Raw genomic sequence first — 45,156 nt, 5'->3', positions numbered from 1 at the left:
TTTTTGGGGCCGCTTCGCGCCCCAGCGGGAGCAAGCTCCCTCGCCACAGTTACCGATTCTGTCTTAACTGACTGGCATTAACCCTCAGGCCGCCTTTTGTCATTGCGCGTACTGCTTGCTCAACCCCGGCGGCACGCCTTGCACGTTGGTCTCTTCCCATGGCCCGTTGGGGCTGATGGAGCGGCTCCAGCCGTTGCTCCAACGGTAGTAAGTGCGCTGGCGGTAGAAGGTGTCAGGCTGATCGTCGAGCACGTACACCTGCATCTTGCCGTCCCAGTGGCTGGCGGCGCCCGGCGGTGGGGCAAAGGTCGGCGACTTGCTTGGCAGGGGTTTGGCCGGTGGCGTCACCGGGCCGGAAGGTTTGGTGCTGGGCTTGGTGTTCGGCTGGGTCGAGGGGCCAGACGGTGGAATAGTCGGGCCGGTCGGCGCCGGAGGTGGGCGGTGGACCGCACAGGCGCTCAGGCCGAGTACCAGGCTGAGCAAGGTGATGCGTGCAAATGCGGTCATGGGTGTGTCCTCAGAATTACTGGTCCGGAGTGTCGATGGTCAGTTGCTGCAACGCAGTGGTGCTGCTGGCCAACGGTTGGCTGCGGCCGATCCATTCGCCAGTGGTCGGTTGGCCGGCCCGGGATATGCGCGCAACCAGTTGGACTTCGGGGAAGTTGGACAGTTTCAACTGCGGCATCATCGCGTCGGCATCGCCCAGTTCGACGGTGACCGGCAATGCGTCGACGGTCACACGCTTGGCAGCCAAGGGCGCCGGGGGGCCGTTTACGGCGCGGGCAAAGATGAACACGCTGTCGCCTGGCAGGACGTTGGCCTTCACTTCGGCAGATAAGTCCACCCGCACGGTCAGTAGCGCCTTGGGCGCCTGGGCGACGCTGCCACCGCTCTCCTTGAGCTTCTCTGCCGCGCGATCAATCCCGCCTTGCAGGGCGACACGGGAATTGTCTTCTGGCGGCAGTTGCGCGAGCAGGCGGTTCCAGTAGTCGATGGCTTCCTGATAACGCTGGCCCTCAAAGGCAGCGATACCCAACAGGCCAAGACTGGTGACTTCCTTGGGATCGAGCTTCAAGGCTTCGTCGGTCAGCGCCTGAACCTGAGGCGACCATTGTTTGTTGTCAGCAAAGTACTGCGCCTGGGCCCATTGCCCGAGCAGTTCCGGTTGGCGCCCGGCCAACGCAACCGTACGTTCAAAGACTTTGGCGGCATCGCCGGCACGGTCTTGGGCCATATAGGCGCGCCCAAGGAAGTACAAACCTTCTGCCGAATCCGGTTGTGCAGCGGCGGCGCGTTCCAGGCGGCGGGTCATGTCGGCCATGGACACCGGCGGTTGGGAAAACTCACGGGTCAGTTCAACCTTGTCGCTCGCGCCATAATGCAGGTACAGCGCAACGCCCAGCACAGGCACCAGAAACGCCGCCAAAAACGGCAGCGGTTTGCCTAACCGCGATTCGCGGGGCTTTTCCACACCTTCAGTGTCGGCCAGCAACTCACGGGCCGCTTCGGCGCGGCCGGTGTCGAGCTGCGCGGTATTCAACACACCTTCGTCCTGCTGCGCTTGCAGCTCGGCGACGCGTTCCTGGTACAGCGCCACGTTCAACGCGGTGCGATCCTCTTCACGCTGGGCACGACGGCCACGCAACACAGGGATCAACAGGAAACTCAGGGCAATCAGTAGCAGCAAACCGGCTGCGAGCCAGAAATCAATCATCAGTCTTGGTGTCCAGCAATTGGTCGAGGCGTTTACGCTCTTCAGGGGACAGCGCATCGGCGCCATCAATCGGTGCGACACGGCGCCGACGCACGATCACGGCCATTACCACCACGCCGGCCAGCAACAGCCCGGCCGGGCCAAACCACAGCAGCGCGGTCTTGCCGGTGAGTGCCGGTTTGTAGCGTACGAAATCACCGTAGCGGTCGACCATGAAGTCGATGATCTGCTGGTCGTCCTTGCCCTCCCCCAGCATGCGGAAAATCTCTCTGCGCAGGTCGGTGGCGATCGGGGCGTTGGAGTCGGCGATGTCCTGATTCTGGCATTTGGGGCAGCGCAGTTCCTTGGTCAGGTCGCGGAAACGCTCACGCTGCGCGTCGTTGGCGAATTCATAGGTGTCGATGGCGGCGTGGGCCACGCCGGCCAGGCCCAGGGCTAAAACGGCAGCGGTCAACCAACGCTTCATGGCTTGGCCTCATCGACCAGGGCCTGGTACTTGGCGGCCAGTTGCTCACGCCACACCGTTTCGTCGATCACGCCGACGTACTTGTCGCGGATCACACCTTTGGCGTCGATGAAGAAAGTTTCCGGCGCGCCGTACACACCCAGGTTCAATCCCAGGTTGCCGTCTTCGTCGCGGATATCCAGCTGGTACGGGTTATGAAATTTCGCCAACCACTTCAAGGCCGACGCATTGTCGTCCTTGTAGTTGATGCCGTAGATCACCACACCCTTCTCGGCCAGCTTGTTCAACACCGGGTGTTCGACGCGGCAAGAGATGCACCAGGTGGCCCACACGTTGACCAGCGCCGGCTTGCCCTGCAAGTCTGCCTGGGTCAGGGTCTTGTCACCCTGCACCGTTGGCAGGTTGAAGGCGGGGAACGGCTTGCCAATCATCGCCGAAGGCAGCTCGGCAGGGTCCAGGTACAACCCGCGATACAGGAACACCGCCACCAGCAGGAACAACGCCAGCGGCACAACCATCAACCAACGCTTCATACCGCAGCTCCCGAAAGGCCAAGCGCTTCACGCACCCGGCTCTTGACCTTGACCCGATAGCGCCGGTCCAGCGCTGCGAGCAACCCGCCGAACCCGGTGAGCAAACCGCCGAACCAGATCCAGCGCACGAAGGGTTTGACATGCACGCGCACGGCCCAGGCCCCGTCGCCCAAGGGTTCACCGAGGGCCACATACAGGTCACGGGTGAAACCGGCGTCGATGCCAGCCTCGGTCATCATCGAACTCTGCACGGTGTACAGGCGTTTCTCCGGGTGCAGCACGGCGATTTCCTTGCCATTGCGCACTACGCGCACCGTGCCTTTGTCGGAGGTGAAGTTCGGCCCTTCGAAGTGCTTGGCACCTTCGAAGATGAAGTGGTAACCGGCCAGGTCCATGGACTCGCCCGGCGCCAGGCGCAGGTCGCGCTCGGCGCTGTTCTGGCTGGACAGCACTACCCCAAGGGCGCACACCGCGATACCAATGTGGGCGATCTGCATGCCCCAATAGCTGCGGGTCAGGGTGGGCAGGCCCTTGAGCAAACCCTTGTGGCGCGTTTTGTCGACGATGTCCCGCGCCCCCGCGAGCAACACCCAGGCTGCCAGCAGGAACGTCGCGAGTACCGCCCAATTGAAGTCGCCGTAGGCAAACCCGGCGATCACCGCCAGGGCCACGCTGCCGAGCAGCACCGGCATCAGCATGCCCGCCAGCCATTTCACCGGGGTGTCTTTCCAGCGCACCAGCACGCCGACCGCCATCACCACCATCAACAGGCCCATCAGCGGGATGAACAACGCATTGAAGTACGGCGGCCCCACGGACAGCTTGGCGCCGCTCAAGGCGTCCAGCACCAGCGGGTAGAGGGTGCCGAGCAGGATCATCGACGCGGCTACCACCAGCACCAGGTTGTTGCCCAACAACAGGGTTTCCCGCGACCACAGGTTGAAACCGACCTGGCTCTTGACCACCGGCGCGCGCAGGGCAAACAAGGTGAGCGAGCCGCCGACGACAAACAGCAGGAAGATCAGGATGAACACGCCGCGCTCAGGGTCTGAGGCAAACGCATGCACCGAGGTCAGCACGCCCGAGCGCACCAGGAAAGTGCCGAGCAGGCTGAGGGAAAACGCCGCGATGGCGAGCAGTACCGTCCAGCTCTTGAACACGCCACGTTTTTCGGTGACGGCCAGGGAGTGAATCAGCGCGGTACCCACCAGCCACGGCATGAAGGAGGCGTTTTCCACTGGGTCCCAGAACCACCAGCCGCCCCAGCCGAGTTCGTAGTAGGCCCACCATGAGCCCAGGGTGATACCGATACCGAGGAAGGCCCAGGCAACGATGGTCCATGGCCGTGACCAGCGCGCCCAGGCGGCGTCGAGACGACCGCCGAGCAAGGCGGCGATGGCAAACGCGAAGGCCACGGAGAACCCCACATAACCCATGTAGAGCATCGGCGGGTGCACGATCAGGCCGATATCCTGCAGCAACGGGTTGAGGTCGTGACCGTCCACCGGGATCTGCGGCAGGATGCGGGTGAACGGGTTGGAGGTCATGATCAGGAACAGCAGGAAGCCGATGCTGATCATGCCCATCACCGCCAGCACCCGCGCCAGCATCACTTGCGGCAATTGGCGCGAGAACACCGAGACGGCGAAGGTCCAGCCGCCGAGGATCAAGGCCCACAACAGCAATGAACCTTCGTGGGCACCCCACACGGCGCTGAACTTGTAGTACCAGGGCAAAGCGCTGTTGGAGTTGTTGGCAACGTAGGCGACCGAAAAATCGTCGGTCATGAAGGCGTAGGTCAGGCACCCAAAGGCGAACAGCAAGAAGGCAAACTGGCCCCAGGCGGCCGGCTGCGCCAGGCTCATCCACAGGCGGTCGCCGCGCCAGGCACCGAGCAAGGGCACCACGGCCTGGACCACGGCAAAGCACAGCGCGAGGATCATCGCCAACTGGCCCAGCTCCGGAATAAACAGTGCGAACGTCATGGCTCAGCCCTCCTTGACTGGGGTGGCGGGAGCGGTTTGGCCGCTGTCTTTCAAGGCTTTGGTGACCTCGGGCGGCATGTATTTTTCATCGTGCTTGGCCAGCACTTCGTCAGCCACTACCACGCCATCGGCGTTGAGCTTGCCCAGGGCGACAATGCCCTGGCCTTCCCGGAACAGGTCCGGGAGGATGCCGCGATAGGTGATGGTCACGGCCTTGTTGAAATCGGTGACGACGAAGGTCACGTCCAACGAATCGCCGGAACGCTTCAACGAGCCCTGCTCTACCATGCCGCCAGCGCGGATGCGCGTATCGACCGGTGCCTCGCCATTGGCGATCTGGGTGGGCGTGTAGAACAGGTTGATGTTCTGCTGCAGGGCGCTCAGGGCCAGGGTCACGGCAATGCCGACGCCGGCCAGGATGGCAAGGATGATCAATAGACGCTTTCTACGCAGCGGATTCACTTTTCGGTCTCCCGGCGCAGACGTCGCGCCTCTTGTTGCAGGTAACGCTTGCGGGCCAGGATCGGCGCGGCGACGTTGAGGGCCAGCACCGCCAGGCAGATGCCATAGGCCGTCCAGACATACAGGGCGTGGTGGCCCATGGCGAGAAAATCGCTGAAAGAAGCAAAACTCATCCACGTGCTCCCAGGCAATTTTGCACTTCGACTTTCACCCAACTGGTACGGGCTTCACGCTTGAGCACTTCAAGGCGCATGCGCAGCAGCAATACGGCGCCGAAGAAACAGTAGAAGCCCAGCACCATCAACAGCAACGGCGCCCACATCTCCACGGGCATCGCCGGTTTTTCGGTGAGGGTGAAGGTGGCGCCCTGGTGCAGGGTGTTCCACCACTCCACCGAGTACTTGATGATCGGGATGTTGATCACGCCGACAATCGCCAGCACCGCGCAAGCCTTGGCGGCGCTGTCACGGTTGCTGATGGCGTTGCCCAGCGCAATCAGGCCGAAATACAGGAACAGCAGGATCAGCATCGAGGTCAGGCGCGCATCCCACACCCACCACGAGCCCCAGGTCGGTTTGCCCCAGATCGCACCGGTCACCAGTGCCACGGCGGTCATCCATGCACCGATCGGCGCGGCGCATTGCAGGGCCACGTCGGCCAGCTTCATCTTCCATACCAGGCCGACGATGCCACACACCGCCAGCATCACATAGCAGGACTGGGCCAGCATCGCCGCAGGTACGTGGATATAGATGATGCGAAAGCTGTTGCCTTGCTGATAGTCCGGCGGCGCAAAGGCCAGGCCCCAGACCAGGCCAGTGCCGATCAGCAGGATGGCGGCGATACTCAACCACGGCAGCAGCTTGCCACTGATGCCATAAAACCATTTGGGCGAGCCGAGCTTGTGAAACCAGGTCCAGTTCATTGCTGTTTCCATCACGGTGCTTTTCGTCGTGGCGAAAAGCTCAGGGTCTTTACTGACTCAGCGTCATTGACGCCGGGTCAGACCTCATTATTCACCGACGCTGATTTTCAGGCCGGCGGCTATAGCAAAAGGTGTCAGGGTTACCGCCAGGGCGGTCAGGCTACCCAGCCACAAGAGGTAACCGGTCGCCGGCATACCCATGAGCGCGGCTTGCAACGCGCCACTGCCCAGGATCAACACCGGGATATACAAAGGCAGAATCAACAGGGCCAGCAACAGCCCGCCACGCTTCAAGCCGACCGTCAACGCTGCGCCCACCGCCCCCAACAGGCTGAGCACCGGCGTGCCGAGTAACAAAGACAGGAGCAGCACCGGCAGGCATTCAACGGGCAACCCAAGCATCATGGCAAGCAGTGGCGAGAGCAAGACTAGCGCCAAGCCGGAAAAAACCCAGTGTGCCAGCACCTTGGCCAGTACCAGAAGTGGCAACGGGTGCGACGAAAGGACCCACTGCTCCAGGGAACCGTCTTCGAAATCACTGCGAAACAGCCCGTCCAGCGAGAGCAGAACCGATAAAAGCGCGGCGACCCACACCAGTCCTGGGGACAAGGTTTGCAACAGTTTAGTCTCCGGGCCAACCGCCAGCGGGAACAGCGCGATCACGATGGCAAAGAACACCAGCGGGTTGGCCAGTTCGGCGGGGCGACGGCACAACAGCCGGGCTTCGCGGGCGACCAACAGGGCGAACACACTCATAGTGACCACCGCCCCAGGTCCAACTCACGGTAGCCAGCGGGCATGCGCGCCAAGGTGTGGTGGGTGGTGAGCACCACCAGGCCGCCTTGCTCGCAGTGCTGGGCCAGGTGTGCTTCGAGTTGAGCCACGCCTTGTTTGTCGAGGGCGGTGAAAGGTTCGTCGAGAATCCACAACGGCGGGCCGGGCAAGTACAAGCGGGCCAAGGCCACGCGGCGCTGCTGGCCGGCGGACAGGGTGTGGCAGGGAACGTCCTCAAAGCCCTTGAGGCCCACCGCGGCCAGGGCCTGCCAGATGGCGTCACGGGAAGCAGGATGATGCAGGGCGCTGAGCCAACTGAGGTTTTCTTCAGCAGTGAGTACGTCTTTGATGCCGGCGGCGTGGCCGATCCAGATCAGGTTGCGCGCCAGCTCGCTACGCTGTTCGTTCAAGGGCTTGCCGTTGAGATGCACCACGCCGGCCGTCGGCTGCATCAGCCCGGCCAGCAGGCGCAGCAGGCTGGTCTTGCCGCTGCCATTGGGGCCACTGATTTGCACCATGTCCCCACCCGTCAGCCGCAGGTCGAGTTGCTCGAACAGCAGGCGCAGGTCGCGTTCACAGGCAAGCGCTACGGCTTCAAGAAGAGGGCTGGTCAAAAGATCGCGGGCCTTTACGGTTCAAGTCGGCGGTGCAGCGGCCGTTATAGAGAGATGCACAATAACGGCTTTGGCGACCGATTTTAGAGAGCTGGATCAAATAGTTGTGAGGTTTTTACCGCTCTCTTTGCAGACGGGCGGCATTATACATGCGATGCCCTACTCTAAAGAGGGCAATTTCCCCAGAGACGATGCGCACGATGACCGGCGAGATCAACCTTCCTCCACTGCCGCCAACCTCCGCACCCGGGCCCACTCCGCTGCCTGGGGCCGGCGCATTGCTCAAACTGCTGGAGCCGCAGGCCGGGTTGATCGACCCGGGGAAAACCGTGAACGCTGAGGTCATCGCGCTTAAACAAGGCGGCGAGGCCTTTCAGTTACTGCTCAAACTGACCCTCGAAGGCGGTCGCCAGGCGCTGGTGCAGGCCAGCAGTGCCCAGCCCTTGCCTCTAGGCAGCAATGTGGCGGTGAGCCAGACGCCTGCGGGCAACCTGGCCCTTACCTTGCAGCAAGCCATGAGTGCCAACGTGGCCGCTCTCACTCGCCTCGACACCCACCAGATGCCGGTGGGTACGTTGTTGCAAGCCAAGGTGCTGACCACGCAGATGCTGCCCCAGGGCACGGCGCAACCGGCGATCTATCGCTCGCTGGTGAGTGTGCTCAATAACGCCCTGGCCGGTGCCACCCTGACCCTGGAAAGCCCTCAGCCGCTGAGGGTGGGCAGCTTGCTCAGTGCTGTGGTGCAGAACGCGCAGACCCTGAACTTCGTACCGCTAAGCGGCCTGAAGGACCAACTGGCCGTGACGCAGCAACTTGCCACTCAGCAAAGTCGCCAAGGCTCGCTGGATGCGGTGTTCACCGCCTTGCAAAACCTGCCCCGTGGCGACAGCACATCGGCCGAACTGCGGGCCGCCGCCGAGCGATTGTTGGCGGCCTTGCCCGATCTGGCACAGGTCAGCAATCCCAAGGTGCTGGCCCAGGTGGTGCAGAACAGCGGCGCCTTTCTGGAAGCCAAACTGCTCGCCGGCCAGAACCCGCAAATGCCACCGTTGGACATGAAAGGCGCGCTGTTACGCCTGGTCGCAGACCTGCTGCCCGCCCTGCCCGCCAGCACCAACCTGAATGCGATCCTCGCCGCCAATACCCTGGCCCAGGTGTTGCCGCAATTTGTGCGCAGCCCGCTGAACACCCTCGGCCAGGTCGGCGCCCGGCAGATACCCGCCGGCTTCCCGCTGCCCGAAAGACTGATGGCAAAACTGGAAGGTGAAGGCGACCTGGAAAACCTGCTACGCCTGGCCGCTGGGGCGATCTCGCGCTTGCAGAGCCATCAACTGTCGAGCCTGGAACAGACCGGCACCACCGCCGACGGACGCCTGCAAACGACCTGGCAGTTGGAGATTCCCATGCGCACCCTGCAAGACATCGTGCCGTTGCAGGTCAAGTTCCAACGCGAGGAGCCCGCGCCAGACAAGGACCAGCCCGAGCGCAAGGATAAAAAAGACCCGAAACAAATGCTTTGGCGCGTCGAACTGGCCTTTGACATGGAGCCGCTGGGGCCGTTGCAAGTTCAGGCGCAGCTGTCCCAGGGCAAACTGTCCAGCCAGCTATGGGCCAGCCGCCCTTTCACGGCCAGCCTGATCGAAAGCCACTTGGGCAGCCTGCGTGAGCGCCTGGTCTCATCCGGGCTCAACGTCGGCGACCTGGATTGCCATCTGGGCACCCCGCCACGCGGGCCAAAAACCGGACTGGAGCAACGCTGGGTGGACGAAACCGCATGAAAAACGCCGACCCGCCCCGCCAGGCCATCGCCCTCAAGTACGACGGCCAACAGGCCCCTACCCTGACAGCCAAAGGCGATGATGCCCTGGCCGAAGCCATCCTCAAGCTGGCACGGGAGAATGAAGTACCGATCTATGAAAACGCCGAGTTGGTGAAGCTGCTGGCGCGCATGGAACTGGGGGACAGCATTCCGGAAGAGTTGTACCGCACGATTGCCGAGATCATTGCGTTTGCCTGGACGTTGAAGGGCAAGTTCCCGGCCGGCTACGACCCGGAGGCGGGGCCGGTGGAGCGGGATGTCACTGAGCAGGGTGACGATTACTGATTGCTCATAGGGCACATACACATCCAAATGTGGGAGCCGGCTTGGCTGCGATAGCCATCGGTACCTACACAACTTCGGCGCGACGCTGGATCTGTGGCGAGGGAGCTTGCTCCCGTGACGGCCTACCAACCGACGCAAATCTCCCTGACGCACCACGATCCAAATGTGGGAGCGCGGGGCGGCAGGTAAATAAGCGTCGGCTGGTCGGTCGTCACGGGAGCGAGCTCCCTCGCCACAGGTTTTGCGTCGTTCAGAGGTTGTGTAAATACCTATGGCTATCGCAGGCCAACCAGCTCCCACATTTTTAGCGCGCGGTCAGTTAAGGACTTCGCTCAAAGGAATGAAGTTGACCCGGTCGCCGATGGCCAGCGTGGTCCCTTCCAGCACCTCCACAAAGCCTTCAGCCCACGCCGCACTGCGCAGCACCCCGGAGCTTTGGTTGCGGTAGATGATCGCCTTGCCCTGTTCGATCCGCCCGCGCAGGTACTCGCGGCGGTTGCCGGGCTTGGGCCAGACGAACCCTGCCGGCACTTCGAAGCGCAGCGGCTGCACCTCCTGCACCCCTTGACGGCGCAGCAGATACGGGCGCGCCAGCAGCGCAAAAGTCACCAGGGTCGAGGCCGGGTTTCCCGGCAGGCCGATCACCGGCACGCCACGAAAATGCCCGAAGGTCAGCGGCTTGCCCGGTTTGATCGCCAGCTTCCACAGCGCCAGCTCACCCTCTTCCCGCAAGGCAATGCCGAGGAAGTCCGCTTCGCCCACCGACACACCGCCGGTCGAGAGGATCAGGTCTACGCTGCCCAGCCCCGCCAGGCGCGCGCGGGTCTGTTCCAGGTCATCCGGAAGGATCCCGGCATCGATCACTTCGCAGCCCATGCGCACCAGCCAACTGCACAGCACGCGGCGGTTGCTGTTGTAGATCTGCCCAGGGCCGAGCGGCAACCCTGGCTCGATCAGTTCGTCGCCGGTCGACAACACGGCCACGCGTACGCGCCGCACCACCTCGAGTCGATCACGTCCAAGAGACGCGGCCAAACCGAGTTCGATAGGGCCCAGGCGGGTGCCGGCACTGAGTACGGTCTCACCGACCGTGGTCTCTTGGCCCTGAGGCCGGATGTTGTCGCCCATCTGCAATGGCTCGGTGAAACTCACGCGCTGGTCGGTATGCACCACGGCGTTTTCCTGCATCTGCACGCAGTCAGCGCCTTGGGGCACCGGCGCGCCGGTAAAGATGCGTGCACAGGTGCCGGCCGCCAAGGGTTCAGGGGCAGTGCCGGCGAAAATCCGCTGGCTCACCACCAAGGGCTCGCCGGTCCAGTCCGCCAGGCGCACGGCGTAGCCGTCCATGGCACTGTTGGGCCACGGTGGCAGGTCGAGTGTGGAGATCAGGTCCAGGGCCAATACCCGGCCATCACACTCAGCCAGAGGCAGTACTTCCTGCTCGCGGATCGGCGCGGCGGCGGCCATGTCGAGCAAACGCTGCAGGGCTGCTTCCACCGGCATCAGGGCGCCGGTCTTGCCGGGCTTATCCACGGGATTCACAAGGTTCGGCCAGCTTCAGATGCGGAACGAAGTTGCATGGGCGGTGACGGTTATCCAACTGCTCGGCGAGGATGCCGTCCCAACCGGTGCGCACGGCATTGGTGGACCCTGGCAGGCAGCACACAAGAGTGCCATTGGCCAACCCCGCCAAGGCGCGCGATTGCACGGTGGAGGTGCCGATATCGGCCACGGAGATCTGGCGGAACAGCTCGCCAAAACCATCGACCTGCTTGTCGAGCAGGCAGCTCACCGCTTCAGGGGTACTGTCGCGACCGGTGAAGCCGGTGCCGCCGGTAATCAGCACCACCTGCACCACGTCTTCGGCGATCCAGTGGGCCACCTGGGCGCGAATCTTGTAAAGGTCGTCCTTGAGCAGCACGCGCTCGGCCAGGCGGTGGCCGGCGGCGGCAAGACGATCGACGAAGACCTGGCCGGAGGTGTCGGTCTCCAAGGTGCGGGTGTCGCTGACCGTCAATACAGCAATATTCAGGGGTACAAAGGGCGCATCGGCCTTGGCTTTCATGGCACGGTCCGGTTGTCGAAGGAACAGCCCGATGTTATATCACAGGCCCCTGTTTCCCTGCCGCAGCGCAACCACCATGACGTTTGAATTTTCTTCCCTGCCGTGTTCGATCCTGTTGCTGGCCGGTGGTCGCGGCCAACGCATGGGCGGGCAGGACAAAGGGCTGCTGGAATGGCAAGGCCAGCCCTTGATCGCCCACCTGCACCAGTTGGCCCGGCCGCTCACCGATGACCTGATCATCTCGTGCAACCGCAACCATGAACGCTACGCGCTCTATGCCGACCAACAGGTGAGCGATGACAACCCGGGCTTCCCCGGCCCGCTGGCAGGTATCCGTGCAGGACTCTTCGCCGCACGCCATGAGCATCTGCTGATATTGCCTTGCGATGTGCCGCAGATCGATGCGCGACTGCTCGCCGACCTGCGTGCGACCGCACGACGCAATCGGCAGCTACCGGTGATGGTGCGCCAGGGTGACTTCTGGGAACCCTTGCTGTGCGTCATCCCCACTCGCCTGAAAAACCAGGTGGAACAGGCGTGGCAAGCGGGGGAGCGCAGCCCGCGCAAGCTGTGGCTGCAACTGGGTGCCGTGGCGCTGGAATGTCCGGCCGATGACCCGCGCCTGGCCAATCTTAATACGCCCGAGCTGTTGCACCCCGGGGCTGGCATGTCAGAATGAACCCTGCACAAGGAACTTTGCCGGCGTCCCGTACGTCACAAGGTCAGCAATTTAAAAGTATTCTCTCGGAGACAAACTCATGACTCAACGGACCATCGCCGCTCTCATGCTTGCACTGGGCCTCGCCACCCTCGCCGGTTGCGCTTCGCCAACAGTGATCACCCTGAATGACGGTCGCGAAATCCAGGCCGTCGACACCCCGAAGTACGATGAAGATTCGGGCTTCTACGAATTCGAACAACTGGACGGCAAGCACACCCGTATCAATAAAGATCAGGTTCGCACCGTTAAAGACCTGTAAGCCTCAGCGCTTGCACACAAGGCCCGCCTCGCGCGGGCCTTGTTGTTCCTGGGGTTTACCAGTCCAGGGTGATCTGGCTGCGAAAGCTGCGTTGTTCACCGCTTACCGGGTCGATAAAGCGCACGCCCTGGGCCAGTAGCTTGAGTGGCTTGGCGTAATCGTCCTCGGCATCCTTGATCACTTCGGGGTAGAACGGGTCATTACAGATGCTCGCCCCGAGCGCCGTCATATGCACGCGCAGCTGGTGCTTCTTGCCGGTCACCGGGAACAGGCCGTAGCGCCATAGATCAGCGTTTTTCTCGCGCACCTCTACCGCCGTCTCGGTGTTGCTGGCACCCGGCCCTTCCTGCATGCGAAAGAAAGGTTCGCCATCCACCAAACGGCTTTTGTGCACCAACGGGAAGCTGAGGTGCGGCAAGGCCGGAGCGATGGCTTCATAGAATTTGTCGATACGTCGCGTGGGAAACAATTGCTGATAGGCCGAACGGCTGTGCGGGTTGGCGGAGAACAGCACCAACCCCGCCGTATGTCGGTCGATGCGATGCAGGGGCACCAGGGCGGGATTGTCCAGGCGCCGGATCAAGCGTCGCAACAAGGTGTGCTCGACGTACTCGCCAGCGGGTGTCACTGGCAGGAAATGCGGTTTGTCCGCCACCACCAGGTGCTCATCCGCGTACAGGATGTTTTCCAGCACCGGAATCACTTTCTCGTTGGGCACTTCGCGAAAGTAATAGATGCACAAGCCTTCCTTGTAGCCCAGGCCCAGGCTGATCGGGCTGCCATTGACATCCAGCACCCGGCCGCGGGCAATGCGGTCCAACCATTGTTCGCGGCCGATGGCCGGAAAGTGTGCGCACAGGCAATCGAGCACCGTCACCCAGGAGCCCGGCGGCAAGTACAGGGTGCTGGCTTGGTGCTGGGAGGGGGAAAAAATGGAAGTGGACATGCCGACGCTCAAAGCCTGGAAAACAGGCGGGCATTATCGCCCATGGCGCGCGATTGCCTAGGGCCTATCTCAGGCCTTGGCCAGTTGAGCTCGCAGCACCGGCGAGGCGCTTGCCGCCTCGGTGAATTCCTTGAGCCAGCGCAGCACGTCCACCGCTTCCCAACGACCCGGGTCATACAACGCGTAGAGCAAGCCCTGATAACCCACCACATCCAGCTGCTTGTGATAACCGGCGCGCTGGAACAGCGCCTCGATTTCCGCGAAGCAGGTGTTGAAATGCACTTTGTTAAACGGCGTCTTGCCTTCCGTGACCAGGCCATCGAGGCGCAGTTCGTTCACCGCGTCACGCACCACATCGGCGGACATGCGATTGACGCTGCTTTTAAGTTGTTCAACATTCACCACGGGCGTTCCCTCTATTCAATCGCTGTACGAATATACAGTAACTTAATATTTGGAAAGCCGCCATCGCATAAATCTCAACGCAGGAAGGTAACCACCTGCGCGGTGTCGAACGGCCAGTCCAGTTCCGCCCCGGTGTCCGTGCGGCGAAGCACCGGAATCCGCAGGCCGTAGACGTCTGTCAGGTCCTCCGGATCGGCGATATCCACCAACTCCACCAACAACCCGTGCTCGACGAGCGGCATGACTTCGGCTTCGGCAATCTCACACAGATGGCAACCCAGGGTGCCGAACAGCTGGCATTCAGGAAGCATGATGAAAGGACTCGAACAAGAAACGAACATCCATTCTAATCCCAACAAGCCCCTGTAGGAGCGAGCTTGCTCGCGAAAAACTCCCGCGCGCCGTGTTCACTCAGGAACCCCGCGTTATCGTTGACGTTTTTCGCGAGCAAGCTCGCTCCTACGGTGCAAAAAGCCTGATCCAGATCACCATGGCCTATAACTGATTCAGCGATTCTTGCGGCTTTTTGCCGCTCGCCCCGCAACGGAGATGCCTGTGTTCGCCAACCTGCTGATTATTCTGGCCTCGTCCCTGGTGGTGATTGCACTGTTTCGCCGGCTGCAGCTGCCGCCCGTGCTGGGCTACCTGTGCGTAGGCCTGGCAGTGGGCCCCACCGCGCTGGACTGGGTCAATGACAACGAAGACCTGCCGGACCTGGCCGAGATGGGTGTGGTGTTCCTGCTGTTTTCCCTGGGGCTTGAGTTTTCCCTGTCGAGAATGTTGGCGCTGCGCAGCGTGGTATTTGGCCTGGGCAGCCTGCAAGTGCTGGGGTGCGGGGCATTGCTGGGCGCGTTATTGATGAGCTTTGGCCTCGCACCTGGCGTCGCGTTGTTACTGGGCGCAGGGCTGGCGTTATCGTCCACCGCCATTGTCAGCAAGGAGTTGACCAGCCTGGGTGAGGTCTTCAGCAGTCATGGGCAGAATGCGATCGGCGTGTTGCTGTTCCAGGATGTCGTAGCGGTGTTGCTGCTGACATTGGTACCGGTATTTGCCGGCAGCAGCGACCAAGCCTGGTACTGGGCGCTGCCGCTGACCTTGGGCAAGACCGTGGTGCTGTTCGTGGGCCTGTTGTTCGCCAGCCGCTGGTTGCTGCCGCGCCTGTTCCGTGAAGTCGCCGCGTCTCATTCGGCGGAACTGTTTGTGCTGCTGGCGCTGGTGATTGTCTTGCTCACCGCCTGGCTCACCCACCTGCTGGGCCTGTCCCCTGCCCTCGGTGCATTCCTGGCCGGCATGCTGCTGGGGGAAAGTCATTACCGACACCAGATCGAAGCCGATATCCGCCCGTTTCGCGACATCCTGCTGGGGCTGTTTTTTGTAAGCATCGGCATGCTCATCGATCTGCAGTTGTTCGTCAGCCACAGCCTGTTGATCCTCGGCCTGACGCTCACGCTGATGCTGGTCAAAGGCAGCGTCGTCGCGGCGCTGGTCAAGTGGCGTAACAGTGACACCGAAACAGCCTGGCGCAGCGGTCTGGCGCTGGCCCAGGGCGGCGAGTTTTGTTTTGCGCTGATGGCGCAGATGCAGCAGAGCCGGTTGATTCCCGATGAGTTCAACGGCCTGCTACTGGCTGCCACCTTCTGCTCGATGCTGCTGACACCGCTGCTGTTACGTGCGGCACCGGCCATCGCGCTGCGCCTGCATCGCAAGCCCAACCAGCAAGTGCAACTGGAACACATCACCGCGCTCAACGCTCAATTGCACGGACACGTGGTGATTTGCGGGTATGGCCGGGTAGGCCAGTCCATCGGGCGCTTTATGCGCCGCGAACAACAGGCTTTTATCGCCCTGGATGATGACCCCGAACGGGTGCAGGAAGCCGCCACCGAGGACAGCAGTGTGCATTACGGCGACTGCCGCCGTGGTGCATTGCTCAGCGCCGTCGGCCTGGAACGGGCGCGGTTGGCGGTGATCGCGGTGGACAACAGCGATGTCGCCCTGGTGGTGCTCAAGGAGGCGCGGCAGATCAACCCAGACGTGCCGATCCTGGTGCGCACACGCGATGACAGCCAGTTGGCTGAACTCAAGGCCGCGGGCGCCAGCGAGGTGGTGCCCGAGTTGCTGGAGTCGAGCCTGATGCTCGCCTCCCACGCCCTGATCCTGCTGGGCCTGCCGGACCAACAGGTGCAGGCGCGAGTGAATGAAGTACGGCGCAACCACTATCGCCTGCTGCACGGTTTCTACCCACCGCCACACACTGACGAAGACGCGCCGATCAGTCCTGACTGACCGCGCCGATCTTGTGGATCGACAGGTCCGCACCGTAATACTCCTGTTCCTGGCTCAAGCGCAGCCCTTGCACGCGCTTGATCACGCCGTACACCAGCAAGCCGCCGCCAAATGCTACCGCCACGCCCAGCCCGGTGCCGATCAACTGGCTGATCAGGCTCACGCCGCCCAGTCCACCCAGGGCAGCCTGCCCGAAGATGCCGCAGGCAATGCCGCCCCACACGCCACACAAGCCATGCAACGGCCACACGCCCAGCACGTCGTCGATCTTCCAGCGCACCTGGGCAGCGATAAAGCACCACACGAACAAGCCGCCAGCGACCACGCCCGTGACCAGCGCGCCCACCGGATGCATCAGGTCGGAACCGGCGCAGATTGCCACCAACCCGGCCAACGGACCGTTGTGCAGAAAACCGGGATCATTACGGCCAATTACCAGGGCAGCCACGGTGCCGCCGACCATGGCCATCAGCGAATTGACGGCCACCAGACCACTGACGCCATTGAGGGTTTGCGCGCTCATCACGTTAAAGCCGAACCAGCCCACGATCAGAATCCACGAGCCCAGCGCCAGGAAAGGAATGCTCGACGGCGCAAACGCTACCAGGCGCCCTTCACGATAACGCCCATTGCGCGGGCCCAGCAGCAACACCGCCGCCAGCGCCAGCCAGCCGCCCATGGCGTGAACCACCACGGAACCGGCAAAGTCGTGGAAGCTGGCGCCAAAGGTTGCGAGCAGCCATGCTTGCAGGCCAAGGTTGCCGTTCCATACCAGGCCTTCGAAGAACGGGTAGATAAACGCCACGATCAGCGCGGTGGCACACAGCTGCGGGGCAAACTTCGCACGCTCGGCAATCCCGCCGGAAATAATTGCCGGAATCGCCGCGGCAAACGTCAGCAGGAAGAAAAACTTCACCAGGCCGTAGCCATGATCGGCGCTGATCACCGCGGCCGGTTGCAGGAAGCTCACACCGTAGGAGATCCAATAGCCTATAAAGAAATAGGCCAGCGTTGAAATCGCGAAATCACTGAGGATTTTCGACAAGGCGTTGACTTGGTTCTTCTGCCGTACCGTGCCAACTTCAAGGAAGGCAAAGCCGGCGTGCATGGCCAGCACCATGACCGCGCCAATCAGAATGAACAAGGTATTGGAGCTGTGGACGAGGGTGTCCACCGCGCTTTGCAAGTTTTCCATGGAGGTTGGCAGGCCTGCATCAAGGCAAAAAGCACCAAAGCGGTTCAAGCCAGGGTTTAGCGCACTAAATTGGCACCGCCGGCTCCGCCTTTCTTCAGAGGGCGTGAACCGCTTTAGCGCAGCGATCAACACAACAGGCCGTTGCCGAAAGGGTTTTTCCGCGAAATTAAGCGATTTAGGGTAAGGTTTTCCAAGGTTTTCACCTCGACCGCCCGGATTCAGCGCAGGCTCCAAGGCCTGCGCACCAAGGCAAAGCAAAAGCTGTACCACACAATTGCAATGAACCTTCAGCGAACGCCGCGACTCGAAACCACACGTACAGATCAGCTACCCACGGAGATAACCATGGCCGGTAAAACAGCAAAGACTGCTCAAGAGATACTGATGGAGGATTTTCAAACCCTGGTCAGCGATACCGAAAAGCTGCTGGACGACACTGCCGTGCTGGCCGGTGACCAGGCTGACGAGTTGCGCACCAAGATCCACGAGAGCCTGCTCAAGGCCCGCGAGACCCTGCAACTGACCGAAGACTCATTGCGCGAGCGCGGCCAGGCGGCAATCACCGCCACCGAAGACTACGTGCAAGCCAACCCATGGCAGTCAGTCGGCATTGCTGCCGGCGTAGGCTTTTTGATCGGTCTATTGGCTACAAGGCGCTAACCATGTCTATCGGCGAATCCAGCTCATCCACGAGCGCACATTCCTCAGCAAGCGGTTCAACTTCCCGACGCCTGGGCGCAGCTGTGCTGGGCTTGCTGCACAGTCATGTCGAGTTGTTCGGCATTGAATTACAAGAGCAAAAGGCCCGTACCGTCAGCCTTTTGCTATTTGCCGGCCTGGCATTGGTGTTTGCCCTGCTGTTGCTGGTGGGGTTGTCGACGCTGGTGATGATCCTGGTGTGGGACACGGGCTATCGCCTGACCGGCATCATCTGCCTCTGCGTGTTCTACAGCCTGGCCGCTGCGTTCTGCGGTGTGCGCTTGAAGGCGGCGGTATTCGATGAGTCCACGCCCTTCCACGCCACGCTCGAAGAACTGGCCAATGACCGGGAGCGCCTGCTGCCATGAGCATGACTGAAATCCCGCAAAATACTTCTCGCCGGGAAATGCGCAAAGCCTTGATTCGCCTGCGCATGGAAATGCACCGCCAGGAAATCCGTCATGAGTCCCAACAACTCATGGCGCCCCTGCACAAAATGCGCAACATGCGCCACAACTGGCAGGACAGCCTGGGCATCAAGCACGCGCCGTTGTGGGGTGTGGCGGCGGTTACGCTGATGGGCTTCTTTACCGGCAAGGGCGCCAAGGGCGGCAGTATCAGCAGCATCACGCGCCTGGTGCGGCTGGGTGCCGGCTTGATCCCCCTGATCAAGTTGGCCATGCAAGGCTCTTCGCGCAAAAGCTGACCCTCGTTAGCCGATGACCGCAATGACCAGACACCTGCTGGTCATTGCGGTTTTTTGCGCTGCCTGTTAATTGATACCGACGCGGCCGACCGCTGGATTCGCCTGCCCTTGAAGGCCGAACCGGGAAGCTGGAACTGTCATTCACACTACGGAGAGCCTGCGCCTTGGATTGGCCCACCCTGCTAACCCGCGAACGTCTTGGAAAACCCCTGCACAGCCCTGAAGAACTGGGCCGCAGCCCCTTCCACAAAGATCACGACCGCATTATTTTCTCCGGCGCATTCCGGCGCCTGGGACGCAAGACCCAAGTGCATCCGGTTTCGAGCAACGACCATATCCACACACGCTTGACCCACTCCCTGGAAGTCAGCTGCGTGGGGCGCTCACTCGGCATGCGCGTGGGCGAAACCCTGCGCAGCGCCCTGCCCGACTGGTGCGACCCCAGCGACCTGGGCATGGTGGTGCAATCGGCCTGCCTGGCCCATGACATCGGCAACCCGCCATTCGGGCATTCCGGCGAAGACGCCATTCGCCACTGGTTCCAACAGGCCGCCGGGCGAGGTTGGCTGGATGGCATGAGCAGCGCCGAACGCAATGACTTCCTTAACTTCGAAGGCAATGCCCAGGGCTTTCGGGTACTCACCCAACTTGAATACCACCAGTTCGACGGCGGCACGCGGCTGACCTACGCCACCTTGGGCACGTACCTCAAATACCCCTGGACTGCCCGTCACGCCGACTCGCTGGGCTACAAGAAACACAAGTTCGGCTGTTACCAGAGCGAGTTGCCAATTCTTGAGCAGATCGCCCACAAGCTTGGCTTGCCCCAGTTAGAGGAACAACGGTGGGCGCGTCACCCGCTCGTCTACCTGATGGAGGCAGCCGACGACATCTGCTACGCGTTGATCGACCTGGAAGATGGCCTGGAAATGGAGCTTCTGCAGTACAGCGAAGTGGAGTCGTTGTTGCTCGACCTGGTCGGTGATGACCTGCCACAAACCTATCGCCAGCTGGGCCCATTGGACTCTCGCCGACGCAAGCTGGCGATCCTGCGTGGCAAAGCCATCGAGCACCTGACCAATGCGGCTGCGCAGGCGTTTGTCGAACAGCAGGACGCCCTGCTGGCCGGCACGCTGCAGGGAGACCTGGTGGAGCATATGCACGGCCCGGCAAAGCGCTGCGTGCTGGATGCCAAAGACATGGCGCGCAAGAAAATTTTCCAGGACAAGCGCAAGACATTGCATGAAATCGGCGCTTACACCACCTTGGAAATCCTGCTGAACGCGTTCTGCGGCGCGGCCCTTGAACAACATGGCGGGCGAACACCGTCGTTCAAGAGTCGGCGCATTCTCGATTTGCTGGGCAACAGCGCGCCGGACCCCGCCTGGCCACTGCACGCCTCGTTCCTGCGAATGATCGACTTCATTGCCGGTATGACCGACAGCTACGCCACCGAAATGGCACGGGAAATGACTGGGCGTTCCAGCCCTCAGTAACGCTTGCATCCGACCGCCTGTTCCCTGAAACGAATTGCCCTACGATGGGAACAGAGCGGACTGATCGAATTCGTACAAGCATCCGAAGAATAATCACGCGTTCCCAACCGACCGAGCAATTCTACTGCCCCCATCGACGCTTGCCTCACTGTGTGCTTTCTATGCCCAGATACTCTCTTCGTATTCTTTTGGTGGAGGATCACCCGTTTCAACTTCTGGCCACCCAATGCCTGCTCAACAGCTTCGGCTTCGATCAACTGACTGCGGTGGAAAACGCAGAGCAGGCCATACGCACAATGAGCCAGTCCGAACATCCCTTTGACCTGATGTTGTGCGACCAATGCCTGCCCGACCTGCCCGGACTTGAACTAGTGGAAATCGCCAGCCGTCGGCGCTTCATTACCAGCGCTATTCTGTTAAGCGGGTTACCCACGCCAGAACTGATGAGCCTGACAAAACAAGCCTCGCAACGAAGTCTTCCGCTTCTTGGCTATTTATCAAAACCGTTGAACAAGGACGAACTTGAAAAGTTAATCGGCTTAACTTTTACCCCCCCCTACGTAGGACTTTAAACATCTTCTTCGACGAAATACGCTACGAAGCCCGCCGTAAAAACTCAAGCCTATCACCATGCCACGATTGCGTTTGAAACGCTCACATGCTCTGTCACGACTACCCATCAACTTGTAGGCGTATACCTTTTTAATTGTAGGAACTTTCCTGTTTTGCATCTACTGCTCGTGCGCTTCATGCCGTGCCCTTATCTTCTGAGCTAATGTGCCCGCTTTATTTGCACCTGCATGGAATGTGATTATGAACTCAGTTTTTATTATCGATGACCACCCCGTTATCCGGCTTGCTATTCGAATGTTGCTGGAGCACGAAGGTTACAAGGTCGTCGGCGAAACAGACAACGGGTGCGATGCCATACAAATGGTCCGTGAGTGCCTTCCAGACTTGGTGATTCTGGATATCAGCATCCCGAAACTCGACGGTCTCGAGGTGCTCTGCCGATTCAATGCCATGAACACCTCCATGAAGACCCTGGTGCTCACGGCCCAGTGCCCAACGCTATTTGCTACGCGGTGCATGCGCTCGGGCGCCGAAGGCTATGTGTGCAAGGAGGGTGACCTGAGCGAATTGCTGAGCGCCATTCGCGCTGTCCTGTCCGGCTACAACTACTTCCCCAGCCAGGCATTGAGTGGCCCCGGAGCCGAAGGCATGGATGTCCAGGAGCTGGAACTGTTCAAGTCAGTTAATGACCGAGAGTTGATGGTCCTGCAACTTTTTGCGCAAGGTCGCACTAACAAGGAAATTGCCAAAGGTATGTTTTTAAGCAACAAGACGGTCAGTACTTATAAAAAGAGACTCATGCAGAAACTCAAAGCCAAATCCTTGGTAGAACTCATCGAGATGGCAAAACGAAACGCGCTAGTGTGAGAAAGCGGATGCCCAGGCGTATAAAGGACTATCTGATTATATTAAGTGCCGGTTTGTACTTCAGCACTACCGTGCTGGCGGAGCACCAAACCAGCCCGGAACGTTTCACCCTCTTGAGTCGTGCGGGAGCTGTTCAACTGGACACTCATTTTGACAAGGCCCAGCGCCAGTGGCTGCAGAACAAACGTGAACTCACGCTGGGGACATCCACACCTGATTACCCGCCCTTCGACCTCACTTCCAGCGGCCATGACTACGAAGGCCTTACCGCCGACTACGCAGGATTACTGGCCAAGGCACTCTCCCTGCCAATCAATGTGATGCGCTACCCCTCCCGAGCGGCGGCCATTCGCGCCCTGGAAGACGGGGAAATTGACCTGCTGGGCTCCTCAAACGGGTTTGAAGCTGCGACGCCAAATCTTATCCTCTCCGAACCCTATGCCGTGGACCAGCCGGTGCTGGTCACGCGCGAGGGAGAAACCCGCAGCCTCAGCGAAGGCCTCGATGGGCTGCGCCTGAGCCTTGTCTATCACTACCTGCCGCTCAATGAGGTGGAGAAGCTGTACCCCAAGGCGAGCATCCGCGCCTACCCGTCCTATCAGAATGCCTTGAATGCAGTGGCCTTCGACCAGGCGGATGTGTTTCTCGGTGACACCATTTCCACCCATTACATGATCAACAAGGGCTATCTCAAGAACATTCGCATGGCCAACTTCGGCAAACATGAAGCTTATGGTTTCAGTTTTGCCACGCGCCAGGACAACCGGATGCTCCTCAGCATTGTCGATTCAGCCCTGGCCTCAGTGCCCATCAACGAAAGGGACAGTATTGCCAAGCGCTGGAGCGCCGGCAGCGACATCCTGCTGACCGACAAGAAGCTGCAACTGACCCAGCGCGAAGAGCGCTGGCTCAAAGAGCATCCGGTGGTCACCGTGGTCGTCAACGAAACTTTCGCGCCCCTGACGTTCTTCGATGCAGACGGCAACTTTCGCGGCATCACCGCCGACTTGCTGGAGTTGATTCGCTTGCGCACCGGACTGCGTTTTTCGGTGCAGCGCGGGCGCGATGTCAGCGCGATGATCGATCAGGTCGCGACCCAGAAAGTCGATATGATCGGTGCCATCGTGCCCAGCAACGAACGAGATTCGCAGCTTAATTTCAGCCGCCCCTACCTGGAAAACTCCTATGTATTGTTGACACGCAGAGAGCAAGGTGCCCCCTCGAACATGGAGCAGATGGCAGGAAAGCGTCTGGCAATCACCCGAGGCAACCCACTGGCCGCGACCTTGAGCAAAGACTTCCCGCAGGTTCAACTGGTGGAAACCAGTGATACGTTCAGAGCATCGGAGCTGCTAGCACAGGGACAAGTGGATGGGGCAGTGAATACCTTGGTGATCGCCAACTATTTCCTGTCATCCCAGGTCTTCCAGGATAGATTGCAAATAAGCGCCAGCATCGGCACGACCCCAGCGACCTTCTCTCTTGCTACCTCGCGCCAAGCCACGGAATTGAGCTCGATACTCGACAAGGCGCTGCTCAGCATTGCCCCGGATGAAATGGGCGTAATCAACAGTCGCTGGCGTGGCTACACCGCCGCATCGGACAGCTACTGGCGTAATTACCATCAACTGATCGCGCGAATCATCATCGGCACCGGGCTGTTGCTGTTGATATCCCTAGCCTGGAACGCCTACATGCGTCGCCAGATCAAGCATCGAAAAATGGCCGAACGTGCCCTCAACGATCAGTTCGAGTTCATGCGTGCACTGGTCAATGAGACGCCCCATCCGATCTACGTGCGCGACCGCAATGGGTTGTTGCAGACCTGTAACGACAGCTACCTGCAGGTGTTCGACGTCAAGCGCGAAGAGGTGATCGGCAAAAGCGTGACCCAGATGACCATGGCGCTGGCGTCGGAGGCAGCCCAGTATCATGCTGACTATCTGCGTGTGGTGGCCGAGGGTAACCCGCTGATCCTCGATCGCAGCCTGCATATCCACGACAAGAAACTGACCATCTATCACTGGATCCTTCCCTACCGCGACTCTACGGGTGAAGTCCAGGGCATCATCGGTGGCTGGATCGATATCAGTGACCGACGCCAGCTATTCGATGAACTACGCGCTGCCAAGGAGCGCGCCGACGAAGCCAACCGCGCCAAGAGCACGTTCCTGGCTACCATGAGCCACGAGATTCGTACCCCGATGAACGCTGTGATCGGCATGCTCGAACTGACGCTCAAGCGCGCCGACCAAGGACACCTTGACCGTCCGGCGATCGAGGTGGCGTACAACTCGGCCAGAGACCTGCTGGAGCTGATCGGTGACATTCTCGACATCGCGCGTATCGAGTCCGGCCGCCTCAGCCTGGCGCCGGAGCGCGTCAACCTGCGGGAGGTAATTGAATCAGTGGTGCGCGTCTTCGACGGTCTCGCACGGCAGAAAACCCTCAGCCTGCTACTGGAGTTCAAACCCGACCTGAACGATATCGAGGTGCTGATAGACCCGCTGCGCTTCAAGCAGGTGCTATCGAACCTTGTGAGCAACGCGATCAAGTTCACCGAACAAGGGCAGGTCAAGATCAAGGTCGAGCTGCAGCCTACCCAGGCCCCGGAGCAGATCGAGCTGAAACTGGTGGTGGAAGACACCGGCATCGGCATCAGCCGGGATGACCAACAGCGCCTGTTCGAACCCTTTGCCCAGGCAGACAACTCCGGGCAACTGGCGCGCAGTGGCGCGGGCCTGGGGCTGGTGATCTGCCGCAGCCTGTGCGCGATGATGGGCGGCCAATTGAGCCTGAGCAGCGTGCCCATGGTCGGCACCCAGGTGCACGTCAACCTGAGCATGCCTCGCCTGCAAGCGATCCAGGCGGTGGGTGAACACACGCCGCCAACGCCGGCCACCGCACGGGTGCTTAACGTACTGGTGGTAGACGACCATCCGGCGAATCGACTGCTGATGTGCCAGCAATTGGGCTACCTGGGGCATAAATTCATCGCTGCCGAGCACGGAGCCGCAGGGTTCCAGGCCTGGCGTAAAGAGCACTTCGACCTGGTAATTGCCGACTGCAACATGCCCATCATGAATGGCTACGAACTGAGTCGTTCAATCCGTGAATATGAGCAACGCGAACAATTGGTGCCCTGCGTGGTACTGGGCTTTACCGCCAACGCCCAGCCGGAGGAAAGGCAACGGTGCGTGCAAGCCGGCATGGATGACTGCCTGTTCAAACCCATCAGCCTTACCGTATTAGAGCGCCAACTGGCACATATCGCCCCTGAAACCGTGCCCCAACGGCTGGACCTCGAATGCCTGGAAGCGCTGACCGGCGGTGATCCACAGTTGAGTCGACGCTTGCTGGAGGAGCTGCTGAGCAGCAGCCTTCACGACCGCAAGGTCCTTATCGAACTGCGGGATCGACACGCGCCCCCCTCGGACATCATTGAGCAAGCCCACAAGATCAAGGGTGCCGCCCGCATCGTTCAAGCCCATTCGCTGGCGGGGCAATGCGAAGCCTTGGAGCAAACCTGTTCTCGCAATGAGGAGTGGGCCGTGATCGAAAGCGGCATCAGGGCCCTGGAACAGCTCATGCTGGAATTGGAGAAGATGCTGCGGGTTCAACTCGATGAACTGCAAGCCCCATAGCACCAGGGCCCGTCGTGGCGGGAGCGAGCAAATGCGCTCCTACCGCGACCAGCATAAGTACCCACTGCTTCAGCAGTCGGTCAACTGCAGGAAAATCTCCGCCAGCCGCTCAATCCCCTCCTGGTCCTGAGGGGTAAAGCGGCCCAGCAATGGGCTGTCGAGGTCAAGGACACCAATCAGTTGGCCGTCCTTGACCAATGGCACCACCAATTCACTGTTCGAAGCGCTGTCGCAGGCGATATGGCCTGGGAACGCGTGCACGTCCTCCACGCGCTGGGTTTTCCGTGAGGCCGCAGCCGCACCACACACGCCGCGACCAAACGGAATGCGCACACAGGCGATCTGCCCCTGAAAGGGCCCAAGCACCAGCTCTTCGTTACGATTGAGATAAAAGCCAGCCCAGTTCAAGTCATCCAACTGGTTGAACAGGAACGCGGAAAACTGCGCACTGTTGGCAATAAAATCGCGCTCATAAGCCAGCAATGACTCCAGTTGCGCGCAGAGCATGGCATAGCCATCAAGGCCGCTGCCGGCCTGTTGTAAATCGATCATGGTTGACGTTCCAGCAATTTAAGACCCACCCAGTAACGGGCGAATTGATAGGCGCACCGGCCATTGCGGTTGCCGCGCCCAGTGGCCCAACGCACCGCGAGAACGTCAAGCTGCTCATCGCGCTGCCACTGCAAGCCGGCCTTGCTGGCCAACTCACCGATCCAGTGTTCCACCACATCCAGGAAATGCTCCTGGGTAAAGGGGTAGAACGACAACCACAAGCCAAAACGATCCGATAAGGCAATCTTGTCTTCAACCGCCTCGCTCGGGTGCAATTCGCCGTCCACGCGTTTCCAGTTGTCATTGTCGCTCTGGTTTTCCGGCACAAGGTGGCGACGGTTAGACGTGGCGTACAGCAGCACGTTTTCCGGCGCCTGTTCCAGGGAACCATCCAGCACGCTCTTGAGCACGCGATAGTCACCTTCGCCGGCCTCGAACGATAGGTCATCGCAAAACAAAATGAAGCGTTGTGGTAGCTTGACTAGTTGCTCGACCACCCGCGGCAGGTCAGCCAGGTGGTCACGCTCGATCTCGATAAGACGCAGGCCGGCGTTAGCGTGCTGGGCGAGCAAGGCCCGGACCATGGAAGACTTGCCGGTGCCACGCGAACCCCATAACAGGGCGTGGTTGGCGGGTAACCCATCAAGGAACTGTTGGGTGTTGCGCGCCAGTTGTTCACGTTGTTTGTCGACACCGATCAGGTCCGACAGGCGCATGTCCAGGCTCACTTCCAACGGTAACAGGAAGCCATTGCGACCTTCGCGCTGCCAGCGGGCGGCCAGGCATTGGTGCCAGTCGATCGCCTGGCGTGGGGCGGGTAACAACGGTTCCAGGCGAGCCAGCACCGCATCGGCGCGCTCAAGAAAGGCATTCAATCGAGAATCCACAGCTATTCCTCTGGCAACTTCTTGCAAAAGATGGCGTATTGGCAACCCTGCGGCAAACTGTAGGGCTGCATCAAACAAACGATTCATGCCGGGCGAGCCAAAGCTTGTGGATGTTCAGCTATGCTTGCCGGGCGAAGGGAAACGCTAAGTGGTTCAACACTCGATGGATATCAAGTTCGCCCACCGCTTGTCTTATAAACAAGCCAGATTGACTGTGCTGGTCGGTTTCGTCTTGGGAACCCTGCTCAGTCTGATCCAAATCGGCATTGATTATGCCAGTGAAGACGCATCCATCAACCGTGAAATACGCTCACTGATTGAAATCAGCCATAACCCGGCGTCAAGAATCGCCTACAACATCGATGCCGAACTCGCCCAGGAACTGACCTTGGGCCTGCTGCACTCCCCCGCCATCATCCGCGCGCAGTTGATCGACAACAATGGCGTGGTGCTGGCCGACGTCAACCGTCCGCGCAAGGAAAGCAACTATCGGCCGGTCAGCGATTTTCTGTTTGGTGCCAATCGCCAATTCGAAGACCGACTGTTTCTCAGCCATATGCCCAACGACTCCCTTGGTGTGTTACGCCTGGACGTCGATACTTATGCCTTTGGCAGCCGTTTCCTGCATCGCGCCGAGATCACTCTGCTCAACGGCTTCGCCCGCAGCCTGCTGCTCACCGGGATTTTGCTCGGCCTGTTCTACGTAATGCTCACCCAACCGCTGGTGCGCATTATCCGCGAGCTGAGCACACGCAAACAGGCGCGCCTGGATTGCCCACCGGGGCATGAACACGATGAAATCGGCGTGCTGGTCAGCGTCGCCAACCAACAATTCGAAAACATGGAAACCGAGATCCAGCAACGGCGCCATGCCGAAGATCGCCTCACGGAGTATTTGGGGCAACTGGAAAATATCGTTTCTGCGCGCACCCTCGAACTCAAGGCCAGCAACCAACGCTTGAGCCAGTCCAACGATGAGCTGGAGGCGGCGAAAATGACTGCGCTGGGCATGGCTCAGGCACGGGCAGCATTCCTGGCCAATATGAGCCATGAAATTCGTACGCCGCTCAATGGGTTGCTGGGCATGATTGCCCTCTCACTGGATAGCCCGCTGACCGCCGAACAGCGCCAGCAACTGTCCATTGCCCATGACTCAGGCAAAGTGCTGGTGGAGTTGCTCAACGATATTCTTGACCTGTCCAAGTTCGACGCCGGCCAGCTGGAACTGGAGCATATCCCGTTCGACCTGGGTTCATTGGTGGAAGACACCGCCAACCTGCTCTCGCAAAATGCTGCTCCGAGCGTGGAGCTGACCTGCCTGATCGACCCGCAATTTCCCGCCCAGGTGGTCGGCGACCCTACCCGTGTGCGGCAGATCGTCAGTAACTTGCTCTCCAACGCCTTGAAGTTCACCCGCTTTGGCCGCGTCGATGTGCGCCTGCGCGCCTTGGAAGGTCGGGTCAGCATTGAAGTATGCGATACCGGCATTGGCATCGCCCAGGAAGCCCAGGTGAAAATCTTCCAGCCGTTCACCCAGGCCGGCGCTGGCATTACCCGCCAGTTTGGCGGGACGGGATTGGGCCTGGCGTTGACTCATAACCTGTGCGAAGCCATGCAAGGCCGCTTGAGTATCAGCTCGGAGGTGGGCTTTGGCAGCCAGTTCTGCGCCGACCTCCCACTGCCCGCGCATTTGCCTGCCATGCGCTATGCACCGCTCACGGGCGAGGTGATCGCCATCACCAACGCCGGCGGCGGGCTGACGGAGCTGCTCACCACGCTATTGCCCTCTTGGGGGCTGACACCGCGCTGCTATTCCCAGGACGATGATTTGAGCGGGCTGGCGCCCGACCTGTTGATCACCGACTGCCCTGAATGCTTGTTCCGCTTGCGCCCGGGCATCAGCGCGCCGATTCTGCTGGTTACCGCCTATGGTAACTTTTTGCCCAGCGAAGAAGTCACGGCCCTGGCGCCGCTGCAGCAACAAGCGCGCCCATTGAGCCGCAACGCGCTGTACCAGATCCTGCAACGCAACCTGCGCAGCGGCGCGCAACTGGTGCTCGACCCGGTCCAGATAGAAACCGCACCGCTTGCGCACCGCGCGCGCATCCTGCTGGTGGAGGACAACGCGGTCAATCAACTGGTGGCCAAGGGCATGCTCAGCAAGCTCGGGTGTGAGGTAATCGTCGCGGCCCATGGCGGTGAAGCCCTCAAGCTTCTGGAGGACCAGCGCTTCGACTTGGTGTTGATGGACTGCAACATGCCTGTGATGGATGGCTATGAGGCCAGCCGACAAATTCGCCGGAGCGGGCGTTGGCCGGACTTGCCCATTGTTGCCTTGACCGCCAACGCGATGGCCGAAGAACGCGAGCGTTGCCGGGCCGCTGGAATGAACGATTACCTGGCCAAGCCGTTTCGCCGTGAAGAACTCAACGCCTTACTGGAACTGTGGGTACCGAAGACAACCAGCCTCTGATGGGTACCCGCAATATTGCGGTCATTTGAGCAAGGCTTCGATCTCCTGGGTCAAGTCCTGGGGCTTGGTGGTTGGCGCAAAACGCTTGACCTGCTTGCCATCACGGCCGATGAGAAACTTGGTGAAGTTCCACTTGATGTTCTTGGAACCCAGCAGCCCCGGGGCCTGTTTTTTCAACTGCACGAACAACGGGTGGGCATCGCTGCCATTGACGTCGATTTTCTTGAACAGCGGAAAACTGACGCCGAAGTTCAGCTCGCAGAACTCCGATATCGCGCCTTCATTGCCGGGTTCCTGCTTGCCGAACTGGTTGCAGGGAAAGCCGAGCACCACCAGGCCCTGGTCCTTGTATTGCTGCCAAAGTTGCTCGAGGCCCTTGTACTGCGGGGTGAAGCCGCATTTGCTCGCGGTGTTGACCACCAGAATGGCCTTGCCGGCAAAATCGGCCAAGGTCTTTTGCTCACCCTTGATGGTGGTGCAAGGGATGCTCAGCAGGGAGTCGCTCATGGCAATGCCTCAAGTCAGGGAAAGAAGAGCCTTATTTGTAGGAGCGAGCTTGCTCGCGAAAAACTATCAGACGCCGCGTTCATTCAGGAAATCCGCCGTATCGTTGACGTTTTTCGCGAGCAAGCTCGCTCCTACAGGGACCATGCAAGCCTAGCGCGGCACCAGCTCCAGGCATACCGAATTGATGCAGTAGCGCAGGCCCGTCGGCGGGGGGCCGTCCGGGAACACATGCCCCAAGTGTGCATCACACTTGGCGCAGGTGACTTCGGTGCGAATCATGCCGTGGCTGACATCGCGGATCTCGACCATCGCGCTGTCGGCGATCGGCTCATAGAAGCTGGGCCAGCCACAGCCGGAATCAAACTTCGCCTTGGAATCGAACAGCGGCTCGTTGCAGCAGATGCAGTGGTAGACGCCGTCGGTCTTGGTGGCGTTGTACTTGCCGCTGAACGGTCGCTCGGTACCCTTGAGACGGCACACGTTGTACTGCTCCGGGTCGAGCATCGCCTTCCATTCATCTACAGTTTTCTGCAACTTATCCATCGGTACACCTCGGCAACTGAAAAACCCTGATCTGTGTCTTTTCCATGGATCAGGCGGCACGTATGATTGCGCCTCTTCAAAACGCCAGTCTGGCACCCGCGCCATCGGCATTCAAACGTATTTGTGGGTGCGGGCCGTGCAGGCTTCACCCTACGGTAGTGCCTACGCCGTCGGGATCGTTCATTTTCAGGATCACATCGCCATGCAGGTCAGCAAATCGAACAAGCTCGCCAACGTCTGCTATGACATTCGCGGCCCGGTGCTCAAGCACGCCAAACGCCTGGAAGAGGAAGGCCATCGCATCCTCAAGCTGAACATTGGCAACCCGGCGCCGTTTGGTTTCGAAGCGCCGGACGAAATCCTCCAGGATGTGATCCGCAACCTGCCGACCGCCCAGGGTTACAGCGACTCCAAGGGCCTGTTCAGCGCGCGCAAGGCGGTGATGCAGTACTACCAGCAGAAGCAGGTCGAAGGCGTCGGCATCGAGGACATCTACCTGGGCAACGGCGTGTCCGAGCTGATCGTGATGTCCATGCAGGCGTTGCTCAACAATGGCGATGAAGTCCTGGTGCCAGCCCCGGATTACCCGCTGTGGACCGCCGCCGTGACCTTGGCGGGCGGCCACCCGGTGCATTACCTGTGTGATGAGGGCGCCGACTGGTTCCCGGACCTGGCCGACATCAAGGCCAAGATCACGCCCAACACCAAGGCCCTGGTGATCATCAACCCGAACAACCCCACTGGCGCCGTGTACTCCAGGGAAGTATTGCTGGGCATGCTGGAACTGGCGCGTCAGCACAACCTGGTGGTGTTCTCCGACGAGATCTACGACAAGATCCTCTACGATGACGCCGTGCATATCTGCACCGCCTCCCTGGCCCCGGACCTGCTGTGCCTGACCTTCAATGGCCTGTCCAAGTCCTACCGCGTGGCGGGTTTCCGCTCCGGCTGGATCGCCATCTCCGGCCCCAAGCACAATGCGCAAAGCTACATCGAAGGCATCGACATGCTGGCCAACATGCGCCTGTGCGCCAACGTACCGAGCCAGCACGCGATCCAGACCGCCCTCGGCGGCTACCAGAGCATCAACGACCTGATCCTGCCCCAAGGTCGCCTGCTGGAGCAACGCAACCGCACCTGGGAGTTGCTCAACGCTATCCCCGGCGTGAGCTGTGTGAAGCCCATGGGCGCGCTTTATGCGTTCCCGCGGATCGACCCGAAAGTCTGCCCGATCCTCAACGACGAGAAGTTCGTGCTCGACCTGCTGCTGTCGGAAAAACTGCTGGTCGTGCAAGGTACCGCCTTCAACTGGCCGTGGCCGGATCACTTTCGCGTGGTGACCTTGCCACGTGTGGATGACCTGGAGATGGCGATTGGTCGCATCGGTAACTTCCTGAAGTCCTATCGCCAGTAAGGCAATTGACGCTGTGCGACTCACAAAGAGTCGTACAGCGATTATCTGGCAACACTTCTGTGTCACTTACTTGCGGTTGTACTTCATTTGGCCCCTGCCAATGACGTGCCCCCTATAATCACGGGGCGACAGGGTAGCATCGGGTCGATCAGGGCTGACAATACAGGTCGGAAAATCCCTTCAAGGCCCTACGCCAACGGTGTAGGACACAGTTTGAAATAGTCCCCCGGTTGAATCACCCCATGCCGCACCTTATATACCCCGCAGTGAGCGACATATTAAGCATGAGGAGAATTCTACAACCATGATGCGCATCCTGCTGTTCTTGGCCACTAACCTGGCAGTCGTACTGATTGCCAGCGTCACCCTGAGCCTTTTTGGCTTCAACGGGTTCATGGCGGCCAATGGGGTTGATCTGAACCTCAATCAGCTGCTGATTTTCTGTGCAGTCTTTGGTTTTGCCGGTTCGCTGTTCTCGCTGTTCATCTCCAAGTGGATGGCAAAGATGAGCACCAGCACCCAGATCATTACACAACCCCGCACTCGCCATGAACAATGGCTGATGCAAACCGTGGAGCAGTTGTCTCAAGAAGCAGGCATCAAAATGCCCGAAGTCGGGATTTTTCCGGCTTATGAGGCCAACGCCTTTGCGACCGGCTGGAACAAGAACGACGCGCTGGTGGCCGTGAGCCAGGGCCTGCTGGAGCGGTTTTCGCCCGACGAAGTCAAGGCGGTGCTGGCCCACGAGATCGGTCACGTGGCCAACGGTGACATGGTCACCCTGGCGCTGGTACAGGGCGTGGTGAACACCTTCGTGATGTTCTTTGCGCGGATCATCGGCAACTTCGTCGACAAGGTCATCTTCAAGAACGAAGAAGGCCGTGGTATTGCCTACTTCGTGGCGACCATTTTCGCCGAGCTGGTCCTGGGCTTCCTGGCCAGCGCCATCGTGATGTGGTTCTCGCGCAAACGCGAGTTCCGCGCAGATGAAGCCGGCGCACGCCTGGCGGGCACCAGCGCAATGATCGGCGCGCTGCAACGCTTGCGCTCCGAACAGGGCCTGCCGGTGCATATGCCCGACAGCCTGACCGCCTTCGGCATCAACGGCGGCATCAAGCAGGGCCTGGCTCGCCTGTTCATGAGCCACCCGCCGCTGGAAGAGCGGATTGACGCACTGCGTCGCCGGGGCTGATAGCCGGATGACTCGACAAGGGGCGATCTGATCGCCCCTTTTTTGTGCCTGCTGATTTCACCGCTCTCTGTAGGAGCGAGCTTGCTCGCGAAAAACTCGCAGGCGCCGCGTTCATTTAGCAAGCACGCGTTATCGTTGACGTCTTTCGCGAGCAAGAACTAGGCGTCACCCTCGCTCCTTCAAAAGGAAAAACCCTTTTAGCGCCTGGTCAGCCGATAAGCACGCTCTTCAAGGCGAGTAACACCGTCCTGCAGGAACTTTCCGCTCTCCCTCAGGATGTCCCGCTCCTCCAGCCGCTCCAACGCCCAATGCAGTGCAAATAGCACCTGCACTTCCTCGTCCGTGACAGCAAAGGGTGGGCCGGCCTTCTGCGCCTGGTCGTAATCGAGGGTAATCAGCAACCCCTGGCAGCCTGAGGGCAGCAAGGCATTCAGGTGCTCGACGTATTGCGCACGCATCAGCGGGGGCAATGCGATCAACGCGGCACGATCATATACGCCGCGGCAACCGACCAGCGCCTGCGCATTCAGGCTGAAGAAATCGCCACACCACAGTTCGATCTGGCCCGCCTGATAGACCTTGAAGGCGCCCTGCTGACTGACGTGCGGCACGAGCCCCTGCTCGCTGAAGAACGCCTCAACCGCCTGCTCCGATAGCTCCACGCCCATTACCGGATACCCCTGGCTCTCGAGCCATACCAAGTCCAGGCTTTTGCCACACAACGGTACCAGCACCTTTGCCCCCTCGGGCAACCCCAGCACGGGCCAGTGCCGTTGCAAATAGGGATTGACCTCGTGCTGATGGAAGCCGATCTGATTGCTCGCCCAGCGGTCCTGCCAAAATTCAGGCTGCATGAATCACTCCGAAAATTCGATCAAAAGGCGCTAAAACTTATATTAGATTTAGATCGATGATCTGATTGAAGATGGCTCCATCTTAACCCTCAGGACTCTGCTCATGCTCCCCAGCCTGTTTATCTCCCACGGCTCGCCCATGCTGGCCTTGCAACCCGGTGCCAGCGGTCCTGCGCTGCAGCGCCTGGCTGACGAACTGCCACGGCCCAAAGCCATTGTGGTGGTGTCGGCGCATTGGGAAAGCCCGGACCTGCTGGTCAGCGGCAGTGCTGCCCCCGAAACCTGGCACGACTTCGGTGGCTTTCCGCGCGAGCTGTTTGCGGTGCAATACCCCGCGCCGGGTGACCCGCAGTTGGCCAGTGAGATCGTCGAACTGCTGCACACCGACGGCCTGGCTGCACGTATTGACGAGCAACGCCCCTTCGACCACGGCACCTGGGTCCCGCTGTCGCTGATGTACCCGGCAGCGGACATCCCGGTGATACAAGTGTCCTTACCCAGCCGCCTGGGCCCGGCTTTGCAGACTCGAGTCGGGCATGCACTCGCGAGCCTGCGCGAACAGGGTGTGCTGCTGATCGGCTCCGGCAGCATCACCCACAACCTGGGCGAACTGGATTGGCGCGCCGGGCCGGAGACGATCACACCGTGGGCCCGGGAATTTCGCGACTGGGTGGTCGACAGACTAGCGGCCAATGACGACGCCGCCTTGCATGACTATCGCCGCCAGGCGCCACATGCCGTGCGCAGCCATCCCAGCGATGAACATTTGCTGCCGCTGTACTTTGCGCGGGGTGCGGGCGCAGATTTCAGCGTGGCGCACCAAGGCTTCACACTGGGTGCCTTGGGCATGGATATCTATCGCTTTGGCTGACACCGTTATACCTGTGGGAGCTGGCTTGCCTGCTCTCACAGTTGATCGCGTCGGAGCCTAAAACATGAGGCGAAAAAAATCCCCGAACCAGTCGGGGATTTTTTATGTGCGATCAATCAGCCCAAGGGCGGATCAATCTTCGCGGTAGCGACGCAGCTTGAGCTGCTTACCGGCAACGCGAGTGTCTTTCAGCTTGGCCAGCAGTTTTTCCAGGCCGTCTTCCGGCAACTCCACCAGGGAGAAGCTGTCACGCACCTGGATGCGACCGATGGCTTCACGCGCCAGGCCACCCTCGTTGAGGATAGCGCCCAGCAGGTTCTTGGCAGCGATACCATCACGCGCACCCAGCGCGGTACGGCAACGAGCACGGCCTTCAGCCAATGGCACTGGAGCACGACGCTCACGGTCACCACGGTCTGGACGGTCACCGGAACGCTCTGGACGATCACCGCGTGGCGCGCTGTTCGGAACCAGTGGACGTTCTTTTTCGATGGCTGCCAAGGTCAGGGCCTGACCATTGGTAGCTTTGCGCAGCAGGGCTGCAGCCAGGGCACGCGGGGTGCAACCGATATCGGCGGTCAGGCGGTCCAGCAGGTCGCCGTGGGTCGATTCAGCGTCAGCCACCAGTGGCGCCAGGCTGTTGGTCAGTTTCTTGATGCGCGCATCGAGAACGGCCTGGGCATCCGGCAGGCGGACTTCGGCAACTTTCTGGCCGGTAACACGCTCGATCACTTGCAGCATGCGGCGCTCACGTGGAGTCACCAGCAGCAATGCACGACCTTCGCGACCGGCACGGCCAGTACGGCCGATACGGTGAACGTAGGACTCTGGATCGTAAGGCATGTCAACGTTGAACACGTGGGTGATACGTGGAACGTCGAGGCCACGGGCAGCAACGTCGGTCGCCACAACGATGTCCAGACGGCCATCCTTGAGGGAGTCGATCACGCGCTCACGCTGGTTCTGGGCAATGTCACCGTTCAGCGCAGCGGCTTTGTAGCCTTTGGCTTCCAGGGCGCTGGCCAGGTCCAGGGTCGCTTGCTTGGTGCGCACGAACATGATCAGGGCGTCGAAGTCTTCGACTTCCAGCAGGCTCAATACAGCCGAGGTCTTCTGGTCAGCGTGAACCAACAGGTGAGCCTGTTCGATCGCGGTAACGGTCTGGGTCTTGGTCTGGATCTTCACGTGCTCCGGATCGCGCAGATGGCGTTCGGCAATGGCACGGATGGACTGCGGCAGGGTAGCCGAGAACAGTACGGTCTGACGGGTCGCTGGCAGCGCCTTGAAGATGACTTCCAGGTCATCCATGAAGCCCAGCTTCAACATTTCGTCAGCTTCGTCCAGAACCAGGTGGTTCACGGTCGACAGGACTTTTTCGTCACGACGCAGGTGGTCGCACAGACGGCCCGGAGTGGCGACAACGATCTGTGCGCCATTGCGGATTGCCTTGAGTTGTGGGCCCATAGGCGCGCCGCCGTAAACGGCCACAACAGTTACACCCGGCATTTGCTTGGCGTAGGTTTCAAAGGCGGTTGCTACTTGCAGCGCCAACTCACGGGTTGGCGCCAGGATCAGGGCTTGCGGCTCGCGCTTGGCAGGATCGATGCAATGCAGAATAGGCAGGGCGAACGCGGCGGTTTTACCGGTACCGGTTTGCGCCTGGCCAATCATGTCCTTACCGGCCATGATGATCGGGATCGATTGCTGCTGAATCGCCGAAGGTTCTTCGTAGCCGGTCGCTGCGACGGCTGCAAGAATATTCGGGTTAAGATTAAAAGCGGCGAAGCCGCCGGTTTCCTGGGTCATGGGTCTGCCTCTAAGTGCATCCGCAAAGACCCATGCTCCAAAGCTGCGCATGCCGTGTTGAGACTCAAGAGTCGCCCTGGCTGCTTTGTCGGCGGGGATTTGCGAAAACGAATGAATGAAAAAGATTCGTCAAGGAAGAGTCCGCTGTGCGGACGTGCAGCCGAAGCTGACTTCGGGGAATTGCGCTACCTAAACGCGGCCCGGTTAAAGGCCGGCGCGCACTATACCGGAAATAGCTGAAAAAGGGAGCTTTTTTTATCGCCAGGCGCCGATAAACCGCACTGGGTCACGCGCTTTGCAGATCCGTGCGCCAGGGTCTATTTTTCAAAGGCCCGGCCCTGTTGGTCATCGAGCTTAAACGGTTCACCCACCCATTGAGACCCTTTGGTCTGAAACCTCACCTGCGCCCCGAGGGCACACCCGATGAATCAAGCCAGCAGTAGCCGTGTCAGCCGCGCACTTGAGGGCCATGTTCTATTGCTAGGCCTGGACCGCGTGGCCAAGCGCAACGCCTTTGACCTGGATTTGCTCAATGAACTGAGCCTGGCCTATGGCGAATTTGATCGAAACGATGACGCACGGGTGGCCGTGGTGTTTGCCCATGGCGATCACTTCACCGCAGGGCTGGACCTGGCCAATGTCAGCGGCGTAATGGCCGGCGGCTGGCAACCGCCGCTGGGAGGGTGCGACCCGTGGGGGGTGTTTGCCGGCCCGCGCGTGAGCAAACCGGTGATCGTCGCCGTCCAAGGTTACTGCCTGACCATTGGTATCGAGTTGATGCTGGCGGCGGATATCAACCTCTGCGCCAGCAATACCCGCTTTGCCCAGATGGAGGTGCAACGCGGCATCTTTCCGTTTGGCGGCGCGACATTGCGCTTTCATCAGATTGCCGGCTGGGGCAATGCGATGCGCTGGCTGCTCACCGGCGACGAATTCGACGCCCATGAGGCCCTGCGCCTGGGGTTGGTGCAGGAAGTGATGGCCAGTGAAGACCTGTTGCCCCGCGCCATTGAATTGGCCAACCGCATTGCGCGCCAGGCGCCGCTGGGTGTGCAGGCAACGTTGATGTCGGCACGCTTGGCGCGTATGGAGGGTGAGGCCGTCGCAGCCGCCGCGCTGCCGCCCATGGTGGATAAACTGCTCAACAGTGAGGACGCCAAGGAGGGTGTTCGGGCGATGGTCGAGAAGCGGCCCGGGGTGTTCAAGGGGATTTGAACAAACTGAATTAGCCGTCGCCAGTGAGGGCCTCTTCGCGGGCAAGCCCGCTCCCACAGGGGATTGCATTTCAACACAGAGTGCAATTCGACTGTGGGCTTGCCCGCGAAAGCGTCCGAACTGACAACTAAGTTGCTGGCCGAATCGCCTTGATCAACGACTGCAACGAATACCCCAATCGCGGCGCCAAGGCTTCGGCGCGGGCTGACAGCGCATCCAGGTCCAACACCTGATCCAGCTCCGAAGGCACCAATAGAATCACATTGCCCTCCTTCACCGGCAGCTCCCAGTAATGCCGGTGGTACAACCCACGCAGCAACGCCGCCCCCAGCGGCTTGCCGTCATCGGTGGCCCACTGGTTGATCACCAGCCAGCCGCCGGGGTTGAGTTTCTTCTGACAGTTTTCCAGGAAGGTCCAGGCCAGATGCCCCACGCCCGGGCCGACATCGGTGTAGAGGTCGACGAAAATCAGATCGGCCGATTCAGCACTGTCGAGCAATTGCAGCGCGTCACCAATGCGGATGTACAAGCGCGGATCGTCATCCAGCCCCAGATATTCAATCGCCAGGCGCGGCACATCGGGGCGCAGCTCAATGGCTTCGACATCCTCCAGCGCCAGGAACTTGAGGCATGCCTGGGTCAACGTGCCCGCGCCCAGGCCGAGGAACAACGCACTTTCCGGCTGTTCATGGCACAACGCGCCGATCAGCATCGCGCGGGTGTAGTCGTACTCCAGCCAGCTCGGGTCAGCAGTGAACACACAGCTTTGCTCGATGGCGTCGCCAAATTCGAGAAAGCGGTAATCAGCCACTTCAAGCACACGGATCATGCCGAATTCATCATGGACTTCGGCCAGCAGGCGCTCGACACGCTCCTCGCTCATCACTACTCCTAAAGGGTTTACCGCACGACAAAGGCGCGATTGTCGGCCAAGCGGCAACCACAGGTCACGCACTAATTGCTGCTAACATTGACGCCCTAACATCCACCTGCAAACGAGTTCATGATGAGCCACCCCTGGAGTCCCGATAGCTGGCGAGCCCTGCCGATCCAGCAGCAACCCCGATACCCGGACGCCGCGCACTTGGAGCAAGTGGAGCAGAGCCTGGCGAGCTACCCGCCTCTGGTGTTTGCCGGCGAAGCCCGCGAATTGCGCCGTCAGTTTGCCGAAGTGACCCAGGGTCGTGCCTTCCTGCTGCAAGGTGGCGATTGCGCCGAGAGCTTCGCCGAGTTTTCCGCCGCGAAGATCCGCGACACCTTCAAGGTGCTGCTGCAGATGGCCATTGTCATGACCTTCGCCGCCGGTTGCCCGGTGGTGAAAGTCGGGCGCATGGCCGGCCAGTTCGCCAAGCCACGTTCGGCCAACGATGAAACCATCGACGGCATCACCCTGCCCGCCTACCGTGGCGATATCGTCAACGGCATCGGCTTCGACGAAAAAAGCCGCGTGCCAGACCCGGACCGCCTGTTGCAGTCCTACCACCAGTCCACCGCCACCCTCAACCTGCTGCGCGCCTTTGCCCAGGGCGGTTTTGCCGACCTGCACCAAGTGCACAAGTGGAACCTGGATTTCATCGCCAACTCCGCCCTCGCCGAAAAGTACAGCCAACTGGCCGACCGCATCGACGAAACCCTGGCCTTCATGCGCGCCTGTGGCATGGACAGCTCGCCGCAATTGCGCGAAACCAGCTTTTTCACCGCCCACGAAGCGTTACTGCTCAACTATGAACAAGCCTTCGTGCGCCGCGACAGCCTGACCAACGATTACTACGACTGCTCGGCGCATATGCTGTGGATCGGCGACCGTACCCGTCAATTGGACGGCGCCCATGTCGAGTTTCTGCGCGGGGTGAACAACCCGATCGGCGTGAAAGTCGGACCGAGCATGAACCCGGAGGACCTGATCCGCCTGATCGACATCCTCAACCCGGATAACGACCCTGGCCGCCTCAACCTCATTGCCCGTATGGGTGCAGGCAAGGTCGGCGACCATTTGCCCAACCTGATCCGTGCCGTGCAGCGCGAGGGCAAGCAGGTGCTGTGGAGTTGCGACCCAATGCACGGCAATACCATCAAGGCCAGCAGTGGCTACAAGACCCGCGACTTTGCGCAGATCCTTGGCGAAGTGAAGGATTTCTTCCAGGTGCACCAGGCAGAAGGCAGCTATGCCGGCGGGATCCATATCGAGATGACCGGGCAGAACGTCACCGAATGCATCGGCGGCGCACGACCGATCACCGAAGATGGCCTGTCAGACCGCTACCACACCCATTGCGACCCACGGATGAATGCCGATCAGTCGCTGGAGTTGGCGTTCCTGATTGCCGAGACCTTGAAACAGGTAAAGCGCTGACGTTTTATCGACGGGGATGACGCCATCGCGGGCAAGCCCGGNCGCGATAGGGCCTTAAAGGCTGACATCCCGGTTCAGCATCGCAGCCCTCAACCGGGCAGCACTGGGCCGCTGGCAATTGAGCTGGATCTGTTCCAGCCCTAGCCAGTCGGCCATCTTTCGCAGGTTCAAGGCCAGCGCCAACATACCTTCCTCATCCAGCCCAGGTTCTTCCTCGTGCACGGCATGCACGGCCAGGCGCCCATGGGCACGCTCGGCCCGCAGGTCGACGCGTGCGGCAATGCGTTCGTTGTGGAGAAACGGCAGGACGTAATAGCCGTACACGCGTCTTTCTTGCGGAGTGTAGATCTCCAGGCGATAGCGAAAGTCGAACAAGCGCTCGGTGCGGCTGCGCTCCCATATAAGCGAATCGAACGGCGACAACAATGCACTGGCCGGCACGTTGCGCGGCAGTTTGGGCGCCGCCAGGCAATACGCTGGTTGTTTCCAGCCCCGCACCTGGCACGCCAGCAGTTGCCCATCCTCAACCAGCTCGGCCAAGCGGTTGCGGCTGTCGGCGGGGTCGAGGCGAAAATAATCGCGCAGGTCTTTTTCAGTGGCGACACCCAATGCAGTCGCACTGTGCAACAGCAAGCCACGCTGCGCTTCACCTTCACTCATGGAGACCCTGAGCACCTCTGCGGGAATAACACGCTCGGGCAGATCATAAAGCCGCTCAAACCCTCGACGACCGGCAACCGTGACCAGGCCAGCGGCGAAGAGCCATTCCAGCGCGTGCTTTTCATCACTCCAATCCCACCAGGGACCGGCACGCTCCTCGCGGGTCGACAAGCTACCCGCCCCCACGGCGCCCTGCTGTTCGACGGTGCGCAACACGCGCTGGATCGTCGCCTGCTGTTCACGGCCAAAACGTGCCATCTGCGAATAGATCCCCTGCCCTTGCCGGGCGCGCTCCATACGCCAACCCATCAGCGGGTACAGCGCCAAGGGCAGCAGCGACGCCTCATGCCCCCAGTATTCAAACAGAGAACGCCGCCGCCCCAGGCTCCAGGCCGCCTGCTCAAGAATCGATGGGGAATAAGAACCAAGGCGGGAAAACACGGGCAGGTAGTGGGAACGCACCAGCGCATTGACCGAGTCGATCTGTAAAACGCCCAGGCGCTCGATCAAGCGGTTGAGGTGCGTGGCCTTTATCTGTGCAGGCGCCTGGCGCCCGGAAAACCCCTGGGCAGCCAGCGCCATGCGTCGAGCTTGCTTGAGTGAAATACACAGGTCGGCGGGCATGGCGATCTCCATTGAGGCTCGCGCCCTACCCTACTGCATCCGGGCTTATTTTCGCAGCGGGTCTTCCCAGAAATGCCGATGGCTTTCCTGCGCGACGTCGGCGCGATTGAGCCCGATGTCCTTGAGTGCGTCATCGCTCAGGGTCGCCAGCATCTGCCGCTCCTGATGCAACAGCTGCCAACGCGCGAATGTGTGAAAAAGCCCAGCAAACAGCCAGTTATCCGTCGATATGAAACCTTTTTGACCTTTCATCTTCTCACCCTCCAGTGGGGATGACGACAGTGTGTGCCTGGCATTATGATCAATCCAACGAATGTTTCTTATGCATTACATCTCAGAGATTGATCAATTGTCCGCCTATCCCAGCATCGACACAGACGTGCTGCGCACCTTCGTCGCCATTGCCGACCAGGGCGGTTTCACCCGTGCCGGCGAGACGGTCAATCGCACTCAATCGGCGGTTAGCATGCAGATGAAGCGTCTGGAAGAAGACGTGTTGCAGCGCAAACTGTTCGAGCGCGATGGCCGGCAGGTACGGCTCACGCCCGAAGGCCAGGTGCTGCTGGGTTATGCGCGGCGCATCCTGAAATTGCACAGTGAAGTGTTCAATACCCTGCGCGAGCCGCATATGGTGGGATTGGTGCGCATCGGCACGCCGGATGACTATGTGATGCGCTTTCTGCCAGGGATCCTGAAACAGTTCTCCAAAGCCTACCCACTGATTCAAATCGAAATGCACTGCGAAGCATCGACCGTATTGATGCAACGGCGGGACTTGGCGCTGACCGTGATCAGCCGCGAGCCCGGCAATGATCTGGGTGAGTTGTTGCGTACCGAACGCATGGTATGGGCAGCATCACCGTGCTTTTGTGTGGAGGAGCACGATGCCCTGCCTCTGGCGGTGTCCGGCGACGAGTGCCTGTACACCCATTGGGCACGTGCGGCATTGGACGCGGCCGGGCGAGATTATCGCCTGGCCTATCACAGCTCTAACGGAGCAGCGATCCTGGCGGTGGTGAGTGCGGGCCTGGCGGCGATGGTCAGCATGGAAAGCCTGGTCACCGACGACCTGCGAGTGCTCGGCAGCGACGAAGGCTTCCCGCCTTTGCCGTCGATGAACCTGCGCTTGCTGCGTAACCCGCAGATGACCTCGCCGATCACCGAGTGCCTGGCGGACTACATCGTCGAAGGCTTCAAACTTTAAAGGTAAGCATCACCGCGCACACCACCAAAAAGCCACAGAACAGGCCGCGCAACAGGCGCTCCGGCAAGGCATGAGCCACTTTCACGCCCCAACTGATACTCAGCAGGCCACCCACCGCCAGCGGTAGGCCGATCATCCAGTCCACCTCGTGGTGCCAGGCATAGGTGACCAGGGTCACACCGGTACTGGGCAACGCCAAGGCCAACGACAACCCTTGGGCAACCACTTGAGTAGTGCCGAACACACTGGTGAGTACCGGTGTGGCCACCACCGCGCCGCCGACCCCGAACAGCCCGCCCATGGAGCCGGATGCCGCGCCCAAGACGCCAAGCCAGGGCCAGGAATAACGCATTTGCGTGGTGGGCGGCGCGTTGCGGGTAAACATGCGCAGCAGGTTGTAGGCAGACAGCGCCACCAAGAACGCAATAAAACCAATGCGCATGGCGCCCGCATCCAGCCCCACCGCCCAGATCGATCCCAGCCAGGCAAAGCAAAAGCCGGTCACACCCAAGGGTAAGGCGTGACGCAACTCGATGCGGTTACGTTGGTGATAGCGCCACAGGGCGAGCATCACGTTCGGCACGACCATGACCAAAGCGGTGCCCTGGGCAATTTGCTGATCCAGCCCGAACAACACGCCGAGTACCGGGATAGCAATCAGCCCGCCGCCGATGCCAAACAGCCCACCCACGGTGCCCAACGCCGCACCCAATGCCAAGTACATCACTAGATCCCACACCGCTCGCTACTCCGCAATTCCAAGCTTTGCATGCTACGCAGTCGGCTCTGGCGCGGAAACGCACAGCAACGCACAATGGCTGTGCCAATCTCGCATAAGCGTCGAGCCATGAACCCCAACACCTTGACCGACCAACTCAGCCTGTTTCTGGATGTCCTGGAAGCCGGCAGTTTTTCCGCCGCCGCGCGCCGCCATCCGCTGACACCTTCCGCCGTGGCCCGGCGTATCGACAGCCTGGAGAACTCAGTGGGCAGCCGCCTGTTCCAACGCAGCACCCATGCAGTAGTGCCCACCTCGGCGGGCCTGGCCTTTGCCGAGCGGGCACGACGGATTGTCAGCGAGTTGCAGCTGGCGCGGGCTGAAGCGGTCTCGCTGAGCCATGCGCCGGAGGGGTTGATCCGGGTCGATGCGCCCGCAGCATTCGGCCGCCGGCATCTGGCGCCGGTCATTGCGGACTTTTTAAACCTGTACCCAGGACTGGACGTGCACCTGCACTTGATCGACAGCTTTGTCGATATGCAGGGTGCGCATCTGGGCAAGGTCGATCTGGTTCTGCGCGCTGGGCATATTGTCGATACCCGGTTGGTCGCTACGCCGTTGGCGAGCATTGTGCGTATCGCCTGCGCCAGCCCCGCGTACCTGAAAAGCCGTGGCACGCCGGCCCATCCTCGAGAGCTGAGCGAACATGATGGCCTGGACTGGGACGGGCTGGCGCCAATGTTCGCCTGGCGCTTCGAACTGGACGGGCGCCGCACCACCTATCGCCCCCGGCGCATCCGCATGAGCGCCAACAATGCCGAAGCCCTGCTTTCGGGTGCACTGGCCGGGCTGGGCATCGCTCATCTGCCGACCTGGTTGGCCAGTGAATACCTGGTACGCGGTGAGCTGTTGCCGCTGTTTTGTGAAGACGGTTTGCCGAGCCCGGAAACCGCCGGCATTTATGCGCTGCGCCTGGAGCAACAGCCCAATGCGCGCAGCCGATTGTTGCTTGAATATCTCAAATCCCGTTTCAGCCCGGTGCCGCCTTGGGATCAGGCATTGCAAAGTGGCTTGGTCTGACGCCTCCGGCAAGAATTACCTGGCGCATTAAAGATTTGCCCGCTAGATTCCAGGCCAGACATGCTTTTTCGAGACGCCACCATGAGCAAAAACCCTGATCCTTGCGAATCGCTGTTGCTGGACAACCAGCTGTGCTTCGCCCTGCACTCTACTTCATTGCTGATGACCAAGGTCTACAAGCCGCTGCTCCAAGCCATCGGCCTGACCTACCCGCAATACCTGGCCATGATGGTGCTGTGGGAAGAGGATGAATTGACCGTCAGCGAAATCAGCAGCCGCCTGCTGACGGACCCAGGCTCCATGACGCCACTGCTCAAGCGCCTGGAAGCCGAGGGCCTGCTCAACCGTACCCGCAGCCGCGAAGATGAACGAGTAGTAGTCGTGGAACTGACCGACACCGGGCGCGCCTTGCAGGAGAAGGCCAAGGATGTTCCGCAATGCATCCTGGGCGCCAGCGGGATGGCGCTGGAGCAATTGCGCAAGCTGCAAGGAGACCTGATCGCGTTGCGCGCCAATCTGCAAACCAGCCTCTGACGCAACACACACCTAAAAAGTGGGAGCTGGTTTGCCTGCGATGGCCATAGGTATCTACACAACTTCGGCACGACGCTAAATCTGTGGCGAGGGAGCTTGCTCCCGTGACGGCCTGGCAGCCGACACAGATATAACTGATGCCCCGCGATCCAATGTGGGAGCTGGCTTGCCTGCGAAGACGGCCTGACAGTCAACACAGTTGGACCGTGTACATATCCATTCCTGCGGTA

General features: G+C 60.5%; 47 protein-coding genes. 21 read left to right on the top strand and 26 right to left on the bottom strand.

Going from position 1 to position 45,156, the window contains the following annotated elements; translation table 11 throughout:
- Positions 1-99: 99 nt before the first annotated feature.
- The 10 genes from ACTJLA_RS16045 to ccmA form a co-directional block, all read right to left on the bottom strand.
- Positions 100-507 (bottom strand): lipoprotein, encoded by a 408-nt coding sequence (locus tag ACTJLA_RS16045; RefSeq protein ID WP_034127179.1) that lies wholly within the window; start codon positions 505-507, stop codon positions 100-102.
- Between the two features lie 16 nt (positions 508-523).
- Positions 524-1,714: a c-type cytochrome biogenesis protein CcmI gene (ccmI, locus tag ACTJLA_RS16040; protein WP_054920117.1), complete on the bottom strand. Its 1,191-nt coding sequence runs from the start codon at positions 1,712-1,714 to the stop codon at positions 524-526.
- Complete coding sequence (locus ACTJLA_RS16035; RefSeq protein WP_020301388.1) at positions 1,707-2,180, bottom strand: cytochrome c-type biogenesis protein; 474 nt, start codon at positions 2,178-2,180, stop codon at positions 1,707-1,709. Before ACTJLA_RS16035 ends, ccmI begins: the two co-directional genes overlap by 8 nt.
- Positions 2,177-2,713 carry a DsbE family thiol:disulfide interchange protein gene (locus ACTJLA_RS16030; RefSeq protein WP_440841586.1) on the bottom strand — a complete coding sequence of 179 codons (537 nt, stop codon included), beginning with the start codon at positions 2,711-2,713 and terminating at the stop codon, positions 2,177-2,179. The genes ACTJLA_RS16035 and ACTJLA_RS16030 overlap by 4 nt, the downstream gene beginning before the upstream one ends.
- A complete protein-coding gene (locus ACTJLA_RS16025) occupies positions 2,710-4,698 on the bottom strand; it encodes a heme lyase CcmF/NrfE family subunit (RefSeq protein WP_057976693.1) in 1,989 nt (662 codons plus the stop codon). The genes ACTJLA_RS16030 and ACTJLA_RS16025 overlap by 4 nt, the downstream gene beginning before the upstream one ends.
- Before the next feature lie 3 nt (positions 4,699-4,701).
- A complete protein-coding gene (ccmE, locus tag ACTJLA_RS16020) occupies positions 4,702-5,160 on the bottom strand; it encodes a cytochrome c maturation protein CcmE (protein ID WP_014717703.1) in 459 nt (152 codons plus the stop codon).
- Complete coding sequence (ccmD, locus tag ACTJLA_RS16015; RefSeq protein WP_034127174.1) at positions 5,157-5,333, bottom strand: heme exporter protein CcmD; 177 nt, start codon at positions 5,331-5,333, stop codon at positions 5,157-5,159. Before ccmD ends, ccmE begins: the two co-directional genes overlap by 4 nt.
- Entirely contained in the window at positions 5,330-6,085 is a 756-nt protein-coding gene (locus ACTJLA_RS16010; RefSeq protein WP_096142955.1) for a heme ABC transporter permease, read from the bottom strand. The genes ccmD and ACTJLA_RS16010 overlap by 4 nt, the downstream gene beginning before the upstream one ends.
- Positions 6,086-6,172: 87 nt before the next feature.
- Positions 6,173-6,841 (bottom strand): heme exporter protein CcmB, encoded by a 669-nt coding sequence (gene ccmB / locus ACTJLA_RS16005; protein WP_014717701.1) that lies wholly within the window; start codon positions 6,839-6,841, stop codon positions 6,173-6,175.
- On the bottom strand, positions 6,838-7,473 hold the full coding sequence (gene ccmA / locus ACTJLA_RS16000) for a cytochrome c biogenesis heme-transporting ATPase CcmA (RefSeq protein ID WP_198716757.1): 636 nt from the start codon (positions 7,471-7,473) through the stop codon (positions 6,838-6,840). Before ccmA ends, ccmB begins: the two co-directional genes overlap by 4 nt.
- Before the next feature lie 200 nt (positions 7,474-7,673).
- Between ccmA and fliK the strand changes: the two genes are divergently transcribed.
- Both fliK and ACTJLA_RS15990 read left to right on the top strand, forming a co-directional pair.
- Entirely contained in the window at positions 7,674-9,251 is a 1,578-nt protein-coding gene (gene fliK / locus ACTJLA_RS15995) for a flagellar hook-length control protein FliK (RefSeq protein WP_181124383.1), read from the top strand.
- Complete coding sequence (locus ACTJLA_RS15990; RefSeq protein WP_034127170.1) at positions 9,248-9,577, top strand: EscU/YscU/HrcU family type III secretion system export apparatus switch protein; 330 nt, start codon at positions 9,248-9,250, stop codon at positions 9,575-9,577. Before fliK ends, ACTJLA_RS15990 begins: the two co-directional genes overlap by 4 nt.
- 315 nt (positions 9,578-9,892) lie before the next feature.
- Here ACTJLA_RS15990 and ACTJLA_RS15985 read toward each other — a convergent pair whose 3' ends face one another.
- A complete protein-coding gene (locus tag ACTJLA_RS15985; RefSeq protein ID WP_057976687.1) occupies positions 9,893-11,119 on the bottom strand; it encodes a molybdopterin molybdotransferase MoeA in 1,227 nt (408 codons plus the stop codon).
- A complete protein-coding gene (moaB, locus tag ACTJLA_RS15980; protein ID WP_034127168.1) occupies positions 11,103-11,642 on the bottom strand; it encodes a molybdenum cofactor biosynthesis protein B in 540 nt (179 codons plus the stop codon). The genes ACTJLA_RS15985 and moaB overlap by 17 nt, the downstream gene beginning before the upstream one ends.
- Before the next feature lie 76 nt (positions 11,643-11,718).
- Here moaB and mobA point away from each other — a divergent pair, with 76 nt between their 5' ends.
- Together mobA and ACTJLA_RS15970 are read left to right on the top strand one after the other, a co-directional pair.
- Entirely contained in the window at positions 11,719-12,321 is a 603-nt protein-coding gene (gene mobA, locus ACTJLA_RS15975; RefSeq protein ID WP_057976736.1) for a molybdenum cofactor guanylyltransferase MobA, read from the top strand.
- Between the two features lie 79 nt (positions 12,322-12,400).
- On the top strand, positions 12,401-12,622 hold the full coding sequence (locus ACTJLA_RS15970; protein ID WP_003189935.1) for a YgdI/YgdR family lipoprotein: 222 nt from the start codon (positions 12,401-12,403) through the stop codon (positions 12,620-12,622).
- Positions 12,623-12,677: 55 nt separating this feature from the next.
- On the opposite strand, the gene ACTJLA_RS15965 is transcribed toward ACTJLA_RS15970, so the two are convergent.
- The 3 genes from ACTJLA_RS15965 to ACTJLA_RS15955 all read right to left on the bottom strand — a co-directional run bounded on the left by ACTJLA_RS15965 (position 12,678) and on the right by ACTJLA_RS15955 (position 14,284).
- Complete coding sequence (locus ACTJLA_RS15965) at positions 12,678-13,568, bottom strand: pseudouridine synthase (protein ID WP_054897890.1); 891 nt, start codon at positions 13,566-13,568, stop codon at positions 12,678-12,680.
- A 69-nt stretch (positions 13,569-13,637) separates the two neighbouring features.
- A complete protein-coding gene (locus tag ACTJLA_RS15960) occupies positions 13,638-13,973 on the bottom strand; it encodes a hypothetical protein (protein WP_003189932.1) in 336 nt (111 codons plus the stop codon).
- 74 nt (positions 13,974-14,047) lie between these two features.
- The gene (locus ACTJLA_RS15955; RefSeq protein ID WP_034127166.1) at positions 14,048-14,284 is read right to left on the bottom strand and encodes a glutaredoxin family protein; all 237 of its coding nucleotides are present in this window, start codon (positions 14,282-14,284) and stop codon (positions 14,048-14,050) included.
- Between the two features lie 238 nt (positions 14,285-14,522).
- Here ACTJLA_RS15955 and ACTJLA_RS15950 point away from each other — a divergent pair, with 238 nt between their 5' ends.
- A complete protein-coding gene (locus ACTJLA_RS15950; RefSeq protein ID WP_034127165.1) occupies positions 14,523-16,259 on the top strand; it encodes a cation:proton antiporter in 1,737 nt (578 codons plus the stop codon).
- On the opposite strand, the gene ACTJLA_RS15945 is transcribed toward ACTJLA_RS15950, so the two are convergent.
- Positions 16,246-17,454, bottom strand: coding sequence for an ammonium transporter (locus ACTJLA_RS15945; RefSeq protein ID WP_034127164.1), 1,209 nt, complete (start codon positions 17,452-17,454; stop codon positions 16,246-16,248). The genes ACTJLA_RS15950 and ACTJLA_RS15945 overlap by 14 nt on opposite strands.
- A 345-nt stretch (positions 17,455-17,799) precedes the next feature.
- On the opposite strand from ACTJLA_RS15945, the gene ACTJLA_RS15940 reads away from it, so the two are divergent.
- The 7 genes from ACTJLA_RS15940 (at position 17,800) to ACTJLA_RS15910 (ending at position 25,439) form a co-directional block, all read left to right on the top strand.
- Complete coding sequence (locus ACTJLA_RS15940; RefSeq protein WP_003189926.1) at positions 17,800-18,114, top strand: DUF883 family protein; 315 nt, start codon at positions 17,800-17,802, stop codon at positions 18,112-18,114.
- Between the two features lie 2 nt (positions 18,115-18,116).
- On the top strand, positions 18,117-18,521 hold the full coding sequence (locus ACTJLA_RS15935; protein ID WP_005786473.1) for a phage holin family protein: 405 nt from the start codon (positions 18,117-18,119) through the stop codon (positions 18,519-18,521).
- Positions 18,518-18,859 (top strand): hypothetical protein, encoded by a 342-nt coding sequence (locus tag ACTJLA_RS15930; RefSeq protein ID WP_034127163.1) that lies wholly within the window; start codon positions 18,518-18,520, stop codon positions 18,857-18,859. The genes ACTJLA_RS15935 and ACTJLA_RS15930 overlap by 4 nt, the downstream gene beginning before the upstream one ends.
- A gap of 164 nt (positions 18,860-19,023) precedes the next feature.
- The gene (locus tag ACTJLA_RS15925; protein WP_314548434.1) at positions 19,024-20,355 is read left to right on the top strand and encodes a deoxyguanosinetriphosphate triphosphohydrolase; all 1,332 of its coding nucleotides are present in this window, start codon (positions 19,024-19,026) and stop codon (positions 20,353-20,355) included.
- Positions 20,356-20,516: 161 nt separating this feature from the next.
- Positions 20,517-20,927, top strand: coding sequence for a response regulator (locus ACTJLA_RS15920; RefSeq protein WP_314548431.1), 411 nt, complete (start codon positions 20,517-20,519; stop codon positions 20,925-20,927).
- A gap of 241 nt (positions 20,928-21,168) precedes the next feature.
- On the top strand, positions 21,169-21,795 hold the full coding sequence (locus ACTJLA_RS15915) for a response regulator transcription factor (RefSeq protein WP_034127160.1): 627 nt from the start codon (positions 21,169-21,171) through the stop codon (positions 21,793-21,795).
- A gap of 8 nt (positions 21,796-21,803) precedes the next feature.
- On the top strand, positions 21,804-25,439 hold the full coding sequence (locus ACTJLA_RS15910) for a transporter substrate-binding domain-containing protein (protein WP_440841577.1): 3,636 nt from the start codon (positions 21,804-21,806) through the stop codon (positions 25,437-25,439).
- A gap of 69 nt (positions 25,440-25,508) precedes the next feature.
- Here the strand turns inward: ACTJLA_RS15910 and ACTJLA_RS15905 are convergent, their stop codons facing one another.
- Together ACTJLA_RS15905 and ACTJLA_RS15900 are read right to left on the bottom strand one after the other, a co-directional pair.
- Complete coding sequence (locus ACTJLA_RS15905) at positions 25,509-25,991, bottom strand: GAF domain-containing protein (protein ID WP_054920140.1); 483 nt, start codon at positions 25,989-25,991, stop codon at positions 25,509-25,511.
- The gene (locus tag ACTJLA_RS15900) at positions 25,988-26,878 is read right to left on the bottom strand and encodes an ATP-binding protein (protein WP_034127157.1); all 891 of its coding nucleotides are present in this window, start codon (positions 26,876-26,878) and stop codon (positions 25,988-25,990) included. Before ACTJLA_RS15900 ends, ACTJLA_RS15905 begins: the two co-directional genes overlap by 4 nt.
- 163 nt (positions 26,879-27,041) lie before the next feature.
- On the opposite strand from ACTJLA_RS15900, the gene ACTJLA_RS15895 reads away from it, so the two are divergent.
- Complete coding sequence (locus tag ACTJLA_RS15895; protein WP_034127156.1) at positions 27,042-29,351, top strand: hybrid sensor histidine kinase/response regulator; 2,310 nt, start codon at positions 27,042-27,044, stop codon at positions 29,349-29,351.
- A 21-nt stretch (positions 29,352-29,372) separates the two neighbouring features.
- On the opposite strand, the gene ACTJLA_RS15890 is transcribed toward ACTJLA_RS15895, so the two are convergent.
- Entirely contained in the window at positions 29,373-29,858 is a 486-nt protein-coding gene (locus ACTJLA_RS15890; protein ID WP_034127155.1) for a glutathione peroxidase, read from the bottom strand.
- 150 nt (positions 29,859-30,008) lie between these two features.
- Positions 30,009-30,401 carry a peptide-methionine (R)-S-oxide reductase MsrB gene (gene msrB / locus ACTJLA_RS15885; protein WP_034127154.1) on the bottom strand — a complete coding sequence of 131 codons (393 nt, stop codon included), beginning with the start codon at positions 30,399-30,401 and terminating at the stop codon, positions 30,009-30,011.
- 202 nt (positions 30,402-30,603) lie between these two features.
- Here msrB and ACTJLA_RS15880 point away from each other — a divergent pair, with 202 nt between their 5' ends.
- Positions 30,604-31,815 carry a pyridoxal phosphate-dependent aminotransferase gene (locus ACTJLA_RS15880; RefSeq protein ID WP_044273990.1) on the top strand — a complete coding sequence of 404 codons (1,212 nt, stop codon included), beginning with the start codon at positions 30,604-30,606 and terminating at the stop codon, positions 31,813-31,815.
- Between the two features lie 304 nt (positions 31,816-32,119).
- Complete coding sequence (gene htpX, locus ACTJLA_RS15875; protein WP_003189904.1) at positions 32,120-33,007, top strand: protease HtpX; 888 nt, start codon at positions 32,120-32,122, stop codon at positions 33,005-33,007.
- A 197-nt stretch (positions 33,008-33,204) separates the two neighbouring features.
- Here htpX and ACTJLA_RS15870 read toward each other — a convergent pair whose 3' ends face one another.
- Positions 33,205-33,861 carry a thiopurine S-methyltransferase gene (locus ACTJLA_RS15870; protein WP_440841574.1) on the bottom strand — a complete coding sequence of 219 codons (657 nt, stop codon included), beginning with the start codon at positions 33,859-33,861 and terminating at the stop codon, positions 33,205-33,207.
- 103 nt (positions 33,862-33,964) lie between these two features.
- Here ACTJLA_RS15870 and ACTJLA_RS15865 point away from each other — a divergent pair, with 103 nt between their 5' ends.
- Positions 33,965-34,732, top strand: a complete 768-nt coding sequence (locus ACTJLA_RS15865; protein WP_440841572.1) for a DODA-type extradiol aromatic ring-opening family dioxygenase — start codon at positions 33,965-33,967, stop codon at positions 34,730-34,732.
- A 132-nt stretch (positions 34,733-34,864) separates the two neighbouring features.
- Here ACTJLA_RS15865 and ACTJLA_RS15860 read toward each other — a convergent pair whose 3' ends face one another.
- Positions 34,865-36,538: a DEAD/DEAH box helicase gene (locus tag ACTJLA_RS15860; protein WP_014717677.1), complete on the bottom strand. Its 1,674-nt coding sequence runs from the start codon at positions 36,536-36,538 to the stop codon at positions 34,865-34,867.
- Positions 36,539-36,961: 423 nt separating this feature from the next.
- On the opposite strand from ACTJLA_RS15860, the gene ACTJLA_RS15855 reads away from it, so the two are divergent.
- A complete protein-coding gene (locus tag ACTJLA_RS15855; RefSeq protein WP_440841570.1) occupies positions 36,962-37,753 on the top strand; it encodes a crotonase/enoyl-CoA hydratase family protein in 792 nt (263 codons plus the stop codon).
- Positions 37,754-37,880: 127 nt separating this feature from the next.
- Here ACTJLA_RS15855 and ACTJLA_RS15850 read toward each other — a convergent pair whose 3' ends face one another.
- Positions 37,881-38,636 (bottom strand): spermidine synthase, encoded by a 756-nt coding sequence (locus ACTJLA_RS15850; RefSeq protein ID WP_054897896.1) that lies wholly within the window; start codon positions 38,634-38,636, stop codon positions 37,881-37,883.
- 123 nt (positions 38,637-38,759) lie between these two features.
- On the opposite strand from ACTJLA_RS15850, the gene ACTJLA_RS15845 reads away from it, so the two are divergent.
- Positions 38,760-40,106, top strand: a complete 1,347-nt coding sequence (locus ACTJLA_RS15845; protein ID WP_054897897.1) for a class II 3-deoxy-7-phosphoheptulonate synthase — start codon at positions 38,760-38,762, stop codon at positions 40,104-40,106.
- A gap of 54 nt (positions 40,107-40,160) precedes the next feature.
- Here the strand turns inward: ACTJLA_RS15845 and ACTJLA_RS15840 are convergent, their stop codons facing one another.
- Together ACTJLA_RS15840 and ACTJLA_RS15835 are read right to left on the bottom strand one after the other, a co-directional pair.
- Entirely contained in the window at positions 40,161-41,390 is a 1,230-nt protein-coding gene (locus ACTJLA_RS15840) for a winged helix-turn-helix domain-containing protein (protein WP_054897898.1), read from the bottom strand.
- Between the two features lie 45 nt (positions 41,391-41,435).
- Complete coding sequence (locus tag ACTJLA_RS15835) at positions 41,436-41,642, bottom strand: DUF1127 domain-containing protein (RefSeq protein WP_054920152.1); 207 nt, start codon at positions 41,640-41,642, stop codon at positions 41,436-41,438.
- A gap of 70 nt (positions 41,643-41,712) precedes the next feature.
- On the opposite strand from ACTJLA_RS15835, the gene ACTJLA_RS15830 reads away from it, so the two are divergent.
- Complete coding sequence (locus tag ACTJLA_RS15830; protein ID WP_105226254.1) at positions 41,713-42,594, top strand: LysR family transcriptional regulator; 882 nt, start codon at positions 41,713-41,715, stop codon at positions 42,592-42,594.
- Here ACTJLA_RS15830 and ACTJLA_RS15825 read toward each other — a convergent pair.
- The gene (locus tag ACTJLA_RS15825) at positions 42,584-43,333 is read right to left on the bottom strand and encodes a sulfite exporter TauE/SafE family protein (protein ID WP_034127144.1); all 750 of its coding nucleotides are present in this window, start codon (positions 43,331-43,333) and stop codon (positions 42,584-42,586) included. The two genes, ACTJLA_RS15830 and ACTJLA_RS15825, sit on opposite strands and share 11 nt — an antisense overlap.
- Positions 43,334-43,441: 108 nt before the next feature.
- Here ACTJLA_RS15825 and ACTJLA_RS15820 point away from each other — a divergent pair, with 108 nt between their 5' ends.
- Positions 43,442-44,392, top strand: a complete 951-nt coding sequence (locus tag ACTJLA_RS15820) for a LysR family transcriptional regulator (RefSeq protein WP_314548406.1) — start codon at positions 43,442-43,444, stop codon at positions 44,390-44,392.
- An 81-nt stretch (positions 44,393-44,473) separates the two neighbouring features.
- Positions 44,474-44,926: a MarR family winged helix-turn-helix transcriptional regulator gene (locus tag ACTJLA_RS15815; protein ID WP_060764714.1), complete on the top strand. Its 453-nt coding sequence runs from the start codon at positions 44,474-44,476 to the stop codon at positions 44,924-44,926.
- Positions 44,927-45,156: the final 230 nt, after the last annotated feature.

This window comes from Pseudomonas sp. 22072, from assembly GCF_052046095.1.
GTDB classification, from domain to species: domain Bacteria; phylum Pseudomonadota; class Gammaproteobacteria; order Pseudomonadales; family Pseudomonadaceae; genus Aquipseudomonas; species Aquipseudomonas paracarnis.
Note: the sequence above shows the minus strand (reverse complement) of the source record. Positions and strands in the feature narration are given on the sequence as shown.

Bases quoted from the DNA above. Each gene is read 5' to 3' on its own strand.
- ACTJLA_RS15890 (WP_034127155.1), bottom strand. From the start codon at position 29,858: ATGAGCGACTCCCTGCTGAGCATCCCTTGCACCACCATCAAGGGTGAG.
- ACTJLA_RS15855 (WP_440841570.1), top strand. From the start codon at position 36,962: ATGAATCAAGCCAGCAGTAGCCGTGTCAGCCGCGCACTTGAGGGCCAT.
- ACTJLA_RS15945 (WP_034127164.1), bottom strand. From the start codon at position 17,454: ATGGAAAACTTGCAAAGCGCGGTGGACACCCTCGTCCACAGCTCCAAT.
- fliK (WP_181124383.1), top strand. From the start codon at position 7,674: ATGACCGGCGAGATCAACCTTCCTCCACTGCCGCCAACCTCCGCACCC.
- ccmB (WP_014717701.1), bottom strand. From the start codon at position 6,841: ATGAGTGTGTTCGCCCTGTTGGTCGCCCGCGAAGCCCGGCTGTTGTGC.
- moaB (WP_034127168.1), bottom strand. From the start codon at position 11,642: ATGAAAGCCAAGGCCGATGCGCCCTTTGTACCCCTGAATATTGCTGTA.
- ACTJLA_RS15920 (WP_314548431.1), top strand. From the start codon at position 20,517: ATGCCCAGATACTCTCTTCGTATTCTTTTGGTGGAGGATCACCCGTTT.
- ACTJLA_RS15830 (WP_105226254.1), top strand. From the start codon at position 41,713: ATGCATTACATCTCAGAGATTGATCAATTGTCCGCCTATCCCAGCATC.
- ACTJLA_RS15950 (WP_034127165.1), top strand. From the start codon at position 14,523: ATGCCTGTGTTCGCCAACCTGCTGATTATTCTGGCCTCGTCCCTGGTG.
- ACTJLA_RS16045 (WP_034127179.1), bottom strand. From the start codon at position 507: ATGACCGCATTTGCACGCATCACCTTGCTCAGCCTGGTACTCGGCCTG.
- msrB (WP_034127154.1), bottom strand. From the start codon at position 30,401: ATGGATAAGTTGCAGAAAACTGTAGATGAATGGAAGGCGATGCTCGAC.
- ACTJLA_RS15910 (WP_440841577.1), top strand. From the start codon at position 21,804: ATGCCCAGGCGTATAAAGGACTATCTGATTATATTAAGTGCCGGTTTG.
- ACTJLA_RS15870 (WP_440841574.1), bottom strand. From the start codon at position 33,861: ATGCAGCCTGAATTTTGGCAGGACCGCTGGGCGAGCAATCAGATCGGC.
- ACTJLA_RS15860 (WP_014717677.1), bottom strand. From the start codon at position 36,538: ATGACCCAGGAAACCGGCGGCTTCGCCGCTTTTAATCTTAACCCGAAT.
- ACTJLA_RS15955 (WP_034127166.1), bottom strand. From the start codon at position 14,284: ATGCTTCCTGAATGCCAGCTGTTCGGCACCCTGGGTTGCCATCTGTGT.
- ACTJLA_RS15850 (WP_054897896.1), bottom strand. From the start codon at position 38,636: ATGAGCGAGGAGCGTGTCGAGCGCCTGCTGGCCGAAGTCCATGATGAA.
- ccmI (WP_054920117.1), bottom strand. From the start codon at position 1,714: ATGATTGATTTCTGGCTCGCAGCCGGTTTGCTGCTACTGATTGCCCTG.
- ACTJLA_RS15880 (WP_044273990.1), top strand. From the start codon at position 30,604: ATGCAGGTCAGCAAATCGAACAAGCTCGCCAACGTCTGCTATGACATT.
- ccmD (WP_034127174.1), bottom strand. From the start codon at position 5,333: ATGAGTTTTGCTTCTTTCAGCGATTTTCTCGCCATGGGCCACCACGCC.
- ACTJLA_RS15815 (WP_060764714.1), top strand. From the start codon at position 44,474: ATGAGCAAAAACCCTGATCCTTGCGAATCGCTGTTGCTGGACAACCAG.
- ACTJLA_RS15820 (WP_314548406.1), top strand. From the start codon at position 43,442: ATGAACCCCAACACCTTGACCGACCAACTCAGCCTGTTTCTGGATGTC.
- ACTJLA_RS15965 (WP_054897890.1), bottom strand. From the start codon at position 13,568: ATGTCCACTTCCATTTTTTCCCCCTCCCAGCACCAAGCCAGCACCCTG.
- ACTJLA_RS15990 (WP_034127170.1), top strand. From the start codon at position 9,248: ATGAAAAACGCCGACCCGCCCCGCCAGGCCATCGCCCTCAAGTACGAC.
- ACTJLA_RS16030 (WP_440841586.1), bottom strand. From the start codon at position 2,713: ATGAAGCGTTGGTTGATGGTTGTGCCGCTGGCGTTGTTCCTGCTGGTG.
- htpX (WP_003189904.1), top strand. From the start codon at position 32,120: ATGATGCGCATCCTGCTGTTCTTGGCCACTAACCTGGCAGTCGTACTG.
- ACTJLA_RS15915 (WP_034127160.1), top strand. From the start codon at position 21,169: ATGAACTCAGTTTTTATTATCGATGACCACCCCGTTATCCGGCTTGCT.
- ACTJLA_RS15970 (WP_003189935.1), top strand. From the start codon at position 12,401: ATGACTCAACGGACCATCGCCGCTCTCATGCTTGCACTGGGCCTCGCC.
- ACTJLA_RS16010 (WP_096142955.1), bottom strand. From the start codon at position 6,085: ATGAACTGGACCTGGTTTCACAAGCTCGGCTCGCCCAAATGGTTTTAT.
- ACTJLA_RS15940 (WP_003189926.1), top strand. From the start codon at position 17,800: ATGGCCGGTAAAACAGCAAAGACTGCTCAAGAGATACTGATGGAGGAT.
- ACTJLA_RS15865 (WP_440841572.1), top strand. From the start codon at position 33,965: ATGCTCCCCAGCCTGTTTATCTCCCACGGCTCGCCCATGCTGGCCTTG.
- ACTJLA_RS15905 (WP_054920140.1), bottom strand. From the start codon at position 25,991: ATGATCGATTTACAACAGGCCGGCAGCGGCCTTGATGGCTATGCCATG.
- ACTJLA_RS15840 (WP_054897898.1), bottom strand. From the start codon at position 41,390: ATGCCCGCCGACCTGTGTATTTCACTCAAGCAAGCTCGACGCATGGCG.
- mobA (WP_057976736.1), top strand. From the start codon at position 11,719: ATGACGTTTGAATTTTCTTCCCTGCCGTGTTCGATCCTGTTGCTGGCC.
- ACTJLA_RS16035 (WP_020301388.1), bottom strand. From the start codon at position 2,180: ATGAAGCGTTGGTTGACCGCTGCCGTTTTAGCCCTGGGCCTGGCCGGC.
- ACTJLA_RS15935 (WP_005786473.1), top strand. From the start codon at position 18,117: ATGTCTATCGGCGAATCCAGCTCATCCACGAGCGCACATTCCTCAGCA.
- ACTJLA_RS15845 (WP_054897897.1), top strand. From the start codon at position 38,760: ATGAGCCACCCCTGGAGTCCCGATAGCTGGCGAGCCCTGCCGATCCAG.
- ACTJLA_RS15930 (WP_034127163.1), top strand. From the start codon at position 18,518: ATGAGCATGACTGAAATCCCGCAAAATACTTCTCGCCGGGAAATGCGC.
- ACTJLA_RS15835 (WP_054920152.1), bottom strand. From the start codon at position 41,642: ATGAAAGGTCAAAAAGGTTTCATATCGACGGATAACTGGCTGTTTGCT.
- ACTJLA_RS15895 (WP_034127156.1), top strand. From the start codon at position 27,042: ATGGATATCAAGTTCGCCCACCGCTTGTCTTATAAACAAGCCAGATTG.
- ACTJLA_RS16025 (WP_057976693.1), bottom strand. From the start codon at position 4,698: ATGACGTTCGCACTGTTTATTCCGGAGCTGGGCCAGTTGGCGATGATC.